This is a genomic window from Kribbella rubisoli (assembly GCF_004217145.1).
Taxonomy (GTDB): Bacteria; Actinomycetota; Actinomycetes; order Propionibacteriales; family Kribbellaceae; genus Kribbella; species Kribbella rubisoli.
In genome coordinates, this window is record NZ_SHKR01000011.1 from 1,860,938 (window position 1) to 1,917,785 (window position 56,848).

At 68.6% G+C, this 56,848-nt stretch carries 56 protein-coding genes (2 of these 56 cut by a window edge); 20 read left to right on the forward strand and 36 right to left on the reverse strand.

Features of this window, described 5'->3' with window-relative positions; translation table 11 throughout:
* Positions 1–140, forward strand: partial view of a winged helix DNA-binding domain-containing protein gene (locus EV645_RS11910; RefSeq protein WP_130442614.1) — the 3' portion only. Its footprint begins 946 nt before the window's first position; 140 of the gene's 1,086 nt are visible here — the last part of the coding sequence; its start codon lies off the left edge, out of view; it ends in the stop codon at positions 138–140.
* 62 nt (positions 141–202) lie between these two features.
* A complete protein-coding gene (locus EV645_RS11915) occupies positions 203–1,027 on the forward strand; it encodes an aldo/keto reductase (RefSeq protein WP_130442616.1) in 825 nt (274 codons plus the stop codon).
* Between the two features lie 7 nt (positions 1,028–1,034).
* On the opposite strand, the gene EV645_RS11920 is transcribed toward EV645_RS11915, so the two are convergent.
* The gene (locus EV645_RS11920) at positions 1,035–1,925 is read right to left on the reverse strand and encodes a LysR family transcriptional regulator (RefSeq protein WP_130442618.1); all 891 of its coding nucleotides are present in this window, start codon (positions 1,923–1,925) and stop codon (positions 1,035–1,037) included.
* A gap of 307 nt (positions 1,926–2,232) precedes the next feature.
* Between EV645_RS11920 and EV645_RS11925 the strand changes: the two genes are divergently transcribed.
* Positions 2,233–3,132: a LysR family transcriptional regulator gene (locus tag EV645_RS11925; RefSeq protein ID WP_130442620.1), complete on the forward strand. Its 900-nt coding sequence runs from the start codon at positions 2,233–2,235 to the stop codon at positions 3,130–3,132.
* On the opposite strand, the gene EV645_RS11930 is transcribed toward EV645_RS11925, so the two are convergent.
* The gene (locus tag EV645_RS11930; RefSeq protein ID WP_198681553.1) at positions 3,133–3,831 is read right to left on the reverse strand and encodes an NAD(P)-dependent oxidoreductase; all 699 of its coding nucleotides are present in this window, start codon (positions 3,829–3,831) and stop codon (positions 3,133–3,135) included.
* Positions 3,832–3,885: 54 nt separating this feature from the next.
* Here EV645_RS11930 and EV645_RS11935 point away from each other — a divergent pair, with 54 nt between their 5' ends.
* Positions 3,886–4,530: a TetR/AcrR family transcriptional regulator gene (locus EV645_RS11935; RefSeq protein ID WP_157997051.1), complete on the forward strand. Its 645-nt coding sequence runs from the start codon at positions 3,886–3,888 to the stop codon at positions 4,528–4,530.
* Here EV645_RS11935 and EV645_RS11940 read toward each other — a convergent pair.
* Entirely contained in the window at positions 4,481–5,248 is a 768-nt protein-coding gene (locus EV645_RS11940; RefSeq protein WP_130442626.1) for an SDR family NAD(P)-dependent oxidoreductase, read from the reverse strand. The genes EV645_RS11935 and EV645_RS11940 overlap by 50 nt on opposite strands.
* 50 nt (positions 5,249–5,298) lie before the next feature.
* Between EV645_RS11940 and EV645_RS11945 the strand changes: the two genes are divergently transcribed.
* Positions 5,299–5,958 carry a pyrimidine 5'-nucleotidase gene (locus EV645_RS11945; protein WP_130442628.1) on the forward strand — a complete coding sequence of 220 codons (660 nt, stop codon included), beginning with the start codon at positions 5,299–5,301 and terminating at the stop codon, positions 5,956–5,958.
* On the opposite strand, the gene EV645_RS11950 is transcribed toward EV645_RS11945, so the two are convergent.
* The gene (locus EV645_RS11950) at positions 5,952–10,151 is read right to left on the reverse strand and encodes a S8 family serine peptidase (RefSeq protein WP_130442630.1); all 4,200 of its coding nucleotides are present in this window, start codon (positions 10,149–10,151) and stop codon (positions 5,952–5,954) included. The genes EV645_RS11945 and EV645_RS11950 overlap by 7 nt on opposite strands.
* 170 nt (positions 10,152–10,321) lie before the next feature.
* On the opposite strand from EV645_RS11950, the gene EV645_RS11955 reads away from it, so the two are divergent.
* The 4 genes from EV645_RS11955 to EV645_RS11970 all read left to right on the forward strand — a co-directional run bounded on the left by EV645_RS11955 (position 10,322) and on the right by EV645_RS11970 (position 14,554).
* Positions 10,322–11,305, forward strand: a complete 984-nt coding sequence (locus EV645_RS11955; RefSeq protein WP_130442632.1) for a helix-turn-helix transcriptional regulator — start codon at positions 10,322–10,324, stop codon at positions 11,303–11,305.
* A gap of 101 nt (positions 11,306–11,406) precedes the next feature.
* The gene (locus EV645_RS11960; protein WP_130442633.1) at positions 11,407–12,105 is read left to right on the forward strand and encodes a FadR/GntR family transcriptional regulator; all 699 of its coding nucleotides are present in this window, start codon (positions 11,407–11,409) and stop codon (positions 12,103–12,105) included.
* Positions 12,102–12,530: a GNAT family N-acetyltransferase gene (locus EV645_RS11965; RefSeq protein WP_130442635.1), complete on the forward strand. Its 429-nt coding sequence runs from the start codon at positions 12,102–12,104 to the stop codon at positions 12,528–12,530. Before EV645_RS11960 ends, EV645_RS11965 begins: the two co-directional genes overlap by 4 nt.
* Before the next feature lie 71 nt (positions 12,531–12,601).
* The gene (locus EV645_RS11970) at positions 12,602–14,554 is read left to right on the forward strand and encodes a glycosyl hydrolase family 28-related protein (RefSeq protein WP_130442637.1); all 1,953 of its coding nucleotides are present in this window, start codon (positions 12,602–12,604) and stop codon (positions 14,552–14,554) included.
* 14 nt (positions 14,555–14,568) lie between these two features.
* Here the strand turns inward: EV645_RS11970 and EV645_RS11975 are convergent, their stop codons facing one another.
* Positions 14,569–16,125 carry an MFS transporter gene (locus EV645_RS11975; RefSeq protein WP_198681554.1) on the reverse strand — a complete coding sequence of 519 codons (1,557 nt, stop codon included), beginning with the start codon at positions 16,123–16,125 and terminating at the stop codon, positions 14,569–14,571.
* 112 nt (positions 16,126–16,237) lie between these two features.
* Between EV645_RS11975 and EV645_RS11980 the strand changes: the two genes are divergently transcribed.
* On the forward strand, positions 16,238–16,669 hold the full coding sequence (locus EV645_RS11980; RefSeq protein WP_130442639.1) for a MarR family winged helix-turn-helix transcriptional regulator: 432 nt from the start codon (positions 16,238–16,240) through the stop codon (positions 16,667–16,669).
* A gap of 3 nt (positions 16,670–16,672) precedes the next feature.
* Entirely contained in the window at positions 16,673–17,824 is a 1,152-nt protein-coding gene (locus EV645_RS11985; protein ID WP_130442641.1) for a pyridoxal phosphate-dependent aminotransferase, read from the forward strand.
* Positions 17,825–17,954: 130 nt separating this feature from the next.
* Here EV645_RS11985 and EV645_RS11990 read toward each other — a convergent pair whose 3' ends face one another.
* The 5 genes from EV645_RS11990 to EV645_RS12010 form a co-directional block, all read right to left on the reverse strand.
* A complete protein-coding gene (locus EV645_RS11990) occupies positions 17,955–18,308 on the reverse strand; it encodes a hypothetical protein (protein WP_130442643.1) in 354 nt (117 codons plus the stop codon).
* A 29-nt stretch (positions 18,309–18,337) separates the two neighbouring features.
* Entirely contained in the window at positions 18,338–18,553 is a 216-nt protein-coding gene (locus EV645_RS11995; protein WP_130442645.1) for a hypothetical protein, read from the reverse strand.
* 88 nt (positions 18,554–18,641) lie between these two features.
* Entirely contained in the window at positions 18,642–18,992 is a 351-nt protein-coding gene (locus EV645_RS12000) for an ArsC/Spx/MgsR family protein (protein WP_130442647.1), read from the reverse strand.
* Positions 18,992–19,456, reverse strand: a complete 465-nt coding sequence (locus EV645_RS12005) for a hypothetical protein (protein WP_130442649.1) — start codon at positions 19,454–19,456, stop codon at positions 18,992–18,994. Before EV645_RS12005 ends, EV645_RS12000 begins: the two co-directional genes overlap by 1 nt.
* A gap of 46 nt (positions 19,457–19,502) precedes the next feature.
* The gene (locus tag EV645_RS12010; RefSeq protein ID WP_130442651.1) at positions 19,503–20,087 is read right to left on the reverse strand and encodes an ATP-binding protein; all 585 of its coding nucleotides are present in this window, start codon (positions 20,085–20,087) and stop codon (positions 19,503–19,505) included.
* A 60-nt stretch (positions 20,088–20,147) separates the two neighbouring features.
* Here EV645_RS12010 and EV645_RS12015 point away from each other — a divergent pair, with 60 nt between their 5' ends.
* Positions 20,148–20,705 carry a dihydrofolate reductase family protein gene (locus EV645_RS12015; RefSeq protein WP_130442653.1) on the forward strand — a complete coding sequence of 186 codons (558 nt, stop codon included), beginning with the start codon at positions 20,148–20,150 and terminating at the stop codon, positions 20,703–20,705.
* Positions 20,706–20,744: 39 nt separating this feature from the next.
* Here the strand turns inward: EV645_RS12015 and clpB are convergent, their stop codons facing one another.
* The 3 genes from clpB to EV645_RS12030 all read right to left on the reverse strand — a co-directional run bounded on the left by clpB (position 20,745) and on the right by EV645_RS12030 (position 26,047).
* Positions 20,745–23,321, reverse strand: a complete 2,577-nt coding sequence (gene clpB, locus EV645_RS12020; protein ID WP_130442655.1) for an ATP-dependent chaperone ClpB — start codon at positions 23,319–23,321, stop codon at positions 20,745–20,747.
* A gap of 150 nt (positions 23,322–23,471) precedes the next feature.
* Positions 23,472–24,110: a response regulator transcription factor gene (locus EV645_RS12025; RefSeq protein ID WP_130443759.1), complete on the reverse strand. Its 639-nt coding sequence runs from the start codon at positions 24,108–24,110 to the stop codon at positions 23,472–23,474.
* A gap of 29 nt (positions 24,111–24,139) precedes the next feature.
* Entirely contained in the window at positions 24,140–26,047 is a 1,908-nt protein-coding gene (locus tag EV645_RS12030) for a sensor histidine kinase (protein ID WP_242000402.1), read from the reverse strand.
* A 169-nt stretch (positions 26,048–26,216) separates the two neighbouring features.
* Here EV645_RS12030 and EV645_RS12035 point away from each other — a divergent pair, with 169 nt between their 5' ends.
* Positions 26,217–27,401 carry a glycosyltransferase 87 family protein gene (locus EV645_RS12035; protein ID WP_130442658.1) on the forward strand — a complete coding sequence of 395 codons (1,185 nt, stop codon included), beginning with the start codon at positions 26,217–26,219 and terminating at the stop codon, positions 27,399–27,401.
* Here the strand turns inward: EV645_RS12035 and EV645_RS12040 are convergent.
* The 5 genes from EV645_RS12040 to dnaK form a co-directional block, all read right to left on the reverse strand.
* Positions 27,368–27,904, reverse strand: coding sequence for a GNAT family N-acetyltransferase (locus EV645_RS12040; RefSeq protein ID WP_130442660.1), 537 nt, complete (start codon positions 27,902–27,904; stop codon positions 27,368–27,370). The genes EV645_RS12035 and EV645_RS12040 overlap by 34 nt on opposite strands.
* A gap of 286 nt (positions 27,905–28,190) precedes the next feature.
* Entirely contained in the window at positions 28,191–28,646 is a 456-nt protein-coding gene (locus tag EV645_RS12045; protein ID WP_130442662.1) for a heat shock protein transcriptional repressor HspR, read from the reverse strand.
* The gene (gene dnaJ, locus EV645_RS12050) at positions 28,646–29,818 is read right to left on the reverse strand and encodes a molecular chaperone DnaJ (RefSeq protein ID WP_130442664.1); all 1,173 of its coding nucleotides are present in this window, start codon (positions 29,816–29,818) and stop codon (positions 28,646–28,648) included. The genes EV645_RS12045 and dnaJ overlap by 1 nt, the downstream gene beginning before the upstream one ends.
* Before the next feature lie 27 nt (positions 29,819–29,845).
* Positions 29,846–30,556 (reverse strand): nucleotide exchange factor GrpE, encoded by a 711-nt coding sequence (gene grpE / locus EV645_RS12055; protein ID WP_130442665.1) that lies wholly within the window; start codon positions 30,554–30,556, stop codon positions 29,846–29,848.
* Entirely contained in the window at positions 30,553–32,412 is a 1,860-nt protein-coding gene (dnaK, locus tag EV645_RS12060; protein ID WP_130442667.1) for a molecular chaperone DnaK, read from the reverse strand. Before dnaK ends, grpE begins: the two co-directional genes overlap by 4 nt.
* Before the next feature lie 231 nt (positions 32,413–32,643).
* Between dnaK and EV645_RS12065 the strand changes: the two genes are divergently transcribed.
* The gene (locus tag EV645_RS12065) at positions 32,644–33,114 is read left to right on the forward strand and encodes a GNAT family N-acetyltransferase (protein WP_130442669.1); all 471 of its coding nucleotides are present in this window, start codon (positions 32,644–32,646) and stop codon (positions 33,112–33,114) included.
* Here EV645_RS12065 and EV645_RS12070 read toward each other — a convergent pair.
* The gene (locus EV645_RS12070; protein ID WP_277877013.1) at positions 33,111–33,500 is read right to left on the reverse strand and encodes a phosphoribosyltransferase family protein; all 390 of its coding nucleotides are present in this window, start codon (positions 33,498–33,500) and stop codon (positions 33,111–33,113) included. The two genes, EV645_RS12065 and EV645_RS12070, sit on opposite strands and share 4 nt — an antisense overlap.
* 341 nt (positions 33,501–33,841) lie before the next feature.
* On the opposite strand from EV645_RS12070, the gene EV645_RS12075 reads away from it, so the two are divergent.
* Positions 33,842–34,756: a type IV toxin-antitoxin system AbiEi family antitoxin domain-containing protein gene (locus EV645_RS12075; protein WP_130442673.1), complete on the forward strand. Its 915-nt coding sequence runs from the start codon at positions 33,842–33,844 to the stop codon at positions 34,754–34,756.
* A gap of 15 nt (positions 34,757–34,771) precedes the next feature.
* On the opposite strand, the gene hutI is transcribed toward EV645_RS12075, so the two are convergent.
* The 9 genes from hutI to hutH all read right to left on the reverse strand — a co-directional run bounded on the left by hutI (position 34,772) and on the right by hutH (position 45,078).
* Positions 34,772–35,935, reverse strand: a complete 1,164-nt coding sequence (hutI, locus tag EV645_RS12080) for an imidazolonepropionase (protein WP_130442675.1) — start codon at positions 35,933–35,935, stop codon at positions 34,772–34,774.
* The gene (locus EV645_RS12085; RefSeq protein WP_130442676.1) at positions 35,932–37,242 is read right to left on the reverse strand and encodes a formimidoylglutamate deiminase; all 1,311 of its coding nucleotides are present in this window, start codon (positions 37,240–37,242) and stop codon (positions 35,932–35,934) included. Before EV645_RS12085 ends, hutI begins: the two co-directional genes overlap by 4 nt.
* Positions 37,239–38,426 (reverse strand): allantoate amidohydrolase, encoded by a 1,188-nt coding sequence (locus tag EV645_RS12090; RefSeq protein ID WP_130442678.1) that lies wholly within the window; start codon positions 38,424–38,426, stop codon positions 37,239–37,241. Before EV645_RS12090 ends, EV645_RS12085 begins: the two co-directional genes overlap by 4 nt.
* A complete protein-coding gene (locus tag EV645_RS12095) occupies positions 38,423–39,346 on the reverse strand; it encodes an ABC transporter substrate-binding protein (RefSeq protein WP_130442680.1) in 924 nt (307 codons plus the stop codon). The genes EV645_RS12090 and EV645_RS12095 overlap by 4 nt, the downstream gene beginning before the upstream one ends.
* 78 nt (positions 39,347–39,424) lie before the next feature.
* Entirely contained in the window at positions 39,425–40,075 is a 651-nt protein-coding gene (locus tag EV645_RS12100; RefSeq protein ID WP_130442682.1) for an ABC transporter permease, read from the reverse strand.
* Position 40,076: 1 nt separating this feature from the next.
* Positions 40,077–40,733 (reverse strand): ABC transporter permease, encoded by a 657-nt coding sequence (locus EV645_RS12105; RefSeq protein ID WP_130442684.1) that lies wholly within the window; start codon positions 40,731–40,733, stop codon positions 40,077–40,079.
* Positions 40,730–41,728: an ABC transporter ATP-binding protein gene (locus EV645_RS12110; RefSeq protein ID WP_130442686.1), complete on the reverse strand. Its 999-nt coding sequence runs from the start codon at positions 41,726–41,728 to the stop codon at positions 40,730–40,732. Before EV645_RS12110 ends, EV645_RS12105 begins: the two co-directional genes overlap by 4 nt.
* 135 nt (positions 41,729–41,863) lie before the next feature.
* Complete coding sequence (gene hutU / locus EV645_RS12115; RefSeq protein ID WP_130442687.1) at positions 41,864–43,519, reverse strand: urocanate hydratase; 1,656 nt, start codon at positions 43,517–43,519, stop codon at positions 41,864–41,866.
* A 17-nt stretch (positions 43,520–43,536) separates the two neighbouring features.
* On the reverse strand, positions 43,537–45,078 hold the full coding sequence (gene hutH, locus EV645_RS12120) for a histidine ammonia-lyase (protein ID WP_242000340.1): 1,542 nt from the start codon (positions 45,076–45,078) through the stop codon (positions 43,537–43,539).
* Positions 45,079–45,185: 107 nt separating this feature from the next.
* On the opposite strand from hutH, the gene EV645_RS12125 reads away from it, so the two are divergent.
* From EV645_RS12125 to EV645_RS12135, 3 genes are read left to right on the forward strand one after another with little or no spacing between them, the layout of a single operon-like run.
* Positions 45,186–46,082 (forward strand): GNAT family N-acetyltransferase, encoded by an 897-nt coding sequence (locus tag EV645_RS12125; protein ID WP_242000341.1) that lies wholly within the window; start codon positions 45,186–45,188, stop codon positions 46,080–46,082.
* On the forward strand, positions 46,079–46,270 hold the full coding sequence (locus tag EV645_RS12130) for a hypothetical protein (protein ID WP_130442690.1): 192 nt from the start codon (positions 46,079–46,081) through the stop codon (positions 46,268–46,270). Before EV645_RS12125 ends, EV645_RS12130 begins: the two co-directional genes overlap by 4 nt.
* 24 nt (positions 46,271–46,294) lie before the next feature.
* Positions 46,295–47,053, forward strand: a complete 759-nt coding sequence (locus EV645_RS12135; RefSeq protein ID WP_130442692.1) for an IclR family transcriptional regulator — start codon at positions 46,295–46,297, stop codon at positions 47,051–47,053.
* Positions 47,054–47,161: 108 nt separating this feature from the next.
* Here EV645_RS12135 and EV645_RS12140 read toward each other — a convergent pair whose 3' ends face one another.
* Positions 47,162–48,583, reverse strand: a complete 1,422-nt coding sequence (locus EV645_RS12140; protein ID WP_130442694.1) for an aromatic amino acid lyase — start codon at positions 48,581–48,583, stop codon at positions 47,162–47,164.
* An 87-nt stretch (positions 48,584–48,670) separates the two neighbouring features.
* On the opposite strand from EV645_RS12140, the gene EV645_RS12145 reads away from it, so the two are divergent.
* Positions 48,671–49,039: a nuclear transport factor 2 family protein gene (locus EV645_RS12145; protein WP_130442696.1), complete on the forward strand. Its 369-nt coding sequence runs from the start codon at positions 48,671–48,673 to the stop codon at positions 49,037–49,039.
* 55 nt (positions 49,040–49,094) lie between these two features.
* On the opposite strand, the gene EV645_RS12150 is transcribed toward EV645_RS12145, so the two are convergent.
* Positions 49,095–49,340 (reverse strand): type B 50S ribosomal protein L31, encoded by a 246-nt coding sequence (locus EV645_RS12150; protein ID WP_130442698.1) that lies wholly within the window; start codon positions 49,338–49,340, stop codon positions 49,095–49,097.
* Positions 49,337–50,419, reverse strand: a complete 1,083-nt coding sequence (locus EV645_RS12155) for a GTP-binding protein (RefSeq protein WP_130442700.1) — start codon at positions 50,417–50,419, stop codon at positions 49,337–49,339. The genes EV645_RS12150 and EV645_RS12155 overlap by 4 nt, the downstream gene beginning before the upstream one ends.
* Positions 50,420–50,543: 124 nt before the next feature.
* Between EV645_RS12155 and rpmG the strand changes: the two genes are divergently transcribed.
* On the forward strand, positions 50,544–50,711 hold the full coding sequence (rpmG, locus tag EV645_RS12160; protein ID WP_130442702.1) for a 50S ribosomal protein L33: 168 nt from the start codon (positions 50,544–50,546) through the stop codon (positions 50,709–50,711).
* 45 nt (positions 50,712–50,756) lie between these two features.
* Here rpmG and EV645_RS12165 read toward each other — a convergent pair whose 3' ends face one another.
* The 5 genes in view from EV645_RS12165 to kdpB are tightly spaced (at most 52 nt apart) and all read right to left on the reverse strand, a layout consistent with a single transcriptional unit that may run on beyond the window.
* Complete coding sequence (locus EV645_RS12165; protein WP_130442704.1) at positions 50,757–51,599, reverse strand: prenyltransferase/squalene oxidase repeat-containing protein; 843 nt, start codon at positions 51,597–51,599, stop codon at positions 50,757–50,759.
* Between the two features lie 52 nt (positions 51,600–51,651).
* The gene (locus tag EV645_RS12170) at positions 51,652–52,329 is read right to left on the reverse strand and encodes a response regulator (RefSeq protein WP_130442706.1); all 678 of its coding nucleotides are present in this window, start codon (positions 52,327–52,329) and stop codon (positions 51,652–51,654) included.
* Entirely contained in the window at positions 52,326–54,896 is a 2,571-nt protein-coding gene (locus EV645_RS12175) for a sensor histidine kinase (RefSeq protein WP_130442708.1), read from the reverse strand. Before EV645_RS12175 ends, EV645_RS12170 begins: the two co-directional genes overlap by 4 nt.
* 17 nt (positions 54,897–54,913) lie before the next feature.
* Complete coding sequence (gene kdpC, locus EV645_RS12180; protein ID WP_130442710.1) at positions 54,914–55,546, reverse strand: K(+)-transporting ATPase subunit C; 633 nt, start codon at positions 55,544–55,546, stop codon at positions 54,914–54,916.
* 14 nt (positions 55,547–55,560) lie between these two features.
* Positions 55,561–56,848, reverse strand: partial view of a potassium-transporting ATPase subunit KdpB gene (gene kdpB, locus EV645_RS12185; protein ID WP_130442712.1) — the 3' portion only. Its footprint extends 794 nt past the window's final position; the window shows 1,288 of its 2,082 coding nt (coding positions 795–2,082); its start codon lies off the right edge, out of view — the gene reads right to left on this strand; the stop codon is at positions 55,561–55,563.

A 56,848-nucleotide genomic window follows, 5' to 3' on the forward strand; every position in this document is an offset into this window, starting at 1 on the left:
GTGGTGTGGCCACTCTCACGATCACGCCGTTCGGCAAGTTGCTGAAGAGGACGCAGGCCGAGCTGGAGCGTGAGGGCAGCGCGCTGATCCGTTTCCTGGAGCCGGATGCGAAGACCCACGAAATGGTTACTGCCGGTTAATGAGGTTGTTGTCACACGTCGGATGACTGGGCCAGAAACCCTTTGCCGGGTGGAATGGGCAGATGAGCACAGTCCCCTCCATCACTCTGGACAACGGCGTCGAGATCCCGCAGCTGGGCCTGGGGGTCTGGCAGGTCGAGGACGAGATCGTCGCCGATGTGGTGACCCGCGCGTTCGAGACCGGCTACCGGCACATCGACACCGCCGCGGCGTACCGCAACGAAGCCGGCGTCGGGCGAGCGATCGCCGCGTCCGGCCTGCCCCGTGACGAACTGTTCATCACCACCAAGCTGCAGAACAGCGACCAGGGCTACGACTCCACGCTGGCCGCGTTCGACAAGAGCATCGACCAGCTCGGCCTCGAGTACGTCGACCTGTACCTGATCCACTGGCAGTGCCTGAAGAAGGACAAGTACGTCGACACCTGGAAGGCGTTCGAGCAGCTGTACGCCGACAAGCGGATCCGCGCGATCGGCGTCTCGAACTTCCACGAGCCCGCACTGCGGCGGATCTTCGAGGAGACCACGATCCGCCCGGCGGTGAACCAGATCGAGCTGCACCCGGCGCTGCCGCAGGACGAACTGCGCGCGTTCAACGCCGAGAACGACATCGTCACCGAGGCGTGGAGCCCGCTGGCCTCCGGCGAGCTGATCGACGACGCGGCGCTGAAGACGATCGGCGCGAAGTACGGCAAGTCGGCGGCCCAGGTGATGATCCGCTGGCACCTTCAGCTCGGCAACGTGGTGATCCCGAAGACCAGGACCGCGAGCCGGATCAAGGAGAACTTCGAGGTCTTCGACTTCCGCCTCGACAACGACGACATGGCAACGATCGCCGACCTCGAAACCGGCGTCCGCACCGGCGGCGACCCGGACGTCTTCGGCTGAACACCCCTCAGATCAGCTCGAGGAAGCGTTCCAGCACGGGCGAGCGGTTGTCCGGCGACCAGGCTACGGAGAGTGGCCAGGGTGGTAGGTCGTCGGACAACTCGCGGTAGACCACGGCGTCCGGGTTGGTCGGTGGGGTCGGGCTGATCAGCAGGGAGACCCCGAGACCGGCCGCGACCAGCGCCACGATCGTCTGTACGTCGGCGGCCTGCTGGATCCGCGGGGTGAATCCGGCCGCCCGGCAGAACCCGATGATGGTGTCGTGCACGACGGGCCCGCTCGGCCGCGAGTAGAACACGAACGGCTCGTCCGCGAGCTCCGCCAGCCGCAGCCGCTTCCGCCGAGCCAACCGATGCCGCGCCGGCAGCACCGCCACCAGCGAATCCTCGGCGACCACCCGGGACGCGAGTTCCGGCGCCAACCGCACCGCCGCCGTCGCGTCGGCCGGCGCCGTCGGGCGCAGCAACCCGACGTCGATGCGCCCGTCCCGCAGGGCCTCTGTCTGCCGCAGAGTTGTCCACGACTCCAGATCGAGCACAACCTCGGGATACGCCCGTCGGAACGCGCCGAGGATCTGCGGCAGCGGCTCGAAGGTTGCCGACTGCACGAATCGCAGCCGCAGCGTTCCGAGCTCACCGCGTTGCGTCCGCTGCGCCGCGCGGACCGCTTCTTCCGACCGCCGCAGCAGGTCCTGGGCCTCGGCCAGGAACGTCGCCCCGGCAGCCGTCAGCACGAACCGCCGCTTCACCCGGGCGAACAACTCCACGCCGAGATCACGCTCGAGCGCCGCGATCTGCCGGCTGAGCGACGGCTGGGTCAGGTGCAGCCGCGTCGCCGCGCGCCCGACGTTCATCTCCTCGGCCACCACCACGAACGACCTGAGCTGCCGTAGTTCCATGACCCCAATGATGCATCAGACACATCAACTCTGCGCAGAACTTTCATTGGACGTATCAAGGCCACGGTTCCTACTGTCGAAGTGTCGAAAGGAACCACCGTGCACTACGTACCGTTCTCCGTGATCAAGTCGATCCACGAGCAGACCCACTCCGCCACGCCGAACGCACCGCTCCGGCCATATGTCCCGAGACGTCACCCGATCCGCGACGCCGTACGGCGCTGGCGGGAGCGCCGGACGCCGGCTCCGCAGCCCGTCGAACTGACCCTGATCGCATCTTCAACCGGCCCATGCAAAGCTGAGGTCCGTGATCGAGGTACGACGCCTGCGGGTGTTGCGCGCGCTTGCTGACCACGGGACCGTGACCGCGGCGGCCGAGGTGCTGCATCTGACGCCCTCGGCCGTCTCGCAACAACTGGCGGCACTGGAGTCCGAGGTCGGCCAGGAACTGCTCGAACGCCGCGGCCGCCGGGTCGCGATCACCTCCGCCGGCCGCCTGCTCCTCGAACACACCGACACGATCCTCTCCGAGGTCGAACGGGCCGAGGACGCGATGCGCCTGCACGCGAACGGCGCCAACGGCGAGGTCCGCATCGTCGCCTTCGCGACCGCGATCACGCTGCTCGTCGCGCCGGCCCTCCCCCGGTTGCGCGAGACCACGCCCGGCCTCGATCTCGTCGTACGCGATGCCGAGGGCCACCAGGGCATCACCCATCTGCTCGACGGCGACGCCGACCTCGCGATCGCCGTCGAGCACCGCGGTTCACCCCGCCCCGGCGACCGGCGTCTGGTCCGGATCCCCTTGTACGCCGAGCCTTTCGTCGCCGTCCTGCCGCCGACGCACCCGGCTGCGGACCAGGACACGATCGAGCTCGCGATGCTTGCGAACGACGACTGGGTGATGACCGCGCCGGGTAACCCGATTCGCGACGTCGTCGTCCTCGCCTGCGAGCAGGCCGGATTCCAGCCGCGGATCGTCCACCAGTCCGACGACTTCCGCGCCGTCGCCGCCCTTGTCGCGGCGGGCGGCGGCGTCTCGCTCGTCCCCCGCCTCGCCGTACCGGAGCCGACACTCGCACTGATCCGCCCGCTCCCGGACCCGGTCCCAACCCGCCGCGTGTACGCCGCCGTCCGCGCGAGCCGCGCAGATCACCCGCTCATCACCGCGACCCTCGACGTCCTGACCGAGGTCGCCGAGAAGCTGTAGTCAGTTGGAGATCACCACGGTCTTTCGGATCAGGTCGGCGTTGTCGACCGCACTGAGCAGGTACGCCGCGACGTCCGCTCGGGTCATCGAGAATCCGCCGCGCACCGTTCCTTCGGTGTTGCTGCGGAATGTCCCCTTCGCAGCGCCGTTGGTCAACCGAGGCGGACACGCGATCGTCCAATCCAGATCGCTAGCCCCGACGACGGCCTCCATCCGGCGGGCGTCCGCGAACGATTCCCGCAGGATCCGTTGCAGGATCGGCTTCACGGCGTACTTCGTGAACGGGTCGTCGCCTGTGCTGTGAATACCCGCCACACTCACCACGAGGAACCGTCGTACTCCACTCTCGCCCATCGCCTGCAGGATGCTCCGCGCACCGTCGGTGAGGACTGTGCTCAGCCCGGACGGCCGCGGTCCGAGCGCCGACAGCACCGCATCGTGACCGACCATGACCGATGCGATCGCGGCAGGATCCATCACGTCCGCCGTCACCAGGTCGACCAGCCCGCCGGCGACTCCGGCCCTCGCGGCGACCAGCCGGAGCTCCGGTAATGCCACCTGAAGACTCGATCCTTCGCGGACGACCGCCGTGACCGTGTGGCCGGCCGCCACGCCTTGGCGCACCAGCTCGGTCCCGATCCGGCCGGACGCCCCGAAAACCACCAGCTTCATCGTCAACCCCTCCAGGTTAGTGAACACTCACTCACCATGGTTAGTGAACACTCACCAACCTGTCAAGATAGGCTGCCGCCCATGGGGACGAGAGACGACATCCTGGACGCGGCCGCGGAGGTGCTGCGGACGCAGGGATTCGCGCGGGCCACGACCAAGTCGATCGCCCAGGTTGCCGGGTACTCCGAGGCCGCGCTCTACAAGCACTTTGCGGACAAGGCCGCGATCCTGCTCGCCGTCATGCACGAGCGGATGCCCGAACTCCCCGGCTCACTCAAGGAGCTGATCGGCAGCCCAGGCTCGGCGACGGTCCACGCCAACCTGATCCGACTGGCCGGGATCGCCATCGACTTCTACGTCGAGGGCTTCCCGATCCTGGTGTCACTGTTCTCGTCCCAGGACCTTCTGACCGCACATCGCCGCCGGCTGCAGGAACTGGACGCCGGGCCGCACAAAGCGCAGGAAGGCCTGGTCCGCTACCTGCAGGAAGAGCAGAAGCTCGGCCGCGTCCGTCGTACCGCGGATGTCGGAGCCGCGGCCGCCCTCCTGTTCGGCGCCTGCTTCCAGCGCGGCTTCGAGGTCAACTTCACCGGCTTCAGGCCATCGCTCGAGGAGCACAACGCGTACGCCGGCGCGCTCGGCCGGACGATCTACGAGTCCCTGCGCCCGAACCCGCTCAAGCGCGGCGTCGGCCGTCCAGGCCCACGGTCGAGACCCGCGCGATGAGTGCTCGCGGGATGAAGCGGGTCCCGGCGACGATCAGCTTGTAGCGGCGGCTCGGGATCGAGATCGCCTTGCCGCGCATCAGGTCCTTCCAGGCCGCGTCGACCAGATCGGTCGCGTCCAGCCACATGAACGACGGGATCAGCGACTTGTCCATCCCCATCCGCTCGTGGAACTCGGTGTGCACGAACCCCGGGCACAACGCCATCACCGCGACGCCCTTCGCGTGCAGCTCGAGCGCGAGCCCGGCCGAGAAGTTCGTCACCCAGGCCTTGTGCGCGCTGTAGACGTTGCGCTGCAGGAATCCGGCCACCGACGACACGTTGATCACGGCGCCGGAGCCACGCTCGATCATCGGCAGCACGGCCGCGTGCGTAAGCCGCAGTACGACGCGAACGAGCAGGTCCAGCTGCTTCTCCTCGACGTCGACCGGGTTCGCCCAGAACGGCTTCTTCTGCCCGAAACCGGCGTTGTTCACCAGCACCTCGATCGGACCGGTGCGGAACCGCTCTTCTACCCGGGCCAGATCGACGGCGTCGGTCAGGTCGGCGGCCAGCACCTCGCACTCGACCCCGTGCAGCCGGGTGATGTCGGTGGCGACCTCCTTGAGCTTGGCCTCGTCCCGCGACACCAGCACGAGGTCGTAACCCTGCAGCGCCAGCTTGTCCGCGAACGCACGGCCGATCCCGGTCGCCGGCCCGGTGATGAGCGCAGTCGCCACGTTCGATCCTCCCGTCGGTGACGCCCCCAGTGTGTCACTACCCTGGCCAGATGCGGTCTGCCGTCGACACCTGGATCCTCGACCTCGACAACACGCTGTATCCCGCGAGCGTCGGTCTCGCGGATCAGATGAACACCCGGATCCGCGCCTACCTGGCGAATCTGTTCGGAACCGACGACGCCGGGGCCCGCCGGCTGCAGGCTCAACTGGTCGCCGAGCACGGGACGACTCTGCGCGGTCTGATGAACACCCGGTCGATCGACGCAGACGACTACCTCGCCTGGGAACACACCATCGACTACTCGGTCCTCCGGCACGACGGAGCGCTCGCCGACGCGCTGCAGTCACTCCCCGGCAAGCGGTACTTGTACACGAACGGCTCCGCTTACCACGCCGAGCAGGCGTTGGGGCGGCTCGGGTTGACGGCTCATTTCGACGGGGTTTTCGACATCCTCGAGGGCGAGCTGATCCCGAAGCCGTACGCCGAGAGCCTCGACGCGTTCCTGGCCCGCTTCGCGATCGACCCGGTGCGGGCGGCGATGGTCGACGACCTCGAGGTGAACCTCACCCTCCCGCACGATCGCGGGATGACGACGGCGTTGATCACGCACGAGCCGTCCGCGGACGGGACGCCGTACCAGCAGCTCGCGCCGAAACGCTGGCAGGTCCAGGACCTGCCAGCGTTCCTCGGTTACCTGTCGGCTCAGTGAGTTGTGATGCGGTAGACGCCACCGCCGACGGTTCCGGCGTACAGCCACTGCCCGTCCGGTGACGTGATCAGGCTCGCCACGTCCAGGTTGGGCAATCCGTCGGAGATGTTGTGCCAGCTGCGCCCGCCGTCGCGGCTGTTCAGCACGCCCCGGCCGCCGACCGGGAGTCCCGCGTCGGCGCCGTCACCGTCGGCCGCGAAGAGTTGGCCGTCGGCGCCGTACGTCAGCGCAGTGATGTTCAGCCGGAACCCGGAGGTCGCGGCCGCCTTCACGGTCCGGCCGCCGTCCCGGCTGTCGTACAGGCCGTCCCCGCCGATGACCAGGTGGTTGACGTCGTGCGGGTCGAGCGCCAGCACCGACACCGGTACGTCGGACAGCGGCTGGACCGTTTGGCCTTGGTCCTCGGAGCGGTACAACCCGTCCGGTCCGCCGAGCCAGAGGTGGTCGGGGTTGCGCGGATCGGCGGCGATCGCGGTGACGCCGATGGCAAGGTTGTTCTTCCGCCAGGTCTTCCCGCCGTCCCGGCTGACGACCACGCCCGGGCTGAGTACGTCGGCGACCGCCGCATAGATGTAGTCGCGGTTCGCCGGGTCGACGACGATCTGGTAGACGCGCGCATTGGCCAGCACATTCAGCTTGACCGCCCACGTCCTGCCGCCGTCGGTCGACTCCTCGATCGTCGGCCGGCCCTGCGCCTTCGAGACGGCCCGGAACAGCCGGTGCGGATCGGACGGGTCGGTGGTCAGCGCCGTGATCCGGTTTCCCAGCAGGATGTCGCTGCCGTTGAGTCCCCAGTCGTGGTCGGCCGGGCTCGGAACCCGCTGAACCGGCAACGCGGTCGTGAAGGTGGAGAACGTCGTACCGGCAACCAGAGTGGACTTGCCGGACTCGTCCTGGCCGACGGCCAGCGCGTGTACGTCGGCGCTGGTCAGGCCGACGCGGTGGTACGTGGCGCCGGAGTCGTCGGTGAGGTACACCCCGCTGCCCGCGGCCGAGACGACCAACTGCTTGCTGTTCGGCGGCGAGGAGATCCGGAAGATGTCGTTCCCGACCGGGGCCGGCATCGTGCTCCACTGCGTGCCTTCGCCCCGGTCGACGAAGATCTCGTCTTCCGTCGCGGCGTACACGTCGCCGTTGACGAATTGCACCGTGGACATGGTTTCGCCCACCGGCGCCGCCGGCCCGGGTTGCCAGCTCGCGCCGTTGTCACGGGACAGGTAGAGCTGCCGCGGGGTACGGGCCACGAGCAGGTTCGCATCACCGGCGACCTCCGCCACGAACTGGTCGTCCTCGGGTGAGGTGAACAGCTCCTGCTGCGGCTCCGGCGTACTGTCGATGTTCCGGATCACGTAGAGCTTCAGGCCGTCGCCGAAGTACAGGTCGTCGCCGATCAGGCTGACCTGTTGCAGGTGCTCGCCCGGGCTCGGGTAGTTCGTCCAGGTCTGACCGCGGTCGGTGCTGACATAGACGCTGTTGTCGAACGTGGGTACGACGAGGATCCGCCCGGTCGGGTCGATGGACAGGTCACTCGGACTGACGTCCGGGAACGGCAGCGTCGTCCAGGTCTCGCCGGCATCGTGGCTGACCAGGATCTTGCCCTGGTACGTCGGGTCCGGCCCGCCCTCGACCGCGAGGTACACCGTGTCCGGCCGGGTCGGGTCGGTCGCCATTCCGAGGTCGACACCGGCACCGATCGGCAGATTGCGCAGCTCACGCCAGGTGGAGCCGGCGTCGTCGGTCCGGAACACGCCGGGCCGCGGCGAAAGGTACGGCATGGCGAACATCCGCCCGGCCTTCGAGGTGTAGCCGATCTTCTCAGCACCCTGACTGGTCGGACCGACGGACTGCCACCCGTTCGGACCGGATCCGTGTGCAGTGCCGAGTTCCTCGTACGACGTCTGCCCGTCGAGCCATGCGCCCGAGGACGTCCGGGCGGTCGCGGACACCTGGTACGCACCGGCCGGCCCTGCGGGCACGGAGTACTTCCACCAGCCCGTGTGGTCGAACGTCGCCGTACCGGTGATCGCGTGGTGCGACCCGGGCGGAGTCACGGACACTCGCGGCGCCGCGGTCAGTCCGGCGTCGGAGTGGATGTAGACCGAGGCACCGGCCACAGTCGGGTCCGGGTTCGCGTGCAGGTCGAGCGGCCGGACGGCCAGCAGCCAGGGAACTGACAGGTCCGGCGACCCGCTGACCGAGGCACGCAGCCATCCACTCCAGTCCGCGCCGCCTGCCGGACGCGCGCCGATCACGGTAAGGCGGACAGTCACCTTCTGCCCCCGGCCGAGTCGGGCGGAGCTCGGGGAGACCGAGACCTTCGCCGGCGTAGCAACGGCCGACTTCGCGTCGAAACGCAGCGTCCTGGTCGTGGACGACACGTTGGTCAGCGTGACCGTGCTCGTCGAGCGGAGCGTGCGGCTACTGAGGTCTGCTACGCCGAGGCTCAGCGACCGCTCGTTCGGCAGGACGGCCAACTGGTCGGCACCAGCCACATCCAGTCGGCCTGATCCCTGGGTGACGGCGTCCAAGGCCGTCGAGAGTCGGTCGGCGCCACCAGTCAGTGCCGCTGCGACCTGTTCGGCAGTCCAGTCAGGATGCGCCTGTCGGATCAGCGCGGCAGCACCGGCGACGTGCGGCGCCGCCATGCTGGTGCCGCTGTCCTCGGCGTACTGTCCGCCGGGCCACGTGGACCGGATCTCGACCCCCGGCGCGACCAGGTCCGGCTTGATCGCATAGCTGCCGGACACCGGGCCCTGTGCGCTGAACTCGGCGACCTGGTCGGTCGCGTCGGTACCACCGATGTGAATCCGGACCGGGCCTTGCGAGAGCCACTGCGACAGGTCCGACGCATCGGTCCCGTTCATGACGGTGGCGACCAGTGAGGCCTTGCCCGGGTCGTCCGCCGTACCGGTGGCGAACGCCGGCAGCAGCAGGTGGCCCGCACCGCCCTTGTAGTAGTTCGGCGTCCGCAACAGGACCGCCTTCGCACCGTGCTGCTCGGCGGTCGCGAGGATGTCGCCGAGCGTCTCGCTGTTGTACGCGACCAGGACGGCTTTGCCGGTGGCATCGATGGTGTCGTAGTCGCCAGGGCCGCCGTTGACCGCGTCGACAACCTCCAGGTCCTCACCACCGGCAGGCGGGTTCGCGGACAACCCGACCCGCTGGACGTCGAGTGCACGCCGCACAGGCGCGGTCACGGTGACAGTCGGTACGTCGATCCCGGTGATGCTCGCGCCGACCGCGAGGATGTCCGGCGCCTCGGCCGGCGAGCCGACGGTGCCTTCACCGGGACCGTCGTTGCCTGCGGCAGCGACCACCACGACCCCGTCGTGGACGGCGTTCTCGGCGGCCTGCTCGAGCGGGTCGTCGGGCGCCGGATCGCCGGACAGGCTCAGGTTCACGACGTCCGCGCGGTACGGGTTGTCAGCGGCGACCGCGGCCTCGAACCCGGCGATGACGGCGGACTCGAAGCCCTTGCCGTCCGCGCCCAGCACCTTGTACGCGGTCAGGGTCGCGCCCGGTGCGACGCCGGTGCGGCCGTCAGGCTGCGTACTGCGGCCCGCAACGATCCCCGCGACGTGGGTGCCGTGGCCATTGTCGTCGATGGGGTCGGCGTCGCCGTTCGCGAAGTCGTAGCCGGCGGCAACCTTGTGGCCCTTGCCGAATCCGCCGCCGAGATCGGGATGGGTGTAGTCGATCCCGGTGTCCACGATCGCGATGGTCTGACCCGCGCCGGTGACCGCCGTACCCTTGCGATCCTTGGTCTGCCAGACCTCGGGCGCCTTGATCTGCGTCAGCGCGGCGTCACCGCTGGAGTGGACCTGCTGGTCCGGATACACCGCGGTCACGCCAGGAAGGGCGCGGAGCCGGGCGACGCCGGCCGCGTCGGTGGTGACGGCCACAGCGTTGAGGAGCTGGCTGAACTCGCGGGTGACGGTGGCATGGATGCCGGCGGCCACCACGGCCTGCCGGAAGCTCGCATGAGCGGCCTGCACTGCGGTCGCCCGCTGCGGGACCAGCGTTCCCGCGGACATGGCCGGTGTGCCGGCGAACTGGACGATCACCCGCGTATCAGGCGTGGGAGAGGTCGGCGTGGACGGTGTGGCGACGGCTGGGGTGGCTGCGAGGACGAGGGTCAGCGGCGTCGCCAACGCCAGCGCCCCTCGGATGACACGTCTCGGTACAGGATGCATGGAGGGCACTCCCGATGGCAGGACGGAAATCGATCTATGGCGGATGCAGTGTGCTCACGACGCGCAGCGCGCGGCCAGTGGATCGGGCGGCACGATGAAGCCAATGTCCTTCAGTGGCCATCGGGAAATTCGCTGCGCCGGGACCAGTTCCGCGGAGTACTCTCGCCAGAATGTCCAGGGAGAGAGTTGACGAAGGCAGGCTCTCCGTTGTCGGTGTCACCGCTCTGGACGAGCAGCTGTACCGGCGCTTGCTGACCGCGCCGGGCTCGACCTTGGCCGAACTGACGGCCGGGACCGGCATCGGCACGACCCGCGCCCGGCAGGCGGTCGCGCGGCTCGAGCGGTGCGGACTGGTGAGCCGGCGGCCGGGTGTGCCGGCGAGGTTCATCCCGGCGCCGCCGGATGTCGCTGTTGGCTCCCTGATTGCCCGCCGCCAGGACGAGCTCGAGCGGGCCAGGCTGGAGGCGGAGAGTCTGCTCGCGGACTTCCACCAGGGCACGCGCTACGAGCACAGCTCGCAGGTCGTCGAGCTGATCAGCGGCCAGGCCGCCATCAGCCAGCGCGCGGCCCAGCTGATGAGCGGCGCGGAGCACGAGGTGGTGTTGTTCGACAAGCCGCCGTACGTCGGCGCGCAGGACAACCCCGACGAGATGGACGCGCTGGCCCGCGGCGTGCGGTGGCGAGCGATCTACTCCACCGAGTCACTGACCGAGCCGGGCCAACTCGCCAGGATGACTGCCTTCCGCGACGCGGGCGAGCAAGCCCGGCTGTCGCCGGTGGTGCCGACCAAGCTCGTCATCGTGGACCGCCGTCTCGCGCTGATGCCATTGGGGGTCGACGGCTCGGATGCGGCGCAAACCGCAGTACTCGTCCACCCCAGCTCCTTGCTCTCGCTGCTCGTCACGCATTTCGACGGAATGTGGGAGCGGAGCATCTCGTTCGACCAGCACCTGAACGGCGGTCAACCGCCGGCCAAGTCCGAGCAGCGGGTGCTGCAACTACTCTCGGCCGGCCTGAAGGACGAGGCGATCGCCCGCCAGCTCGGGATCAGCCTGCGCACCACGCGCCGATGGATCGCGCAGGTGATGGCCGACCGCGGCGTCACCACCCGGTTCCAGCTCGGCCTCGTCGTTGCGCGCGAACTCACCTCCTGACATCTGATGAATCGCCCGGCCTCTCGCGGGCTCCCGACCGCACTGTGGCGAATGTGACCGTAATTGGTCTGAGGACTTACGCTTCGGGGAGGAGGTGACGAATGGCTGCTACAGACAAGGCGCTGGCCGGTCTGCGTCAGATGATCGCGTCGGGCGAGCTCGGGCCGCGGGCGAAGTTCCCGCCGGAGCCTGAGCTGTGCGACCACCTGGGGGTGTCCCGCAGTTCGTTGCGCGAGGCGGTGCGGTCGCTGGCCGCGCTCGGCGTGATCGAGTCCCGGCACGGATCGGGTACGTACGTCTCGGCGCTCGACCCGGCCTCGATCATCAGCCGGTTCTCGCTGTCGGTCGAGCTGATCCCGCTGGAGGGCGTGCTCGAACTGCTGGAGGTACGCCGGGTGCTCGAGTCGCACGCCACCGCCGCCGCGGCCGCCCGTCAGGACCCGGAACTGGCCATCAAACTCGGCGAGATCCTCGATCGGCTCGAGTCGACCACCGACGCGACCGAGATCCACTTCCTCGACGCCGAGTTCCACGGCGCGATCTGCTCGGCGGGCGGCAACTCGACGGTCACCGCGCTCACCGGCGTGATCCGCGGCCGCGGTGGCCACTACCGGATCTTCGAGCCGGGCGCCGACTTCAACGCGATCAAGCAGACGAGCGACCGCGGCCACCGCGCCATCCTCTCCGCGATCGCCACCCGCGACCCCGCGGCTGCAGCCACTGCGGCCTCCGCTCATATCGCGCAAACCGAACTCTGGCTCCGCGCTCTCCGCCCCGAACCCCAGCCCGACCTGCCATGAGGTGGACGCTCCGCCCAGCCAAGCCGACCGATCTCGAGGACCTCGTCGAGCTTCGGGCCGTCGTCATGCGCCCCGACCTGGAGCGCCTCGGCCGGTACGACGCGCATCGCGTCCGGCAACGGCTGCGCGACGGATTCGCGCCCGAGCACACCCAGATCATCGAGGTCGGCGGCGAGCTGGCCGGCTCGATCGCGGTGAGGCCGGCCGAGGATCGCCGGTGGCTCGAGCACTTCTACCTGGCCCCACGGCACCAGGGCCAGGGCCTCGGCACCGCAGTGCTGCGGAGTGTTCTGCAGCGCATCGACGGAACCGTCTGGCTGAACGTCCTGCAGGGCAGTCCGGCCCGCAAGCTGTACGAGCGCCACGGCTTCGTCGTGGACAGCGAGGACCCGATCGACATCTTCATGGTCCGGAAATTTCTCTGACCTGTCGAGATCTTGCGCGCAGATCGTCGGGTGCATAACCTCCAGACACTTCGTCCGGAGGGGATCCGCCAATGTCCCGTTCACGCTTGCTCACGGTCGCGTGTGCGACCGCACTCCTCGGTGCCGTCCTCGTAGCTCAACCAGCCGCCGCACATCCGGCGCCGCGGATCACGCGGGCCGGCCTCGATCCCGCCTTGGTCGCCGGCCGCGGCGCCCACGTACCGTTCGTCGAACAGGAGGCGGAGAACGCCGTCTTCACCGGCGAAAAGATCGGCCCGGGGCGCGACGCGTACACGCTCCCGGCCGAGGCCTCCGGGCGGACCGCCGTACGGCTGCAGCCCAAGCAGTACGTCGAATTCACGCTGACCCGTCCGGCGAATGCGCTGACGCTGCGGTACAGCATCCCGGACGCGCCGGGTGGTGGCGGGATCACCGCGCCACTCGACGTCTCGGTCAACGGGAAGCACAAGCAGACGATGACGCTGACCTCGCAGTACGCCTGGCTCTACGGCATGTATCCGTTCTCCAACGACCCGAACGTCGACCCGATCCCTGGCTGGTGGAAGCCCGAGCCGGACCCGGTCGCCAAGCCCTTCCGGCCGAACCACTTCTACGACGAGCAGCGCGTGATGCTCGACCGCACATACCAGGCCGGCTCGCGCGTCCGGTTCGCCGTACCCCGGGCGACTGCTGCGGCGTGGACCGTGCTCGACGTCGCCGACTTCGAGCTGGTCCGCGCACCCCTCAAGCAGCCCGGTGGCTCGTTGGACGTGCGACTGTTCGGCGCCGATCCGACCGGTCGGCACGACGCGGCGCCGGCGATCGAGCGCACGATCGCCGCAGCTCGACGCATCGGCTGGTCGGTGTTCATCCCGGCCGGCACGTTCCAGGTCAACCGGCACATCGTCGTCGACAAGGTGACGATCCGCGGCGCCGGCAACTGGTGGACGATCATCAAGGGCAAGGTGCTGCCGCTGGCCGAGCCCGCGCCGGACAAGTCCGTGCACAGCGCGCCCGGGTTCTACGGCAACTACGCCGCCGACGGCGGGAGCACCGGCGTACATCTGTCGGACTTCGCGATCGAGAGCGACGTACGCGAGCGCATCGACACCGATCAGGTGAACGGGATCGGAGGCGCGATCGGCGGCGGTTCGACGATCGAGAACCTGTACCTGCACCACACCAAGGTCGGCATCTGGCTCGACGGCCCGATGGACGGGCTGCTGATCCGCAACAACATCATCACCGATGCTGTTGCCGACGGCATGAACCTGCATCTTGGGGTGTCCAACGTTCGGGCGACCAACAACTTCGTGCGCAACAGCGGTGACGACGGGCTGGCGATGTGGTCGGAGTCGAACGCGGACGGCCTCGTGAACCACAACAACGTGTACGACCACAACACCGTCCAGACGCCGGTGCTGGCGAACGACATCGCGATCTATGGCGGGCGCGACAATGCGGTCACCGACAACCTGGTCGCGGACCCGATTCGCGAGGGCAGCACGCTGCATGCGAGTTCGCGGTTCAACGCGACGCCGTTCGAGGGCACGCTGACCTTCGCCCGCAACACCACGGTCCGCGGCGGTCCGCGGGATCTGAACTGGGACATCGGGCTCGGCGCGATCTGGCTGTATGCCTTGCAGTCGACGATGTCCGGCACGATCGAGATCACCGACAGTACGTTCCTGGACTCGACGTACAACGCGATGATGTTCGTCGTCGACTGGCCGGTGAAGGACGACTATGCGATCACGAACGTTGCCGTCCGCAACATCAAGGTCGACGGCACCGGGACCAACGTCATCAACGCTCGTGTTGGCGGCTGGGCGACGTTCGAGAACGTCGACGCGCGCAACGTCGGCGCGCCGTTCGTCAACAATTGCGGGACGTTCCACTTCAACGGGCCGCCGGAGTTCGAGGTCCGGGACCTGGGCGGCAACGACGGCGGCTGGACCGGCGCGACATGGTGCGAGGACCGCCCCGCCGTCGTACCGCCCCCGCCGCCGTCACCCTGGAACTGAGGATCCTCAGCCCATCACAATCGGCCGGCGTCGGCGGGCTCACGCTCGCCGGGCCGGGGCGCCGGCGATTGTGATGGCGTGGGCATCCGGAACGCGAGCACGAGGACGACAGCACCGACCAGGACGATGCCGGCACCGACCAGGGCCGCGACGTGCATGGCGTGGATGAACGCGTCGTTCGCGGCCTTCACCAGCTCGGGGCGGCCGAGTGTGCCAGCCACGTGCCGGGTCGCCTCGGCCGACGTACCGGCGGCATCCGGGAGGCCGACGAGCGACGGCGCGATCCGATGCTGATACGTCGACGACACGATCGTGCCGAGAATGGCGACGCCGAGCACGCTGCCGACCTGGCGAAGGACGTTGTTGACGGCCGATCCGGCGCCCATGCGATCGAGCGGAAGGGTCGCCAGTACGGCGGTCGTGGTCGGCGCCGTGGTCATACCGATGGACAGACCAACGAGTGCGCCGACGACACCGACCCACACCAGCGAGGTGTCGACGTCGTAGAGCAGGTTCAGCGAGGAGCACGCAGCCAGCACGAACACCGCCGTACCGGAGACCTTGGCCACGCCGAACCGGGCTGCCAGCCTCGAACCCAACTGCGAGCCGACGATGACACCACTTGCTGCAGGCAACGACATCAGGCCGGCCGACAGCGCGCTCATCCCGCGGGCGCCCTGCAGGTAGAACGCGAGGTAGAAGCTCTGACCGGTCAGCAGGAGGAACACGACCGCCAGGGTGAAGTTGCCGGCCGCGAACCGGCGGTTGCGGAACAGGCGCGGGTCGAAGCTCGGCTCCCGCTCCCGCCACTCGGAGAAGACGAATCCGGCGAGCAGGACGAGTCCGGCCGCGATGCTCGCCCACACCTGCCAGCGGTTCCAGCCGCCCTGGTGACCACCTTCGATCAGCCCGTACGAGAGGCCGAGCAGGCCGAGGGTGGACAGGCCGAGGCCGAGCGGATCGAGCCGGCGGCGCTGTGGGCTTCGCGGGTTCGGCAGGACGAGTGCGGCGCCGACCAGGCCGAACGCGACGATCGGCAGATTGATGGTGAAGACCGAGCCCCACCAGAAGTGGTCGATCAGCAGGCCGCCGAGCACCGGTCCGACGGCGACGCCGACACCGGCCGACGAGCCCCAGATCGCGATCGCGCCGGCCCGGCGTTCCGCCGGAAAGGTCCAGCCGATGATCGCCATCGACGTCGGCATGATCAGCGCGCCGCCGAGGCCCATCGCGGCGCGGGCCAGGACGAGCGCGACCGGTCCGGTGGCCCAGGCGGCCCAGGCCGAGGCGCCGCCGAAGACCAGCAGACCGAGCATGAGGATGGTGCGGTGGCCGAAGCGGTCACCGAGAGCACCGGCCAGGAACAAGGCGGTGGCGAAGAGCAGTGAATAGATGCCGACGGCCCACTGGAGTTGGCCGGGTGTGGCGCCGAGGCCGTCGACGGGGTCGGCCAGGCGTTCGAGAGCGATACCGAGAACGGTCGAGTCGATCCAGATCAGGACGGCCGAGACGACCAGGATGGCGAGGATGCGGCGTTGCCGCCGCTCGGGGATGAGGTCGATCGAGGACACGAAGTCTCCTATAATTGTCAGGACCCTGACGAGATCTCGATCATCCTCGATTGACAGGAACCTGTCAATCTCCTTTTCGTGTCCGCTCACGGACCCGGGCAGAATGGGGAGCATGGACTCCTATGGCGACGACGGCTGCGTGACGTTCCTCGTCCGGCACGCCTGGCTGAGCATGCGCTCCGTGCTCGCCGAGGCGCTCGAAGAGCACGGGCTGTCGGTGCAGCAGTACGGGACGCTGCTCTGCGTGCGGAAGGATCCCGGCCTGACCATCGCCGACGTCGGCCGGGTGGTCGGCACCACGCGGCAGTCCGCCAACGAGCTGATCACCGGGATGGAGCGGGCCGGCCTGATCGAGCGCAGGCCGAACCCGAAGGACCGGCGTACCCAGCAGGTCCACCTGACCGACGCCGGAGCCCGCCGACTCGACGAAGCGACCCCGGCGATCCGCAAGGTCGAAGACGAGCTCGAGGCGTCGTTCACCGCGGCCGACCGCTCAGCCGCGCGCGCCTGGCTTGCGCACATGGTCACCGCCGTCGAAGGTTGACGAATGCGAGCACATGCTGAGCGGTTGGACGGGCTGGGTACGACGATCTTCGCCGAGATGTCCGCGCTCGCGGTGGCGACCGGGTCGGTCAACCTCGGCCAGGGCTTCCCGGACCGTGACGGGCCGGACTCGTTGCTCGAGGACGCGATCGCGGCGATCCGCGCGGGCGCGAACCAGTACCCGCCGGCTCGCGGCGTACCCGCGCTGCGGCAGGCGATCGCGGATCATCAGAAGCGTTTCTACGACCTCGCGTACGACCCGGACACGCAGGTCCTGGTCACCACCGGCGCCACCGAGGCGGTCGCGGCGGCGCTGCTCGCGTTCGTAGAGCCGGGCGACGAGGTGATCGCCCTCGAGCCGTACTACGACTCGTACGCGGCCGGCATCGCCTTCGCGGGCGGACACCGTGTGCCGGTGACGTTGCGCGCACCGTCGTACCGGCTGGATCTGGACGAGCTGCGGGCCGCGGTGACGCCGCGGACGAAGGTCCTGCTGATCAACTCCCCGCACAACCCGACCGGCACTGTGCTGACCGACGACGAGCTCCGGGGCATCAGCTCGCTGGCGGTCGAGCACGACCTTGTCGTCATCACCGACGAGGTCTACGAACACCTGGTGTACGACGGCCACCAGCACCGGCCGCTCGCGTCGTACGACGGCATGGCGGACCGCACCGTATCGATCAGCAGCGCCGGCAAGACCTTCGCCGTCACCGGCTGGAAGATCGGGTGGGTGACCGGCTCTCCGGAGATAGTCACCGCCGTCACGACCGCCAAGCAGTTCCTCACCTTCACCTCCGGCGCCCCGTTCCAGCCCGCCGTCGCCAATGCGCTTGCCCTAGGCAACGACTACTTCGACGCCCTCCGCGCCGACCTCCAGTCCCGCCGCGACCTCCTCGCCGACGGCCTCGCCGACCTCGGCTTCGAGGTCCACCGCCCCGCCGGCACCTACTTCATCACCACCGACATCCGCCCCCTCGGCCACACCGACGGCATCACCTTCTGCCGCATGCTCCCCGAGAAAACCGGCGTAGTAGCCATCCCCCACCAAGTCTTCTACGACAACCCCACCCCCGGCCGCCCCCTGGTCCGCTGGGCCTTCTGCAAACAACCCGAAGTCCTCCAAGAAGCCCTCAACCGCCTACAGAAACTCTGAGCCCTGACTGTGGATGGGCCACGACAGTCAGACCGACGATGTGCCATAATCGGATCAGCTCACCAGGTGCTGCTTGGAGAGAAGTGAGGCTGGGATTCCCACCGGATGATGGGGCCCAGCTTTCGCGTTTCTAGCGGACCGGCAAGTGATGGACGGCAACCGTCTCGGACAGGGCGAGCAGCCATCTTGGCTCGCCCAGGTTGGCCGCCGTCACCGCCCCGGCAACCGCATCCGGAAGCCAGAGCATCGGTTCCTGGAGCGGACGTGCGAAGCCGACGGTGGTTGTGCGCGACAACAACCCCTTGTCCCGAGCGCTGTCGACCAGGCTCAGGTCCCGCTTGTCCTGTGCCGAGGCTCGCGACTCCAGCCAAACCTGGCCAACTCCCAGCTGATCCAGTTCGTAGAACAGGTATTCCAGGCCGCATCGCCGCGCCCGCTCCTGCTTCTGTCTGTGAACCGGACTGCCGACCACAACAATCGCCACGAGACCGAGGCCCGCGACAGTTTCGGCGATTACATCCTCCGCTTGGCCGACTCCGCGACCCAGTGCAGACGCACAACCCTTCGCTGCGTCAGCATCCGGCGCTCCGCTCTGAGACTCGCGACCGCGGCATCGTCGGTGACGACCGCGGCGAGCGTGTAGGTCCCCGGATGCTGATCGTTGCCGACTATGACGGACTCGTCGATCCAGGCACTCAGGGTGGACTCTGAGGTGGATGAACTGGGCACCACCGGATTCTTCCGGAAATGCAAGGCTGACCGCAGTCGTCATCCACAGGTGTCGTGGGGCATTGCGGGGCAGGGCGGGGCAGATTGGTCAGGGGAGGAATTTTGAGAGGGTTTCGGGGTCTCGGGCTATGGCGGTGGTGTTGTCGGCGGCGGTGATTATGGGGCGTTGGATGAGGATGGGGTGGGTGGTCATCGCCTCGATCCAGGTGGTGCGGTGGGAGGCGTCTCGGGGGACTGTGCGGAGCGGTTCGGCCTCGGGTTCGTTGGGGCGGATGAGGTCCCAGGGTTCTAGGTTGAGGCGGGCCAGGAGCTCGGTGAGTTCCTGGGCGGTGGGTGGGTCGTCGAGGTAGCGGCGGACGGTGTAGGGGATGCCGGCCTCGTCGAAGGCCGCGGTGGCTGCTCGGCATTTGGAGCAGGCGGGGTTGATCCAGATCTCCACTAGGGCCTCCCGAACCAGAGTTTGGTGGGGCGTTGGAGCATCAGGATCAGGAGGGTTACGTGGATCGCGAGGCCGAGGATGCTGGCGGGTAGGGCCATCACGCCGGCGGCGATGCCCATGGCCGCGACTGCGATCAGCATGTAGCGCGACCAGCGGCGTCGTTTGCGGAGGTAGAGGGCGGGGACCAGGTAGATGAACGCGCAGATCATCGCCGCCGCGACCGCAACCGGTGCGTTGCCGCGGGAGCCGGTCAGTACTTCGGAGATCTGGTCGCCGGCCGAGGTGAGCGTGAGGATCGCGAGCAGCAGGCACATCACGCCGAGACCGATCGCGATCACCGAGGCGATCGTGACCTGCTTGGGCGGAGTCAGCTGATAGCCGTACGTGTCCGGAGCCGCACCGAACAGACCGCTGTACGGTCCTGGTCGCTCCTCGCCCGGCAGGTTGCCGCGCTGCTCACTCATTCGTTCCGATGTTCCTTCCACCTGCCCCCTCCCCGATCCTGCCAGATCACCCAAGCCGCACCACGGCAACATCGAGATGGGAGAAGCCCAGGTACGGCGTGACGTCCGCGTACGGCAGGTCACACAGGAAGTGCACCGTCGTACCCGTCGTCCCGTCGGAGGCGACCGGCTCGAGGCCAGTCACTGGAATGCCGTGCTCGTAACGCTGCGTCCACGACCCGTTCGTACGGCGGTTGGTGTGGATCAGCCAGTCGCTGAGCGCGGCGACAACGGACATCCCGCGCCGCGGATGGCCATCCGGTAGCGACGGGGCGGCAGGGTCGTCGAAGAACCGGAGGTCCTTCGTCGCCATGACCGGCTTCTTCACCACGTTCCCGTGGTCGTCGACGCGCGTGTCGGTCCCGCGCCCGTTGTCGGCGATCGAGATCGAGCCGTCCTCGTGCAGCGTGACGGTGCACTGGCCGCGCTGCCCGGCGGACTCAGCCTCGTCGTCGGCGTAGGCGAGCACCTCGAGCACCAGATGCAGTACGCCGCCAGGCGCGTACCGCTCGACGTCAGCGCGGATGGCGCCCAGATGATCCCGGTCGACGGAGGCTGCCCAGTCGTGCGTGGTGTTCACCCAGTGCGTCACTTTCCGATTCCTTTCGCGTGCCCGGCTGGTCTAAAGAGTAAAGACCCGAAAGGAAGAGATATGCGCAAGATCATCGCCTCGGCACTGGTGACGCTCGACGGGGTCGCCGAGGATCCAGGCGGCTACAGCGGTACGTCGTACGGCGGATGGGCATTGCCGTACTTCGGGGAGGAGTCCGTGCGGCTGTCGATCGAGAAGCTCGCGGGATGCGACTACTTCCTCTGCGGACGTCGTACCTATGAGATGTTCGCGGCCGCGTGGGGCAACGCCGAGGGACCGTACGCCGACCGGCTGCGGAGCCTGCCGAAGTTGGTTGCCTCCAGCACCCTCAAGGGCGACCTGACCTGGAATGCCACGCTCCTCGAAGGCGATGCGATCGCCGCCCTGAAGCAGCTCAAGGAGCAGGACGGCGGCGACATCATCATGTACGGCAACCCGACCCTGTTCCGCAGCCTGCTCGAGAACGACCTGGTCGACGAGCTCGACCTCATGGTGCACCCGGTCCTGCTCGGGACGGGTTCGAAGCTGTTCGTGGACGGCACGCCGACCACGAAGCTCACGCTCGACAGCCACACCGCGTTGGACAACGGCGTGACGATCCTGACCTACCGGACATGAGAAACGGGGCCCGGTCATGAAGACCGGGCCCCGTTTCCGTCAGGACACCTCGAGGGCGTCCTTGGCTTCGTTGAGCGTGACCTTGACGGTCTCGCCGTCGCGAATCGAGCCGTCGAGCAAGCCGCGAGCCAGCTCGTCACCGATCGCGGACTGGACCAGCCGGCGCAGCGGGCGAGCGCCGTACACCGGGTCGTACCCGGTCATCGCCAGCCACTCCATCGCGCCGTCGTCCACCTCGAGCGTGATCCGCCGGTCGACCAGCCGCCGCTGCAGCGCGGCGATCTGCAGGGCCACGATCTTCGTCAGCTCCTCGCTGCCGAGCGCGTCGAACAGCACGATCTCGTCCAGCCGGTTGATGAACTCCGGCTTGAACGACTGCCGCACGACCGCCATCACCTGGTCCCGCTTGGCCTTGTCGTCCAGCGACATATCGGCCAGGTACGCCGAACCCAGGTTGCTGGTGAGGATCAGGATCACGTTGCGGAAGTCGACAGTACGACCCTGGCCGTCGGTCAGCCGACCGTCGTCCAGCACCTGCAGCAGGATGTCGAAGACCTCAGGGTGCGCCTTCTCGACCTCGTCCAGCAGGATCACCGAGTACGGACGCCGCCGCACTGCCTCGGTGAGCTGGCCGCCCTCTTCGTACCCGACATAGCCGGGCGGGGCGCCGACCAGCCGCGCGACGCTGTGCTTCTCGCCGTACTCCGACATGTCGATCCGGACCATCGCCCGCTCGTCGTCGAACAGGAAGTCCGCAAGCGCCTTCGCCAGCTCGGTCTTACCAACACCGGTCGGCCCGAGGAACAGGAACGAACCAGTCGGCCGGTCCGGGTCGGAGATGCCGGCCCGCGCCCGCCGTACGGCGTCGCTGACGGCCTTGACCGCCTCGCGCTGACCGATCAGCCGGTGACCAAGCTCGTCCTCCATCCGGAGCAACTTGCCGGTCTCGCCCTCGAGCAGCCGCCCGGTCGGGATCCCGGTCCACATCGCGATCACCTCTGCGATCTCGGTCGGACCGACCTCCTCGTTGACCATGGCCTCGGGGCCCTCGACGACCTCGTCCTCCTCGGACGCCTTCTCCAGCTCCTTGGTGAGCTCGGGAATCTCGCCGTACAGGATCCGGGCCGCGGTCTCCAGGTCGCCGTCGCGCTGGGCGCGCTCGGCCTGGCCGCGCAGCTCGTCGATGCGCTCCTTGACCTCACCGACCCGGTTCAGGCCGGACTTCTCGCGGTCCCAGCGGGCTTCGAGGGCTCGCAGCTCCTCCTCGCGGTCGGCGAGGTCGGCGCGCAGCCGCTCCAGCCGCTCCTGCGACGACGGGTCCGCCTCGCGGGACAGCGCGAGCTCCTCCATCTTCAGCCGGTCGACGGTACGACGGAGCGAGTCGATCTCGACCGGGGAGGAGTCGATCTCCATCCGCAGCCGGGACGCGGCCTCGTCGACCAGGTCGATCGCCTTATCGGGAAGCTGGCGGCCAGAGATGTAGCGATGCGACAACGTGGCCGCGGCAACCAATGCCGAGTCGGAGATGGCGACCTTGTGGTGCGCCTCGTACCGCTCCTTCAGACCGCGCAGGATCGCGATCGAGTCCTCGACCGACGGCTCGCCCACGAACACCTGCTGGAAGCGACGCTCCAGCGCCGGGTCCTTCTCGATCCGCGTCCGGTACTCGTCCAGCGTCGTGGCACCGATCATCCGGAGCTCACCGCGGGCCAGCATCGGCTTCAGCATGTTGCCGGCGTCCATCGCGCCCTCGCCGGATGCACCGGCGCCGACGACGGTGTGCAGCTCGTCGATGAACGTGATGACCTGACCGTCAGACTCCTTGATCTCGGTCAGCACCGCCTTCAAGCGCTCCTCGAACTCACCGCGGTACTTCGCACCGGCGACCATCGCACCGAGGTCCAGGCTGATCAGCCGGCGGCCACGCAGCGACTCGGGCACATCACCGGCCACGATCCGCTGGGCCAGCCCCTCGACGACGGCGGTCTTGCCGACACCGGGCTCACCGATCAACACAGGGTTGTTCTTGGTACGACGGGACAGCACCTGGACCACACGCCGGATCTCGGAGTCACGGCCGATCACCGGGTCGAGCTTGCCTTCCCTGGCCCGCTCGGTCAGGTCGACGCCGTACTTCTCCAAGGTCTTGGTGGTGCCTTCAGCCTCCGGGGAGGTGATCCGGCGGTTGCCCCGCATCTGGTCGAACGCCTGCAACAGCGCGTCCGCAGTCACGCCGAGCGCGGTCTGGGCCGCACCCTCGACGGTCGCGAGCGCGATCAACAGGTGCTCGGTGGAGACGTACTCGTCCCCGAGCCCGAGGGCCCGCTGCTCTGCCTGGTTCAGCACGTCGCCGGTCTTCGGCGACAGGCTCGGCGCCTGCACGCTGCCACCGCTCGCCTTCGGGAGCCGGCTCAGCTGCGCGGCGGTCTTCTGGCGCACGACGTCGATGTCGCCGCCGGCTGCCTCGAGCAGACCGATCGTCGTCCCCTCAGGCTGCGCGAGCAGCGCGGAGAGCAGGTGAATCGGTTCCACGGTCGGGTTGCCCGCCGCGGAGGTCTGACGGATCGCGACCGACAGGGTTTCCCGGGCCAGCGTCGTCAACCGCTGAACGTCCATCTATTTCCAGCCTTTCAGCTCAACTAACAGGTCTCACCAGACACAACCTATCGAAACTTGAGTCCATTCCACTCAACTCTGGAAAAATCCCAGGGATGAGTCAGGGGCGGCACCACCAGGCGCCACCCCTCGATCACAGACAGTTGACGGCTAACGGCGGCCCGCGGACACCAGGCCGGCCTCGTAGGCCAGGATCACCGCCTGCACCCGGTCCCGCAGGTTGCACTTGGCCAGGATCCGGCTGACGTGGGTCTTCACCGTGTGCTCGGTCAGCTGCAGCTCGTCGGCCACCTCGGCATTCGAGTTGCCCTTGGCAACGAGTTCCAGGACCTCCCGCTCCCGGGCAGTGAGCACGTCCAGGGTGGCCGCGACCGCAGGCGCCGGACCGCTGTCGGCGAACCGGTCGATCAGCCTCCGGGTCACCGGCGGTGCGAGCAGCGCGTCGCCGCCGGCGATCACCCGGACCGCGTTGATCAGCTCGTCCCGCGACGACCGCTTCAGCAGGAACCCGCTGGCCCCGGCGCGCAGCGCGTCGTACACGTACTCGTCCAGGTCGAACGTGGTCAGGATCAGCACCCGCGGCCCGCCCGCCAGCCGCCGGGTCGCCTCGATCCCGTCCATCACCGGCATCCGGACATCCATCAGCACGACGGCCAGGTCCAGGATCGCGGCCGCCTGCCGGACCGCGTCCGCGCCGTCGACGGCCTGCGCGACCACCTCGATATCCGGCTGGCCGTCCAGGATCATCGCGATCCCGTCCCGGACCAGGTCCTGGTCGTCGACCACCATCACCTTGATCGGCCGGTCCGGCAGCTCCGTCACCGGTTGCCCCCTACCGGGAACCACGCGGCGACCGTCGTACCGGCTCCCGGCGTACTGCGGATGTCCAGCGTGCCGCCCTCGATCCGGACCCGCTCGCGCATCCCGGCCAGCCCGTGCCGCCCGCCGTGCGCGGCCACCGCCAGGTCGAACCCGCTCCCGTCGTCGGTCACCTCGACCCGCACCCCCGTCTCCTCGATCTGGACCAGAACCTGGGCGGCCGAGGCCTTCGCGTGCCGGACCACGTTGGTCAGTGCCTCCTGCACCAACCGGTACGCCGCCAGTTGCTGCCCCTCCGGTGGACCGTCGGGGTCGCCCGTCACGTCGAGTGCGATCGGCAGGTGACCGTCCGACACATCTGTGACCAACTGTGACAGATCCCCAAGGCCAGGCTGCGGCGCCAGTTGCGGGTCCGGGATGCCTTCCTCGTCGCGCAGCGCGGACAGCAGCCGGTCCAGCTCGCTCAACGCCCGCCGCCCGGCATCCCCGATCCGCTGGAACCCGGCCAGTACGTCGGCCTCCCCGCGACGGATCAGGTCCGGTCCGGTCTCGGCCTGGATCACCATCAGGTTGACCGCGTGCGCGACCACGTCGTGCAGATCCCGCGCGATGAACGACCGCTCGGTCAGCACGACCTGCTCGGCCTCGCGCTCGACGGCCACCCGCTCGAGCTCGGCCTCCCGCCGGGCCGACTCGCGGTTCCGCCGGTACAGCCGGACCGCGATCCCCGCGCACAACGGCACGAGCAGGATCAGCGACCAGGTCAGCGGCCACTGCCGGTCGACCATCTCCTCGTAGATGCTGTTCCGCGTCCGCTGGGTGTCGCTGTCCCAGAAGAAGTCCTGGTGCCCGACCTTCGGGAAGATCAGGATCAGCTGCGGGTACCTGATCAGCTCAGCGATCGTGGGCAACGCGGCCAGCACCAGCACTGCCCCCGGGATGCTCCACGCCAGCGAGCGCGGCGCCGTACCGAGGGAGAACAAGGCGATCGCGAGCGCGAACAGCAGCGTCCAGACCTCGTTCGTCTGCCAGTACGAGATCAGCGACGCGATCCCGAGTACGGCGACCGGGACGACCGGCCAGCGCCGGCGGACCACCAGCGTCAACGGCGCGAAGGCGATCGCCCACGGCATCCAGCCCGGCGCCGTCCACCAGTTGCCGTTCTTCTCCTGGTCCCACCACAACTCGATCAGCACCGGCGAGGTCAGCGCGACCGCGAGCAGTACCTGGACCGGCCATACCTCGGTCCGGGGACGGGCGGCCGCCTGCAGGTCCTCGGTCCACTGCCCGGCGGAACGGCGTACCGGGACGACCCCGCGGCGACGCCGGACCAGCAGGGCCGCGGCCGCAGCGAGTACGACGAGGGCCGAGATCCACCACGCCCAGTGGTGGGCCGCGACCCGGTCCCAGGACGACTGGGTGATGCCGCGCAGGGTGCCGCCGCCGTAGTCGTCCTGGTAATGCCGGAAGACATCCGGGTAGACGCGGTACACGAAGGCGCCGCGGTCCAGGTCGACGAGGACAGGCAGGCCGGCGACCAGCACTGTGAGGATCAGGCCGGTACCGGTGCCCCAGCGGTTCGGCAGGTACCAGACCGCGAGCAGGGCGCCGATCAGCATCGGCCAGGCGACGCTGGCCGCCAGCAACGACATGCCATACGCGCCGACCATCAGCCCAGCGAGCGCCAGCGCCGGGTCGAGCCTCCGGATCGCTATGAACAACGGGGTCCAGGCGACCAGGACGACCAGCCAGCGCGGACCGTGCGCCCAGTAGTCGGCGCGCTGGACGACCCAGAACTGGACCGCCGCAGTGGCCAGCAGGGCCAGGACGACGTCGGGCCAGGCGATCCGCGCTTCGGTCGCCGGCAGCCTGAACCAGGTGGACGGCCACCGCCGGAGTTGTTGCATCACCACCCCATTGTGGAACCCGGTCGCCCCGCCTGCCGTCACTCCCAGGAGTGACACGGGGTCATTCCTGAGTGCAACGCCGGCGGCTCCGGCCTCGCCCGTAGCGGCGACCCAGGTTGGCTCTCAGCGGCGATGTGCCGGACCGGTGGCCGCCGGGATCGTCGAGGACATGACAATCGACCTTGTTGCGGTACGCGTCCGGCGACGGGTGCCGACCGCGGTTCTGATGCTGGCGGCAACGATATTGCCAGTGCTCTGTCTGCTGGTCTGGCACCCCTGGAACGCGAACATGGGTGACCTCAGGGTGTACTTCGCGGCGGCCCGCGGGGTCGTCGACGGTCAGGACATCTACACGGCGCACCACAACTTCCCGGGCATGGGTCTCGGGTTCACCTATCCGCCGTTCGCCGCGCTGGTGTTCGCACCGCTGGCGGTCGGACTGCCGTTCGCCCGGGTGGCGATCACGTTGGCGTCGGCAGTGTCGCTGCTGGTGATCGGCTGGACCACGGCGAAGGCCTTGCGGTGGGGGCCGGTCGCCGCCCTGGTGATCGCGTTCGCCGCACTGGCGTTCGAGCCGGTGTGGTCGACCTTCGGCCTCGGCCAGATCAACCTGGTCCTACTGGCGCTGCTGATGCTCGACCTGGTCGGCCCGATGCCGCGCCGGTTCCGCGGCGTCCTGGTGGGTGTTGCCACCGGCATCAAACTCACGCCGGGCATCTTCATCCTGTTCCTGCTGATCACTAGGCGCTTCCGCGAGGCGGCGGTCGCGGCCGGTACGACGGCGGCCACGATGGTGCTGGCGTACCTGGTGATGCCGCGAGCCACGACCGACTTCTGGACGAAGTACGTCTTCGATCCGGACCGCCCCGGGCCGGCGCACTACATCAGCAACCAGTCGCTGCGCGGAATGATCGCCCGGCTGACACAGGGCTCGGCCGTGACCGTCCCGCTATGGTTGCTGATGGCAAGCATCGTCGGGGTGGCGGGGTTGCTGCTCGCGCGGCGGCTACACGATCGCGGCCAGCCGTTTGAGGCAGTCGTCGCGACCGCTTTCACCGGTCTCCTGGTCTCACCGATCTCGTGGACGGGCCACTGGGTCTGGATCGTCCCCGGGCTCGCGGTGATGTGGTCGCACCGCGACGCGCTCAGGTCGTGGCGGACGGCCGTGTCGGTGCTGATCACCGGCGTGTTCCTCACCGGGATCGTGTGGTGGCTGCCCTTCGCGCACGACCAGGAGTTCCACTACAACGCGTGGCAGTCCGTGGTCGCGAACGCGTACCTGATCTCCGCCCTGGTGCTGATGGCGGGCGGCCGGCTGGCTCAGCCGCTGAACTCGGAGGCCCGCATGCGGTAGACCTGCAGATTCAGGTCGTAGTACTTGTCGGTCTCGCCGACCCACTGCATGCCGAGGCGGGTCGCGGTCGCGATCGCGCGCTTGTTGTTCGGGCGGGCGACCGCGAACAGCTCGTCGACGTCGCCCTCCTTGAACGCCCAGCTCATCAGCCCGCGGCTCGCCTCGGTCGCGTACCCGTTGCCCCAGGTGTTCGGCCGCAGCTGCCAGCCGATCTCCAGATCCTCCTCGTACGGCGGGAGCAGCCGGATCAGCAGCGCGCCGACGATCTCGCCGTCGTCGCGCCGTGCGACCGCCCAGCGGCCGGCCGGGACCACGAAGTTCGGCTGGGCCTCGATCCAGGACTGCAGGATCAACCGCATGGTCGCGGCATCCGGCACCTTGTCGATGGCCGGTGACAGCCAGGGCGCCACGTCGGCGGAGCCAAAGATCTCCAGCGCGGCGTCGGCGTCGTCTTCCTCCCAGTCCCGGATCAGCAGCCGGTCCGTCTCCAGCTTCAGCGTCACCTCGCCAGAGTATGCGGTCCGTGGCCGCAGACAACAGGTTCTGCGATGACCGGCAGATGAACGCACGCAAAGCCCCCGGCCGGTGCGGCCGGAGGCTTTGGTGAAGAGGCCGCAGGGCGGTCCATGACGGACCACCCCGCGGGGTCGAAGGGCGCCGGGGGGAATGACGCGCCTTCGACTGTGGAGGCGTCGCGGGGGAACGACGGCCTCCACCGGAGCCGGAGGCCTCCGAGGGTGGGTTTCGGAGTACCTCCGGTGGTCTGGTGAAAACCCCCGGGGTGAAGGATCAGCGCGAGCCGAGTTCCAGTGGCTGGGTGCGGATCCATCGTGTCGTGGTCTGCTGCCGGCCCATGGCGATCACGTCGCCGGCTGGACCGGCCGAGAAGACCCGGCTGGTGGCGGTGCGCCGAGAGGCACCGACACCGCGCTGGACCTCGGCCAGAAGCTGGTTGACCCGCTGGCGCAGGTCCTCCACCTCCGACTGTAGCGCGAGGATGTGGCGAATTCCCGCGAGGTTGATGCCCTCTTCCTGGGACAGGTGCTGCACATAGCGCAGCCTCGCCACGTCGTACGCCGAGTACCGCCGGCCGCGGCCGGACGCCCGGCTCGGCACCACAAGGCCGAGCCGGTCGTACTGGCGCAACGTCTGCGGATGCATGCCGGCCAGCTGGGCCGCGACCGAGATCACATAGATCGGGGTGCGGTCGTCCCAGGTCGGCACCTGGCTGAACGGGATACCCATCACGAACTCCCGAACAACCCGGCCCGCAGATCAGGATGATCCGACGCGGAGTTGAACTCCTGCAGCTTTTCCTTCTGCTCGTCGGTCAACTCGTGCGGAACCTGCACCTCGAGCGTGAGGAGCAGATCTCCCTTGGTTCCGTCCCGCCGGACCGATCCCTTGCCGCGGACGCGCAGCTTGCTGCCGTTCGCCGTACCGGCCGGGATCCGGACCGTGACGGGCAGGCCGTCCAGGGTCGGAACCTTGATCTCGGCACCCAGCGCCGCCTCGGTGAAACTCACGGGGACGTTCAGCGTCAGGTGCTCGCCCTGGCGGCCGAAGATCCGGTGCGGCTTCACGTGCACGGTGACGTAGAGGTCGCCCGCCGGGCCACCTCGTTCGCCGGCCGCGCCCTTGCCCTTGAGCCGGATCCGCTGGTTGTCCTGCACGCCCGCGGGGATGCGGACCTGCATGGTCTTGCTCGACTGGCCGCGGCCGGAGCCGTGGCAGGTCTCGCACGGCTGGTCGACGACCAGGCCACGACCCTTGCACTCGGTGCACGGCTCGGTCATGGCGAACACGCCGCCCTGCACCGAGGTCTGCATACCCGTGCCTTCGCACTTCAGGCAGACCTTCGGCACCGTGCCGTACTTCGCGCCCGTCCCATGACAGGTCGGGCACGGGGCGTCGCTGGTCATCCGGAGCCCGACCGTGACACCGTTCACGGCCTCGGCGAACTCGATCGTCGCCTCGGTCTCGATGTCCTGGCCGCGCCGCGGACGGGCCGTCGTCGAGGTGGTCGTGCGCTGGCCACCACCGCCGAACATGCCGCCCAGGATGTCGCCGAGCCCGCCGCCGCTGCTGCCGGAGCCGCCGCGGTTGAACAGGTCGCCGACGTCGAAGTTGAACCCGCCGCCGCCTTGACCGCTGCCGGTCGGCATCCGGAAGCCGCCGCTGCCGAACAGCCGGCGCGCCTCGTCGTACTCCTTGCGCTTCTTCGGGTCGCCGACGACGTCGTACGCCTCGGAGACCTCCTTGAACTTGGCCTCCGCGGACGCGTCACCGGCGTTGGAGTCGGGGTGGTACTTGCGCGCCAGCTTGCGGTAGGACTTCTTGATCTCGTCGGCCTCGGCGGTCTTGGAGACGCCGAGAACCTTGTAGAAGTCCTTCTCGAGCCAGTCCTTCGTGCTCATCTGACGCCTCCCCTCCCGTCGTGGTCGTTACTCCGCGGACCTGTCCGCGTCATCATCTGTGCTCTCCGCCGGTACGTCGGCCTTCGCCGCGTCGGCCGGCAGTTGTTCGGTCGGCTCCGACACGGCCACCCGGGCCGCGCGCAGGACCCGCTCGCCGAGCCGGTAGCCCGGTTGCATGATCATCGTCGCGGTCGGACCGTCGACCTCGTCGGAGTAGTTGTGCAGCAGGGCCTCGTGGATCCGCGGGTCGAAGGTGTCACCCTTCTCACCGAACTTCACCAGGCCGAGCTTCTCGGTGACGCGCTCCAGCGATTCCGCGACTGCCTTGAACGCACCCTCGAGCTCACCTGCCTCGCGGGCCCGGCCGACATCGTCGAGCGTCCCGAGCAGCTCGGTCAGCACCGAGCCGATCACGAGCTCCCGCGACGCCTCCCGGTCCCGGTCGACGCGGCGCTTGTAGTTGACGTACTCGGCCTGCAGTCGCTGCAGGTCCGCCGTACGCTCCTTGAGCGCTTCGGTCAACAGGGCCTCCTGGGCGGACGGACCGACCAGGTCGGACGGGTCCCGGGGCGGCTGTGCGCCAGGGGTGCCCGGCGTACCCGGCTGGGCGCCGGGCGCGGGAGCCGCGGACGAATCCGCAGTCTCCCGCGCCGCGCCGGTGTCCGGGTCGATCCGGCGCTTGTCCCGGACGACGGGCTCGCCGTCGCCGAACTCGCTGCCAGTGGGTCGATCCGTCACTTGTCCTCCGTCTTGTCCTGCGGCCGGTCCTCGTCCACGATCTCGGCGTCGACGACGTCGTCGTCGTTGCTGGTCGAGCTCTCGTCGGAGGTCGTCTCCTCCGAGGACCCGCCGGCGGCCTGGGCGTTCGCGTACATCGCGGCGCCCATCTTCTGGCTGGACTGGGCGAGCTTCTCCGAGGAGGTCTTGATCGCCTCGGCGTCGTCACCCTCGAGGGCCTTCTTCAGCTCCGCGGTGGCGTCCTTGACCTCGGTCTTGACGTCGTCGGGGACCTTGTCCTCGTTCTCCTGCAGGAACTTCTCGGTCTGGTAGACCAGGCTCTCGGCCTGGTTCCGGTTCTCGACGGCCTCGCGGCGCTGCCGGTCCTCCTCGGCGTACTGCTCGGCGTCGCGGACCATCTGGTCGATATCGGTCTTCGGCAGCGCGGAGCCGCCCGTGACCGTCATCCGCTGCTCCTTGCCGGTGGCCAGGTCCTTGGCGTTCACGTGCACGATGCCGTTCGCGTCGATGTCGAAGGTGACCTCGATCTGCGGCACGTTCCGCGGCGCCGGCGGCAGGCCGGTCAGCTCGAAGTTGCCGAGCGACTTGTTGTCGCGGGCCATCTCGCGCTCGCCCTGGTAGACCTGGATCATCACCGACGGCTGGTTGTCCTCGGCCGTGGTGAAGATCTCCGAACCCTTGGTCGGGATCGTGGTGTTGCGCTCGATGATCTTGGTGAACACGCCGCCCTTGGTCTCGATACCCAGGCTCAGCGGGGTCACGTCGAGCAGCAGGACGTCCTTGACCTCACCCTTCAGCACACCGGCCTGCAGGGAGGCGCCGACCGCGACGACCTCGTCCGGGTTCACGCCCTTGTTCGGGTCCTTGCCACCGGTCAGCTCCTTGACCAGGTCGGCCACCGCGGGCATCCGGGTCGAACCGCCGACCAGGATCACGTGGTCGATCTTCGACACGTCGATACCGGCGTCCTTGATGACGGCCTTGAACGGCGCGCGGGCGCGCTCGAGCAGGTCGTTGCTCATCTTCTGGAACTCTGCCCGGGAGAGCTTCTCCTCCAGGTGCAGCGGGCCGGAGTCGGTCAGGCTCAGGTACGGCAGGTGGATCGTGGTCTCGGCCGCGGCGGACAGCTCGATCTTGGCCTTCTCGGCAGCCTCGGTGAGGCGCTGCATGGCCATCTTGTCGCCGGACAGGTCGGTGCCGTTCTTGTTCTTGAACTGCGTCACCAGCCACTGGACGATCCGGGCGTCCCAGTCGTCACCGCCGAGGTGGTTGTCACCGCTGGTCGCCTTCACCTCGAAGACGCCGTCGCCGATCTCCAGCAGCGACACGTCGAACGTGCCGCCACCGAGGTCGAAGACCAGGATGGTCTGCTCGGTGCCCTTGTCCAGGCCGTACGCGAGCGCGGCCGCGGTCGGCTCGTTGACGATCCGGTGCACCTTCAGGCCCGCGATCTCGCCGGCCTCCTTGGTCGCCTGGCGCTGCGCGTCGGAGAAGTAGGCCGGCACGGTGATGACCGCATCGGTGACCTGCTCCCCGAGGTACGCCTCGGCGTCCCGCTTCAGCTTCTGCAGCACGAACGCGCTGATCTGCTGGGGGGTGAACTTCTTGCCGTCGATGTCGACGCTCCAGCTCTCGCCCATGTGACGCTTGACGGAGCGGATGGTGCGGTCGACGTTCGTGGTGGCCTGGCGCTTCGCCACCTCGCCGACAAGGACCTCGCCGTTCTTGGCGAAAGCCACCACCGAGGGCGTCGTACGCGCTCCCTCGGCGTTGGGGATGACGGTGGGCTCGCCACCTTCCAGTACGGCGATGACGGAGTTCGTCGTACCGAGATCGATTCCGACCGCGCGGGCCATTCTGTTACCTCCACGAAGTTGAGTGATGCAGACTCAATGTTGCCCGTTCGTCCGCCTCGGTTCAAATCCGTGACGCAACAAACTTGAGTTCACTGGACTCAACATTGCACATCGCCCAGGTCATTCCCAAGCGCGGGCCCGAATTTCGGGGTCCGGGCCAGGGTGCGGCCAGGGAGACCCCTCCCGGGGAAAGGTTTACCGTGCGACCCTGTCCCTGTGAAACTCCGCGCGATGAATCCCGCCGACTACGGCGCGGTGCTCGCGCTGAACAACGCCGCCGCAGGGCTGGTCGATCCCCTCGGCGCCGACCGCCTCGACTGGCTCCGGCTGATCGCCGCGCATGCCGCGATCATCGACCTGGACGGCAAGCCCGCCGGCTTCGTGCTGACCTTCACCCCGGGTTCGGCGTACGACGGCCTCGAGTTCGACTGGTTCACCCAGACGTACGCGAACCGCTTCCTGCTGATCGAGCGGATCGTCGTCGCGACCGAGCACCGCCGCGAGGGCATCGGCTCACAGGTCTACCGCGCCATCGAACGCGCCGCCAAGCCGTTCGACCGCGCCGTCGCCCGGGTCCGCACCCATCCCCTCGACGACGCCGGTGTGACCTTCCACACCACCCGCGGCTACGTCGAAATAGGCAAACAACACCTCCCCGACGGCACCCCCGCCCTCCTCCTCACCAAGGAACTGGCCGACTAGATCCGCCGTACGTCGAGCAGCGCCCGGACCGGCAGCTCGTGCCGCAACCGCGGCTCGGTCAGCCCGTCGACGATGCAGGCCGCGCCGATCCAGCGCGCCCCGCAGGCCTCCACCAATGCACGACCCGCCAGGGCGGTGGCACCGGTGTCGATCCAGTCGTCGACCAGGAGCACCCGGTCTCCGCCCTGGATCAGATCCCGGCGGAACCCGAAGACGACGTGACGATCCCGATAGTCCGGTCCTGTGGTGCACATCACCCACCGGTCGCTGTCGGTCGCCGGCCACGCGTCCTTCCGCATCTCCACGAACCCGACCCCGACCGCAGCAGCAGTCAGCGCCCCGACCAACGACCCCCGCGACACCGGCCCGAGCACCACGGTCGGCACCTCGTCGTACAGCCCGGCAAGCGCCGGCCCAAGCTCACGCAGCAGCTCGGCATCCCGCCACCAGCCGGTCAGATCGGCGTAGTTACTTCACACCCCACGATCCGTCCGCCACCGAAAGGCATCCCGCAACCGCGCTCTGGTGTCCATACCTCCAGCGTGGCACCCGCCGGCCCCGTGGCGCACTTGGATTTGGGGAGGGCCGGATCCCCAGGCCATCACAATCGGCCTCGGGCCGGCCTCCTGAGCGTCGCCCCGGTCGACGGCGGTGAATTGTGATGGCCTGGGGATCCGCCTGTGGACAGAGATGAGCAGCGTTCCCTGATGTCCGTCACGATCGACACATGTCCGACGTCGTCGACGTTCTCCTGCGGCGAGGCGGGACCGCGACCTTCGAGCAGCTTCGCGCCACCGTCTCGCTACGCGCCATTCGTACGGCGCTGGATCGCGGGCTGATCGCGCGAATCGCGAAGGGTGTCTACGCCCTTCCGCCCGCTGCGGACCCACTTGCCGCCGCACAGGCCCAGGGTGGGATCGTCTCGCACCTCAGTGCAGCGGTGCTGCACGGATTCGCCGTACTCGACTTGCCGGACAAGCCGCACATCACCGTTCCCCGCGGTCAGCACCGACGGCTGAGCCCGGTCGACTGCCAGCTGTATTGGGCCGACCACGTCCCGTCGGACGGCGGCTGTACCGGCGCGCTCCGGACGGTCTTGGACTGCGCACGGACCTTTCCCTTCGCGGCCGGGCTGACTGTGGCGGATTCCGCGCTTCGGCTCGGTGTAATCGACCGCTCACAACTGGCGGTTGCCGCCGGCGAACTCGCTGGTCCGGGCAGTCGGCGGGCGCGCCGCGTCGCCGCGGCTGCGGATGGCCGCGCCGAGTCCCCGCTGGAGTCCGTGCTGCGCTCTCTGCTGATCGATGCCGGCGTCGACGGCTTCGAACCGCAGATCGTGATCCGCGACGGCGTCTTCTCCGCCCGTGTCGACCTGGGGCATCGCGGGCTCTTGCTCGCGCTGGAAGCCGACAGCTTCGCGTACCACGGCAGCCGGACCGCACTCAGGCGCGACTGCCGCCGGCACACCAACCTCACCATTCGCGGTTGGCGCTTACTTCGCTTCTCCTGGGAGGACGTGATGTTCGACCCTGAGTGGGTGGTGGATGCCATCCGTCAGGCGATCGCCGGATCTGCAGGCCATCACAATCTGCAGGAGGTTGGCGTCTCACGCGGGCGAGCCACGCAGGTGGGCCGATTGTGATGGGCTGGAGATCCGCTACACCGGCCGCCCGGCGATGAACGTCCGGGACACCAAAGGGACGCCGGGGCGGTAGGAGAGGTGTAGGTGGGAGGGGGCGTCCAGGACGGCGAGGTCGGCTTGGGCGCCGGGGGTTAGGTGGCCTCGGTCTGGGCGGCGGAGGGAGGCGGCGCCGCCGGCGGTGGCGGACCAGAGGGCCTCGGCGGGGGTCATTTGCATGTCGCGGACGGCGACGGCGATGCAGAAGGGCATCGAGGAGGAGTAGCCGGAGCCGGGGTTGCAGTCGGTGGCCAGGGCTAGGGTGACGCCGGCGTCCAGGAGGCGGCGGGCGTCGGGGTACGGCGAGCGGGTGGAGAACTCGATCGCGGGCAGGAGGCCGGCGACGACACCCGCTGAGGCCAGGGCGTCGATGTCGGCGTCGGTGAGATAGGTGCAGTGGTCCGCAGAGGCGGCGCCCACCTCGCAGGCCAGTTGTACGCCGGGGCCCTCGCCGAGCTGGTTCGCGTGGACCCGGGGCTGGAGACCACGGGCGATGCCGGCCTGGAGGATCGCGCGGCCCTGGTCGGCGTCGAAAGCGCCGCGTTCGACGAAGACGTCGATCCACTTCGCGTGCTTGGCGGCCGCGTCGAGCATCGGGCCGGTCACCAACTCCACGTAGCCGGCCGGATCCTCGGCATACTCGGCCGGCACGACATGCGCCCCGAGGTACGTCGTCTCGTCGGTGAACTGTCCGGCGATCTCGAGGGCACGGGCCTCGTCGGAGACCGTCAGCCCGTAGCCGGACTTGATCTCGACCGTGGTGGTGCCCTGCCGGCGCATCTCGGTGACAAGGCGGGACACGTTCGCGGTCAGGTGTTCGTCGGTTGCCGCCCGGGTCGCGGCGACGGTGGTGCGGATGCCGCCGGCGGAGTACGGCGTACCGGTCATGCGGGCGGCGAACTCCTCGGCGCGATCGCCAGCGAAGACCAGGTGCGAGTGCGAGTCGACGAAACCGGGGACAACCGCCCGGCCGCCGAGGTCCAGCGCGCCGTCGGCCGCTGGCGCGTCGCGGCGCGGGCCGACCCAGGCGACCTTGGTGCCGTCGATGACCAGGGCCGCGTCGTGGAGTTCGCCGAGGAGACCGCCGTGGGCGGGGTCGTTGGTCACCAGCGAGCTGATGTTGGTGAGCAGGAGGGAGGTCATCGGGTCACCGCCTCGATCGATTTCGCCAACTGGGCTGGGACATCCAGGCGCGTATGCTTGCTATCAGCAACCAAGTGGTTGCCGGAGACGACAACATCGGAGACATCGGCAGCTGACGCCGCGAAGACTGCGGTCTCCAACGTGCCGCCGGTGCCTGCGGTGCGGGCGGTGTCCAGGCGGATGGCTACCAGGTCGGCGCGGGCTCCGACCTCGATCGCGCCCGCGTCCTCGAAGCCGATCGAGCGGTGGCCGTCTGTGGTGGCTGCCTTGAAGAGCTCGGCGGCGGACCAGGTGCCGCGTTCCTGGGACGCGAGGCGTTCGTTCAGCTCGACGGCTCGCATCTCCTCGAAGAGGTCGATGATCGCGTGACTGTCGGATCCGAGCGTCAGCGGCGAGCCTGCGTCGCGCAGTTGCACGGACGGGCCGATGCCGTCGGCGAGGTCGCGTTCGGTCGTCGGGCAGAAGCAGGAGTACGTCGCGGAGCTCCCGAGCAGCCCGACGTCGACATCGGTGAGATGCGTGGCATGGACCGCGCTCGTCCGACCGCTGAGGAACCCGGCCTCGTCGAGCACCTGCGCCGGTGTCCGCCCGTACGCCTTGAGACAAGCGGCGTTCTCCGCGACCTGCTCGGACAGATGAATATGGAGCGGTACGTCGGGAAACGCCGACGCCACCGCACTGAGTTGATCCTGCGGCACGCCCCGCACCGAATGGGCGGCCGCACCGATCACGACGCCATCGTCACCGCTCAACTGCGCGACCCGAGCAGCCCACGCAGTCGCGTCGCCGTCACTGAAGCGCTGCTGTACGTCGTTGAGCGGCTGGTCGATTCCGCCGGCGATGTAGCACGTGTCAAGCAGCGTGATCCGGATGCCGACGTCACGCGCAGCCGCGATCAGGGCCAGGCCCATCGCGTTCGGGTCGTCGTACCGGTGGCCCCGCGGGGCGTGGTGGAGGTAATGGAACTCCCCGACCGCGGTGATCCCGGCGAGCAGCATCTCGCCGTACACGGCCCTCGCGAGCTCGTAGTACGTGTCGGGGGTGAGGGCGGCGGCGACGGCGTACATCTGCTCGCGCCAGGTCCAGAACGTGCCGCGCTCGGTCTGCGTCCGGCCGCGGAGCGCGCGGTGGAACGCGTGGCTGTGGCAGTTCGCCAGGCCTGGGATGACGAGGCCGTTGAGGACCTGCGCGTCACCGGGGGCCGCATCCGGCTCGACCGACGTGAAGCGGCCGTCCGATGTTGTCACGAGGACGCCGCGGGCGAGGCCGGTCGGGAGGATCGCGGTCTCACACCAGTACGACGTCACTTCGCAAGATCCTTCAATACCGCGGCCAATGCCTCGACGCCCGCGAGACAGTCGTCCTGCTCGGCGTACTCGGCGGGCGAATGCGAGATGCCGGTCGGGTTGCGGACGAACAGCATCGCGGTCGGGATGCCGGCGTCGGAGAACACGCCCGCGTCGTGGCCGGCGCCGGTCGGGAGGACCGGGGCACCGTCGAGTACGCCGACCAGCCGGTCGCGCAGGCCGGTCGGGAAGTTGACGATCGGCGAGACCGATTCCGGGGTGACCTCGAGCGTGGTGCCGTCGCGTTCGGCGCGTTCGGTGGCTTGCTTGGTGATTGCTGCGAGCAACAATTCCAGCGTTGCGGTGTCGGCGGCTCGTGCGTCGAGCCAGGCAGTGACCTGTGACGGTACGGCGTTGGTGCCGTTGGGTTCGACCGATATCCGGCCGAAAGTGGCGCGGGCTCCGGCCAGGCGAGCCTGTTTGTTGGCCGCGAGGGCGGTCATCGCGTAGGTGAGCATCGGGTCGTGCCGGTCTTCCATCAGCGTGGTGCCAGCATGGTTGGCCTCACCACCGAAGGTGAACCTGAACCGCCCGTGCGGCCAGATCGAGCTGGCCACACCCACAGGTGCTGTCAGCCCTCTGCCCTGCTCGACATGTAGCTCGACGAACGTCCCCATCCGCTGCAGCAGCGGCGACGGCCCGACCCCAGCCGGATCAATCCCCGCCTGCTCCAGCGCCAACGCCAGCGGCACACCGGCCCGATCCGTCAAAGCCAGCGCCTTCTCGGCCGACAGCACGCCAGCCGCCACCCGAGACCCCAAACAAGGCATCCCGAACCGGGACCCTTCTTCTTCCACGAACGCACCCACCCCAAGAGGCACGCTGGGCTCGAACCCCTCCGCCCGCAACCGATCAATGGCCGCCAACGCAGACACCACCCCCAGCGGCCCGTCAAAAGCCCCACCATCGATCACAGAATCCAGATGGCTCCCCGTCACAACCCCCGGACCATCGGATGCACCCCACCAGGCGATGAGGTTGCCGATGCCGTCGGATTCGACGGCCAGCCCGCGGGCGGCGCACTGGTCGAGGAACCAGTGCGTCGCCTCGCGTTCGGTGGGGGTCCAGCCGCCTCGGGTGTAACCGCCGGTTTCGGGGTTGCGGCCAATGGCGGACTGGTCGGCCCAGAGGGATTCGAAGCTCAAGACAGCGGGTTCTTCGACAGCCAGTCCTTGGCGACCGCGTCCGCGCTCTCCTTGCCGACATCGATCCGCTTGACCAGGTCGGTCAGCGTGTCCGTGGTCAGCTTGGCGTCGACCGCGTTCAGCGTTGCGGTGACGTCGTCGGACTTGTGGTCGGTCCGGATCAACGGAACGATGTTGTTCGGCGGCAGGATGTGCTCCGGGTCGTCCAACTGGACCCAGCCCTTGTCCTTGATCACGGCCTGGGTGGTGAACAGGTCGGTCACCTGGATGGTGTTGTCCTCGAGCGCCTTGATGCTCAGCGGACCACCGGCGTCGAGCGTCTTGTATTCCTTGAAGTCGACGTCGTACTTCTCCTTCATGCCCTTCAGCCCGGCGGTCCGGACCTTGAACTCGGAGCTACCGCCCGCGACCAGGTTCTTGCCCTTGAGGTCGCCGATCGACTTCAGGCTGTACTTGTCCGCGGTCGCCTTGGTCACCACGATGGTGTCCTCGTCGGTCGCCGGCGACATCTCCAGGATCTCCAGCCCGGGCGTCAGCGCCGCCTTCAGCGCGTCGTACGCCTTCTGCGGGTCGGTCTCGGTGGAGTTCTTGTCGAAGTACGCCAGCGCGGCGCCGGTGTACTCCGGCACCAGGTCGACCGACCCGTCCTTGATCGCGGCCATGTAGGTCTCGCGGTTGCCGATGTTCGGCTTCTTCTTCACCTCGATGCCCTTGGCGGCCAGCGCCTGGCCGTAGATCTCCGCGATCAGCTGGCTCTCGGAGAAGTCGGCGGACCCGACGGTGATGCTGCTCACCTTCGAGGGCGCCGGCGAGCTGCCGGCGTTGTCACTGCCGAGCTGGTCGCCCCCACCCCCACAACCAGCCAGGCCGAGCACCGCCACCCCGGCGATCGCAGTACGGATGAGTGTGGATCTCAACACGAGAGCCTCCAGTGTTCTCGTCAGCCACCGGCCGGTGCCGATGGATGCATCTCAAGTTCAGCAGGTACCACGGACAATTCAGCCGATTTTCAGCCCTTGGGAGACCGTGATTCGCCCGATCAGCGCGAAGACCGCGTCCAGCACGATCGCGAGCAGCGCCACCAGCAGGGCGCCGGTGAACATCTGCGGGAAGTCGCGGAGCTTCAGCCCGTCGACCACGTAGCGGCCGAGGCCGCCGAGCGACACCAGTGCCGCGATCGTCGCGGTCGAGACGATCTGCAGGGTGGCGCTCCGGATGCCGGAGATGATCAGCGGCAACCCGATCGGGATCTCCACCTTGGTCAGGATCTCGCGTCCGGTCATCCCCATCCCCCGGGCGGCGTCGATCGTGGCCGGATCGACACCGGACAGACCGGCGTACGTCGAGGCCAGGATCGGCGGGATGCCCAGCGCGACCAGCGCGATCAGCACCGGCAGGAAGCCGATCTGGTTGGTCAGCAGGACCGCGATCATCAGCAGCCCGAGGCTCGGCAGGGCACGTGCCGCGTTGCCGAGGTTGATCGCCAGGAAGGCGCCGCGCCGGGTGTGCCCGATCCGCAATCCGATCGGTAGCGCGATCACCACGGAGAGTCCGAGGGCGGCAAACGTGTACCAGAGGTGCTGCAGGATCCGCGCCCAGATCCCCTCGTTGCCGGACCAGTTGTACGAGTCGGTCAAGTACTGCCACATGTCACGCCACCTCCGCCACAGGCGTCGAAACCCGAGCCCAAGGAGTCAGTACCCGCTGCAACGACACCAGGATCAGGTCCGCGACCAGAGCCAGCGCCAGCGACAGCACGACCCCGACCACGACCGGCGTCAGGAAGTCCTTCTGGAAGCCCAGCGTGAACAGCTCACCCAGGCCGCCGATCCCGATCACGGCGCCGACGCTCACCATCGAGATGTTCGCGACCGTGACCACGCGCAGCCCGGCGAAGATCACCGGTACGGCGATGGGCAGGTCGACCGCGATCAGCCGGTGCATCGACCCGTACCCGACCGCGATCGCGGACTGCCGTACGTCGGGTGGCACGGAGCGCAGTCCGTCGATCACGTTCCGGATCAGCAGCGAGACCGTATAGATGGTCAGCGCGACGATGATGTTGATCGTCGACAGCACCTTGGTGCCGAGCACCGCCGGGATCACGATGAAGAGCGCGATCGACGGCAGTGAGTACAGCAGGCCGCCGAACGCGATCAGCGGGTTCGCCAGCCAGGAGTACCGCGTGGCGACGTACCCCAACGGAACCGAGATGATCAGCCCGAGGATCACGGGAATGATCGCCAGGTAGATGTGCTCGCGCAGCTGTTCCCAGATCAGCCCGAGGTTGTCACCGATCCACGTCACGAGCGTAGAGCCTCTGCGACTCCGGCCTGGTCGATCACGCCGACGGCCTTGCCCTCGTCGTCCACGCAGATGCCGCAACCGGTGGGCGACGTCAGTACTGCGTCCAGCGCCGCGCGCAACGAATCGCCGCGCTTGAACACCGCACCGAGCGGCAGCAGCTCGCCGGACCCGTTCTTCCAGCCGACCGGTACGCCGTCCTTCAACGCGAGCTCGTCCGGCACCGGCTGCACCGGCAACTCTTCGGGATGCACGAACGTAAGGGCGCGGTAACCGCGATCCTGTCCGACGAAGCCGCGGACGAAGTCGTCGGCCGGCTCACCGAGCAGTTCGGCCGGCGGCGCGAACTGAGCCAGCTTCCCGCCGACCTGCAGTACTGCGACGTTGTCGCCGAGCTTGATCGCCTCGTCGATGTCGTGCGTGACGAACACGATCGTCTTGCCGATGTCGCGCTGCAGCCGGAGCAGCTCCTCCTGCAACTGGTGCCGGACGATCGGGTCGACCGCGCTGAACGGCTCGTCCATCAGCATGACCGCCGGATCGGCCGCAAGCGCGCGGGCGACGCCGACTCGTTGCTGCTGGCCACCGGACAGCTGGGCCGGATACCGCTCGGCCAGCTTGATGTCCAGGCCGACGCGTTCGAGCAGCTCCATCGCCGTACTGTGCGCTTTGCGCTTGTCCCAGCCGAGCAGCTTCGGGACGGTCGCGACGTTGTCGACAACGGTTTTGTGCGGGAACAGCCCGGCGTTCTGGATCACGTAGCCGATCCCCCGGCGCAGCGTGACCGGATCCTTGCCGTTGATGTCCTCGCCGTCGATCGAGATCGTCCCGCCGGTCCGCTCGATGGTGCGGTTGATCATCCGCAGCGACGTGGTCTTGCCGCACCCGGAGGGCCCGACGAACACCGTGATCTGGTTGCTCGGGATCCGCAGGGACAGTTTGTCGACGGCGACGGTGCCGTCCGGGTACTGCTTGGTGACGTCCTCGAACTCGATCATGGCGCCCCTTCGCGCTGGTCATCGGTCGCCCGAAAGACCCTAGCGGAACCTCAGACCGAAACCACGCGATCGCATGGTTTCTCGCCTCTTGGAAAAGTGCACCGTAGCACTAGAGATTGCCACGGTCGCACACAGTCAGCTTTCCCGCATCGGGATGCGCACACCCCGCTGGTCGGCGACCTCGACAGCCTTCTCGTAGCCGGCGTCGACGTGACGGATCACACCCATCGCCGGGTCGTTGGTGAGCACCCGTTCCAGCTTCTGCCGGGCCAGATCGGTGCCATCGGCAACAGATACCTGACCGGCGTGGATGGACCGGCCGATACCGACGCCGCCGCCGTGGTGGATCGACACCCAGGAAGCACCGCTGGCCACGTTCACCATCGCGTTCAGCAACGGCCAGTCCGCGATCGCGTCCGAACCGTCGAGCATGCCTTCGGTCTCCCGGTACGGCGATGCCACGCTGCCGGTGTCCAGGTGATCGCGGCCGATCACGATCGGCGCCTCGAGCTCGCCGGAGGCAACCATCTCGTTGAACCGCACACCCGCCTTGTCCCGCTCGCCCTGTCCGAGCCAGCAGATCCGGGCCGGCAGACCCTGGAACGCGACCCGCTCGCCGGCCATCTTGATCCAGCGCGTCAGGTGCTCGTTGTCCGGGAACAGGTCCAGGATCGCCTGGTCCGTCTTCGCGATGTCGGCAGGGTTGCCGGACAGCGCGGCCCACCGGAACGGGCCTTTTCCTTCACAGAACAACGGCCGGATGTAGGCCGGCACGAAACCGGGGAAGTCGAACGCGCGGTTGAAGCCCGCCTTCCGAGCCTCGTCGCGGATCGAGTTGCCGTAGTCGAAGACCTCGGCACCCGCGTCCTGGAACCCGACCATCGCCGCCACGTGCCGAGCCATCGACGCCTGCGCGCGCTCGGTGAACCCGGCCGGGTCCTTCTCCCGGGCGCTCGCCCAGTCGTCGAACTCGATGCCGACCGGCAGGTACATCAGCGGGTCGTGCGCCGACGTCTGGTCGGTGACGATGTCGATCGGCGCGCCCAGCTCCAGCAGCTCCGGCACGATCACCGCGGCGTTGCCCAGGACACCGATCGACAGCGGCCGGCGGGCCTTCTTGGCCTCCTCCGCCAACCGCAGCGCGTCGTCCAGGTCCTTGGCCCGTACGTCGAGGTAGCGGTGCTCGATCCGGCGGTCGATCCGCGTCGAGTCGACGTCGATGCAGATCGCCACACCGTCGTTCATCGTGACGGCCAGCGGCTGCGCGCCGCCCATCCCACCGAGGCCCGCGGTCAGCGTGATGGTCCCGGCCAGCGTGCCGCCGAAGCGCTTGTCGGCGACCGCTCCGAACGTCTCGTACGTACCTTGCAGGATGCCCTGCGTGCCGATGTAGATCCACGACCCGGCCGTCATCTGGCCGTACATCGTGAGCCCCATCGCCTCGAGCTTGCGGAACTCCTCCCAGGTGGCCCAGTCGCCGACCAGGTTCGAGTTCGCGATCAGTACCCGCGGCGCCCACTCGTGCGTCTGCATGACGCCGACCGGCTTGCCGGACTGCACGAGCATGGTCTCGTCGTCCTTGAGCGTGGTCAGCGTCCGGACCATCGCGTCGAACGAGTTCCAGTCGCGGGCGGCCTTGCCGGAACCGCCGTACACGACGAGTTCGTCGGGGTGCTCGGCGACCTCGGGGTCGAGGTTGTTCTGCAGCATCCGCAGCGCGGCTTCCTGCTGCCAGCCGCGCGCGATCAGAGTGGTGCCGCGGGGTGCGCGCACAGGACGGGGTCCGGACATGGGTGATCCAGCCTTTCTCAGTTGAGCGGGCCGGTGACGGCCTCGGTGGCTTCGATGTAGGTGCCGTTAGCAACGAGTTGGACGGAGTGCTCGAGCTCGGGCGCCAGGTGGCGGTCCGTGCCGGGGCCCTCGACGTGCTCCCGCAGTACGGCCTTGGCGGCTTCCGTTGCCGGGGCCGGGGTGAGCGGTGCGCGCAGGTCGAGCGCGCGGGCGGCGGTGAGGATCTCGATCGCGAGCACCCGCTGCAGGCCGTCGACCGACTTGCGCAGCTTGCGGGCGGCGGACCAACCCATCGAGACGTGGTCCTCCTGCATCGCGCTGCTCGGGATCGAGTCGACGCTGGCGGGTACGGCGAGGCGCTTGAGCTCGGACACGATCGCGGCCTGCGTGTACTGCGCGATCATGTGGCCGCTGTCCACACCGGGATCGTCGGCCAGGAACGCGTTCAGCCCGTGGTTGCGCGCGACGTCGAGGAAGCGGTCGGTACGGCGTTCGCTGATGCTGGCCAGGTCCGCCACTGCGATGGCGAGGAAGTCGAGCACATACCCGACCGGGGCGCCGTGGAAGTTGCCGTTCGACTCGACCCGGCCGTCTTTCAGTACTACGGGGTTGTCGATCGCAGCGGCGAGCTCGCGGTCGGCAACTGATGCCGCATGGGCCGCGGTGTCGCGGGCGGCGCCGTGGACCTGCGGGGAGCACCTGAGCGAGTACGCGTCCTGGACGCGGTTGCAATCCGGACCGCGATGGCTCGCGACGATCGCGCTGTCCTTCAAGATAGTCCGGAGATTGGCAGCGGACGCAGCCTGGCCGGGATGCGGGCGCAGGGCCTGCAGGTCCTCGGCGAAGACGCGGTCGGTGGCGAGCTGAGCCTCGACGCTCATCGCGGCGGCGAGGTCGGCGGTCTTGAAGAGCCGGTCGAGGTCGGCGAGCGCGAGGACCAGCATGCCGAGCATGCCGTCGGTCCCGTTGATCAGCGCGAGGCCTTCCTTCTCGGCCAGCACGACCGGCGCAAGACCGTTCTGCCGCAGGGCTTCACCCGCGTCGAGAAGGTTGCCGTCGGCATCACGGACCTTGCCTTCGCCGAGGATTGCCAGCGCGACGTGCGACAGCGGTGCGAGATCGCCGGAGCAGCCGAGGCTGCCGTACTCGTGCACGACCGGAGTCAGGTGCGCGTTGAGCAGACCGGCGTACGCCTGGGCGGTCTCCACCTTCACACCGGTGCGGCCGGTGGCGAGGGTCGACAGCCTGAGCAGGGCAAGCGCCCGTACGACTTCGGTCTCCACCTCGGGGCCGGAGCCGGCCGCGTGCGAACGGATCAGGCTGCGCTGCAACTGGGCTCGCAACTCGGGCGCGATGTGCCGCGTCGCGAGTGCGCCGAACCCGGTCGAGACGCCGTAGTGCGGGGTGTCCGCGTGGGCCAGCGCCTCGATCGCGGCGCGTGACTTCGCGATCTCCTCGAGGGCCTGGTCGTCGATCCGTACTTGCGCGCCGTACCGTGCGACCGCGACCACCTCGGCCGGAGTCAGCGGTCCGATACCGACTATCACCGTGTCTTCCACCCGATCATTGGACCGCGCCGCGATGCTCCTCGACAGGAGCGGCAGACCAGTTTCTGTCTCGAATCTGAGACGTCCGGCGTGGACCCGCGAACACATAGAGTCAAGCCATGGTGTTCGAGATCCGGCCGGCGCGGCCGGCGGACGCGGTCGGCGTCGCCCAGGTCTGGGCTGCCGTGATGCCGCATCTGGTGAAGTCGGCGCGGGCCATCGAGACCGAACTGAGAGGTGGCCAGAGCCGGGTGATCCTGCTCGCGGTGGACGGTCCGGACGTGGTCGGGTACTCGAACCTCTACCTGCCCGAGGCGGGTGTAGCCGGGGCGCGGGTGCGGATCACGGTCCAGGTGCCACCGGCGCAGCGCAAGCGCGGGATCGGCAGTGCGTTGCTGTCCGCGATCTCCGCGGAGGCTGTCACCGCCGGGGCCGGCCGGTTACTGGTCGCCGTGGCTGACGACGACGATTCCAAGGCGTTCGCGGACAAGCGCGGGTTCGCGCTGGGGCGGCGGATGAGCCATGCCGCCGCCGAGCTGCGCGAGGCGCGCGAGCCGGTCGCGCCGCCGGCGGGGCTACGTCTGACCACGTACGACGACCTCGAGCCGCGGCAGGTGTTCGACGCCGAGGTCCAGGTGCGGGACGACGACCCGAGTGGGTTTTCCGGCGGACCGGCGTACGACGAATGGGTGAAGGTGTCGTGGAGCAACCCGGACATCCGGCGGGACCTGAGCTTCGCTGTGCTCGACGGCGATCGGGTGCTGTCGTTCGTCACCACGACTGCTGATCCGGACCGCGGGGTGATCTGGTCGAACCTGACCGGCACGATCCGGTCGGACCGCGGGCGCGGATTGGCGAAGGTGGTGAAGTCACACGCGCTGGCTGCGGCCCGGGACGCCGGATTCGTGACGGCATCGACCGGGAACGACGCCGGCAATGCGCCGATGCTGGCGGTCAACCAATGGCTCGGCTATCGGACGACGTCCGGCGCGTGGACCGCGGAGAAGGCCCTGTGAAGCGACTCGTTACCTCGTTGCTGTTCTTTCTGGTGGTGTCGCTCGCGGTCGGATTGCTGGTCTCGGGCTCGGAGTTCCTGGACTGGGGCGTCGCCGGCGGGCTGTTCGCGATCGCGGTCGCGGGCGAGGGGTTCAGGTTCTGGTTGCGACGGAGCCGCGCGAAGAAACGCGAATCGTCAGGGATCTAAGACCGGCCGGGATACCCTGCCGTTGTGAGCGGCAACGTTCCCGCCTCGACCCGCACGCTGCGGGTGCTGACGTTCCTGGCCACCCAGCCCGGTCCGGTACCGATGGAGCGCATCGCCTCCGCGGTCGGCCTGCCGCGCTCGTCGACGTACCACTTGCTGCGGGCAATGATCGACGAGGGTTTCGTCACCCATCTGCCGGAGGAGAAGCGGTACGGGCTCGGGGTTGCTGCCTTCGAGATCGGGTCGGCGTACCTGCGGCACGATCCGTTGGAGCGGTTGGCGCGGCCGTTGCTGGTGCAGTTGGTGCACGAGGTGGGGCAGACGGCGCATCTCGGCGTACTGCATGGTCGGGAGCTCGTCTACCTGCTGAAAGAACAGCCCCCGCGGCCGGTCACGCTGGTCACCGACGTCGGGGTGCGTCTGCCGGCGACCCTCACCGCATCCGGGCGTGCCCTCCTCGCCGAGCTTCCGCCGGCCCAGGTGCGTGCACTCTTCCCCACGCCTGAGTCCTTCGTCCGCCGGACCGACCACGGCCCGCAAACCCTCACCCAACTCCGCCGCCTTCTGGCCGACGAGAAACGCCAGGGCTTCGCGGTCGAAGACTCTTTCATCACCCCCGGCATGGCGTCAGTCGCCAGCGCCGCCGTAGACCACGCCGGCCACCCAGCCGCCGCCATCAGTGTCACCTTCCGCACAGACGCCGTACCACCACCCGACCGCCCCCACCTGGCCCACCGAATCCGCCAGGCCGCCACCGCTCTCACCCGCCGGTTGCACGGGTAGTCCGCCGCGCTAACGACAGGAAGTAGTGCCTCAAATCGCCCGGCCGGGGAATGAGCTGAGCCTGGCGATCCCGGCCCGAACCGACCACCTCCTGTCGTTAGCGCGGACCTAACCGGCCTCGGCGGGGTGTTCCACCTGTCGGTCCCCCCACTGCGTGAGCAGACCGCGGGCTATCTCCAGGTCCTCGCGGAGGGACCGGTCGGCCAAGTCGTCCGGAAGTGCGGCCAAGGCGTCTGCCAACCACGGACCTACGGCGGCCGGGGCCAGGTCGTCGGGGGTCAGGCCGGCCAGGCGGATCGCGCGTACGGCGGTGACGAGCTCGCTGGCGAGAACCTCGCGCAGGGCATCGAGCAGCTGGGCAGTCAGTACTGCGGCCTGCGGCGCGAAGCTTGCGTGGAGCTCGGCGCCGCGGGACAGTGTCGCGGTGCCGAGCGTGGCGGGCTGTGCGGCGGACCGTACGGCGGCGAGCGCATCGTGGGCGACGTACTCGATCATCATCACGCCCGAGCTGGCCTCCGCGCCGCTGGCGAGGAAGCGGCTGAGGCCGGTGTAGTCCGGGTCGACCAGGTTCGCGACGCGGGTGGTCGAGAGGGTCGCGACGCTGTGCAGGCTGAGCCGGAGCGAGTCGAGGGCGAGCGCGATCGGCATCGCGTGCCAGTTGCCGTTGTGCAGCACGGTATCGCCGGCGACCAGCGGGTTCTCCGCGGCCGCATTGATGTCGATCCGCACACTGTTGCCCAAGGCATCGGAATGATCGACGGCGGGCCCGAGAACCTGCGCGAAAGCCCTTAATCCGAAGGGATCCTGGACACGCGCAGGTGGGAGCGGCAGGCCGTCGAGCAATCCGCGCATCCGGCGCGCGACCCGTACCTGCCCCGGCTGCGGACGAGCCTCATGCACGCGTACGTCGTACACCTCGGCGTTGCCGCGCAGGGCGACATGGGACAGCGCGCCGACCAGCGGTACGACGTTGATCAGCGTGGCGGCCTCGACGTACGCGAGGCAGCAGTCCGCGAGCGTGAGCGCATTACTGGACAGCAGCGGGAGCGCGCTGGTCCCGTCGATGACATCGCCGAGCGCGAGCCCGAGCTCCGCGAGCGGACCGAGATCGCCGGTACCGATCGCGCCGCCGCGATGCAGGTCCGGCAGGTCGTCTTCGTTGAGCAGACCCACGATCGCGTCGGCCACCGCCGGGTCGAGCCCGGACCCGCCCGCGGCCAGCTGGTTGACCCGGATCAGCAGCCCGAGCCGGACGACATCCTTCGGGTACGACGTCGTCCCGGTCGTGCTGTGCGACCCGAGCAGGCGCGCGCCATGCTCCGGGTCGGACGTGAGCACGTCGCGGTTGGCGCCGACACCGGTCGTCCGCCCGTACACCGGCCGCCGACCCGCGACCTCGGCCACCACCACGGCCGACGCCTCCATCCGCTTCCGCGCGACATCGCCCAGCCGAACCGCCGTACGCCGCTGCCCGAGCGCGACCGCTTCCAGCGGGCTCAACCCGGCACCCGTCAGCTCAACCGGCTCCATCCCCACAGTGTGGAACCGCCCTGCCCGGTCGGGTAAGCGCCGCGCCCACCTAAACGTCTCGGATTCGAGACGCGCATTATCGGAGGCATGACAGTCGAGGACGAAGTACGCGCAGAAGCGGCCGAGGCGGACGCGGTGCTGATCGGCAACGACGCCGAACTGATCGCGAACTGCTGGACCGACGACTGGGTAGCCGTCGATGCCAATGGAGTCACGCCCAAGGCCGACATCATCGGCTGGATCGCGTCAGGCCGGCTGCAGCATCACAGCATGACCACCGTCGGCGGTGAGCGGATCCTCCGGGTCGGCGACACGGTCGTCCTCACCGCCCGGAAGGCGAGTACCGGCACCTGGGACGGAGCGGCGTACGAGATCGAGGAATGGATCAGCCAGATCTACGTGCGCACGGACGGGCGCTGGCTGCAGGCGTTCTGCTACAAGGCGACGGCCGCCTGAGCAAAGAACAGCCCGTCGCCCTCGGTGGGGGCGACGGGCTGTGGGAAGACCAGGGTTACTTCTGGCCGTAGCGCTTCTTGAACTTCTCCACGCGGCCCTGGGTGTCCATCACGCGCTGCTGGCCCGTGTAGAACGGGTGACTCGCGGACGAGATCTCGACGTCGACGACCGGGTAGCTGTTCCCGTCGTGCCAGACGACTGTCTCGTTGCTCTCGCGGGTCGAACCGGTGAGGAAGCTGAAGTTGCCGGACTTGTCCCGGAAGACGACCCGGCGGTAGTCGGGGTGAATGTCCTTCTTCATGCGGCAGTACTTCCTTCCAGATAAGGGGCGAACGGGTCGGTCAGGGGGTGGACCGCTTCATCCGCACGCAGGACACAACCGTCGAGGAGGTCGGTTAATTCCCGCAGCTCCAGACCAGGGCCGGTGATCGACAGGTACGACGCGCGGTCGCCGTACTCCGGGTGCCACTCGAGGGCGGACCGGGCCTGGTGCTGCTGCCCTACCGCAGGCCAGCGGTCGGCCGGGAGGTCGGCCAGCCACGGGCCGAGCACACCGATGGAGATGTTCGTCCCGAAGCTGTCCCAGCTGAGCCGGTTGCGATGCTGGGTCGCGATCCACAACGTCCCGCGGCCGCGAGCGGATCCGGCGACCAGGTCCTCGAGGGCGTCGTACAAGCGCTCCGGATGAAACGGTCGATCGGATTGCCAGACCAGCGTCGGCACCTCGCCGTCCGCGGGCGCCGCGATCGAACCGGGCTCGACGACGGTCCCAGGAGTATGCAGCCGTACGCCGAGCAGACCGGCCGGTGTGGTCTTGATCAGCAGCCGTGGATTGATCGCCTGGACCAGCGCAGCAGGATCCTCACCGCTCAGCACCGCCGCATCCGCCGACTCCAGTTGCCGTACGACGACCTCGGCGATGGCGCGACCGTCCTCGACCGCGGTCGGGATGCCACGGTCCCGGATCAGCTCTTCGCCGGTCAGGTCAGCGACCACGGTGGCGGCATCGACGGTAGTGACGACCGCGTCGATGCGGAGGTCGTCGGCCGTCGCGAGCTCGGCCGCGATCGCCTGGGTGTCGCCGGCGGCGGGGACGTTCACGATCGCCGCGCCGTACCGCTCGATGGCCGCGATGCTGGAGAGCAGTTGGACGAGGGAGCCGCGCATCGCGCAGGAGACGCACGGGTGGTCCATGTTGATCACCTCGCGGTCGATCACGCCGGTCGCAGTACGGGCGATGCGGACGACGGAGCCTGCACTCAGGCCGCTCACGTCGTACTCCACCAGGACGCCCGTCGGGCCGGCGGCTGCCAGCAGATTCCCCGCGACGGCGCCGCGGAACCCCTCGTCGAGGCCCGTCAGCAAGGTCACCGGCAGCATCGATTCTCCCATCTTATTGAAAACGATAACCACTACAAAGTACCCTGCCGGTCGGAATAGCCGCCACCCGGCCGGCGTTCAAGTCGGTGTGGGTCACCCGCCAGGTGATCCGGGAAAGGACAGCATGGCCAAGCGCAACGACCTCCGCCCCATCATCAAGCTCCGCAGCACCGCAGGCACCGGCTTCACCTATGTAACGCGGAAGAACCGCCGGAACAATCCCGACCGGCTGATCATCCGCAAGTACGACCCGAAGACCCGGGCCCACGTCGACTTCCGCGAAGAGCGCTAAATGGCATGACAAAGCCCCCCGCCGCAGCGGGGGGCTTTGGTGTTTCTACAGGCGGTTGTAGGCCTTCAGCGTCCGGAGGGCGCCGACGGTCACGACGCCCCGGTACTCCAGGGTGGCCGCGGGGCCGGGCGGTTCCCAGGTGATGGCCCAGCCGCCGTCGTCCTGCTGGTCGGCGATCAGCCGGTCCAGGTGCGCCTCGAGCTGCTCGTCGGTGAACAGCTGCTTCCAGAAGCTGTCCGGCGTCGGCGCGAGGTGCAGCGGCGTCACGCCGTACGCCGGATCCGCGGCGTCGGCGCGGAACCACTGAAGTTTGGGCAGCCAGTCCCGGACTCGATCGACGTCGACATCCTCGGTGTGCTCCAGGAACTCCAACGCCTCGTGCATCCCATGGGCGTCCTCGGGGAACTCCTTCGCCAGCTCCGCCGCGCACCAGGCGCCGGCCTTGTCGCGCCACGGGTGCTCGACACCGAGCGTGTACAGCCGGCCGACCAAGCCCGCGGTGGGGTTGATGCCGGGCTGGTAGGTCCACTCGGTGATGTGCTCGGCGCGCGGGTAGCCCTCCACCGCCGGCCCGCACAGCGGGACCGCACCATCATCGTTGGCGAGCTGAGCCAGCCAATCAGTCGCCCGCCGGACCATCTCGTCGTCCCGAGTGTCAGCCGCGATCAGTGTGCTGAACGCGACCTCCACGTCAAGCGGCAAGCTGTCCGGACACCGCTTGTCCGGCTCCAGCCCCCACCCGAAGCCCCCGTCGGCGTTCTGGAACCCGCGCAGCGCGTCGACCACGCCCTGCGGATCAGCGCCCTCGAAAACCGTGGCGAAGAGCCGACGCTCGAGCAGCCGAGCGTCCCGCCGTACAAAGTCCCGACCTGCCGTGAAGATGTCCATGCACCTACCCTCCCGCAGATCCCGCCGGAGGTCTTGAACGAAACGGACACGCTCAGGGTTCGAAGCGGTAGCCCATGCCCGGTTCGGTGAGGAGGTGTTTGGGCCGGGCCGGGTCGGTCTCGAGTTTGCGGCGGAGTTGGCCCATGTAGAAGCGGAGGTTGCCGCTCGCGGTCTCGTAGCCGGGGCCCCAGACCTCGGTGAGGAGCTGGCGTTGGGACATCAGCTTGCCGGGGTTGCGGACCAGGACCTCGAGCAGGTGCCACTCGGTCGGGGTGAGGCGGATGTCTTCGCCGTTCTCCAGCGTCACGCGCTTCGCGGCCAGGTCTACCACCGCGCCTCCGACCGTCACCACCGGCTGGTCCTGGGCGATGTTGCTCCGTCGCAGTACCGCGCGCATGCGGGCCAGGAGCTCGTCGATCCCGAAGGGTTTGGTCACGTAGTCGTCCGCTCCGGCATCCAGCGCCTCGACCTTGTCTGTCTGGTCGGTCCGCCCGGACAGCACCAGGATCGGCGCGTCGGTCCAGCCGCGCAGCCCGCGGATCACGTCCACGCCGTCGAAGTCCGGCAACCCGAGGTCGAGGATCACCAGCTCGGGCGGATGTTGCGCGGCGACCTTCAACGCCGACGTACCGGTACCGGCCAGATGCACCTCGTACCCGCGCGCCTTCAGGTTGATCTGCAACGCCCGCACAATCTGCGGCTCGTCATCGACCACCAGAACTCTGGTCACTCCTGCTCCGATCTTTCGCGTGCTCCCGGGACCGGGGCGTCGGTCGGGCGGAGGGTGGCGGTCGGCATGGTGACCACCATGGTCAGTCCACCGCCCGGGGTGTCCTCGGGCAGCAGCGTGCCGTGCATTGCCTCGGCGAGGCCGCGGGCGAGCGCCAGCCCCAGCCCGACGCCGACCGTGTTGTCGGTGTCGCCGAGGCGCTGGAAGGGCGCGAACATCCGGTTCCGGTCCTCGCGCGGGATCCCCGGCCCCCGGTCGATCACCCGGACCTCGACGATGTCGCCGAGAGCGCTTCCCGTGATCAGCGGCGGACGGCCGGGAGGCGAGTAGCGGATCGCGTTCGCCAGCAGGTTCGCGACCACGCGCTCCAGCAGCGCAGGATCCGCCTCGACCAGCGGCAAGGTGTGCGGGATGTCGACCGTCACCTGGTCGGCGTCGTCACCCAGCTCGGCCAGTACGCCGGGCATGATCTCGTCCAGCGCCATCGGCCGCGTGAACACCGGCAGTACTCCGGCCTGCAGCCGACTGAGGTCGAGCAGGTTGTCCACCAACCGCGACAACCGATCCAGAGACTCGTCCGCCGTCTCCAGCAGCTCTTCCCGCTCCGACTCGCTCCACTCGACGTCGTCGCTACGCAGCGAAGTCACGGATGCCTTCGCCGACGCCAGCGGCGACCGCAGGTCATGGCCGACCGCGCGCAACAACGCAGTACGCAGCTTGTCGGCCTCGGCGAGCGGCTTCGCCTCAGCAGCGGCCTCGCTCAACCGGGCGCGGTCGACCAACGCCGCGGCGTGGGCCGCGAACGCTCCGACCAGTCGCCGCTCGTCGGCCTCCAGTTGATGACCCTGCAGCACCAGAACCAGATCGTCCCGCGCGGGGATCTCCGCGTCGGCCTCCTCCGGACGGGTGCAGGTCGGGGAGCCGGCCGAGGCCAGCGGTCGCCAGACCTCGGTCAGCTCGTCGTCGTCCACACGTTCCATCAGACAGGCCCCGGTCATGCCGAAGGCCTCGCGCACTCGTTCGAGCAGCGCGGGCAGGGCTGTCTCTCCCCGTAGTACCGATCCGGCCAAAGTCGCCAACGTCTCCGATTCCGCGGCCGCCCGGGCCGCCTGCCTGGTACGTCGTGCGGCCCGGTCGACGACCGAGCTCACCATCGCCGCGACCAGGATGAAGATCACCAGCGCCAGCGCGTTGTTCAGCTCGGCGATCGTGAACGTCCGCCTCGGCGGGGTGAAGAACCAGTTCAGGACCAGCGACCCGCCGATCGCGGTCACCATCGCCGGCCACATCCCGCCGACCAGCGCGACCACGACAACCGCCAGCAGGAACGCCAGCACGTTGCTGGTCAGGTTCAGCGTGTCACCGCCCAGCCCGAGCACCAGCGCGAGCACCGGCGGCAGCACGATCGACAGGACGAAGCCCTCGATCTTCCGGCGCCGGGACAGACTCCCCCGCAACCGCGGCAGCCGCCCACGACCCATGAACGAGTGCGTGACGATGTGTACGTCGATATCGCCCGAATCGCGGATCGTGCTGGCGCCGATCCCCGGACCGGTGAACAGCGAGCCGATCCGCGACCGCCGACTGCCTCCGAGCACCAACTGCGTGGCGTTCTCGGCCTTCGCGAACGTGAGCAGGGCGGTCGGGATGTCGTCACCGACCACCTGGTGATAGGTCCCGCCGAGCTTCTCGACCAGATTGCGCTGCTCCGCCAGCTTGCTCGGGTTCGCGCCGGTCAGGCCATCGGACCGCGCCACGTGTACGGCGAGCAGGTCCCCGCCGGACGACCGGGCGGCGATCCGGGCAGCGCGCCGGATCAGCGTCTCGCCCTCGGGCCCGCCGGTGAGCGCGACGACGACCCGCTCCCGGGCCTCCCAGGTCGAGTCGATGTCGTGCTCCTGCCGGTACTGCTGCAGGCCCGCATCCACCCGATCGGCCAGCCACAGCAGGGCCAACTCACGCAGGGCGGACAGGTTGCCGACCCGGAAGTAGTTGCCCAGGGCAGCGTCGATCTTGTCTGCGGCGTACACGTTGCCGTGCGCCATCCGCCGCCGCAGCGCCTCCGGTGTCATATCGACCAGCTCGATCTGGTCCGCGGCCCGGACCACCCGGTCCGGGACCGTTTCCTGCTGCGGTACGCCGGTGATCTTCTCGACCACGTCGTTGATCGACTCGAGGTGCTGGATGTTGACCGCCGAGATCACGTCGATCCCGGCGGCCAGCAGCTCCTCGATGTCCTGCCAGCGCTTCTCGTTCCGGCTGCCCGGGACGTTGGTGTGCGCGAGCTCGTCGACCAGCGCGACCTCCGGCCGCCGGGCAAGTACCGCGTCGATGTCCAGCTCGGTAAAGCTCGCACCGCGGTAGTCGATGATCCGTCGCGGGACCAGCTCGAGTCCGGTGAGCATCTCCGCGGTGTGTTCACGGCCGTGGGTCTCGACGAATCCGACCACCACGTCGGTGCCCCGGGCGAGGCGCCGTTGCCCCTCGCCCAGCATCTTGTACGTCTTCCCGACACCAGGCGCGGCGCCCAGATAGATCCGCAGATGCCCGCGGCCGTTCTTACTCATACCTCCATGCTCTCAGTTCAGCCCAGCGCAGCCAGTGCGTTGTTGAGCGTGACAACGTTGACGGCCGGCTCACCGAGGAAGCCCAGCGTGCGGCCCTTCGTGTTCTCCTTGACCAGTTGCTTGACCTGATCCACTGACAGGCCCCGCTCACGGGCGACCCGGTTGACCTGCAGAGCGGCGTACGCCGGGCTGATCGCAGGGTCGAGGCCGCTGCCGCTCGCGGTGACCGCGTCCGGCGGCACCTGCGACGGGTCGACGCCCTCGAGCTTGGCGACATCCTGCCGGCGCTGCTCGATCAGCTTGACCAGGTCCGGGTTGTTCGGCCCGTACTGCGAGGCCGAGCTGCCCATCCCGTCGTAGTCGACCGCCGACGGCCGGGTCTGGAACCACTTCGGGACCGCGACCATGATCGCGTTGCCGTCGGCATCCTTCTTGCCGGTGTCCATCGTGTACGCCTGACCGATCAGGTCGGAGGCGACGTCCTTGCCATTGACCTTGACGATCGAGCCGTTCGCGTTGCTGTGGAACACGGCCTGGGCGACGCCGGTCATCACCAGCGGGTAGACGATCCCGAGGATCGCCGTGAACACGAGCAGCGCCCGCAGCGCCACCCCGAACTGCCGGACCGAGCCGGGCAGATTGCTTGCCATGAACAACTAGCCTTTCACCGTAGACCGGGGATCAAGGAGATCACCAGGTCCAGGAGTTTGATTCCGACGAACGGGCTGATCAGACCGCCGACGCCGTAGATCAGCAGGTTCCGGCGCAGCATCGCCGAGGCCGACGACGGCTTGTACCGGACCCCGCGCAGCGCCAGCGGCACCAGGGCCACGATCACCAGCGCGTTGAACACGATGGCGGACACGATCGCCGACTCCGGCGAGTGCAGCCCCATGATGTTCAGCTTGTCCAGCCCCGGGTACGCCGAGGCGAACAGCGCGGGCAGGATCGCGAAGTACTTGGCCACGTCGTTCGCGATCGAGAACGTGGTCAGCGATCCGCGGGTGATCAGCAACTGCTTGCCGATCTCAACGATCTCGATCAGCTTGGTCGGGTTCGAGTCGAGGTCGACCATGTTGCCGGCCTCCTTGGCGGCCGACGTACCGGAGTTCATCGCCACGCCGACATCGGCCTGGGCCAGCGCCGGCGCGTCGTTGGTACCGTCACCGGTCATCGCGACCAGGGGACCGCCCTCCTGCTCCTTCTTGATCAGCGCCATCTTGTCCTCGGGCGTCGCCTCGGCCAGGAAGTCGTCGACCCCGGCCTCCTCGGCGATCGCCTTCGCGGTCAGCTGGTTGTCACCGGTGATCATCACGGTCCGGATGCCCATCGCGCGCATCTGGTCGAACCGCTCCCGCATACCTTCCTTGACCACGTCCTTGAGGTGGATGACGCCGAGCGGACGAGCCGTGCCGTTGATGCTCTCGGCAACGACCAGCGGCGTACCGCCGGAGGCCGAGATGCCGTCGACGATCTCGCCGAGCTGCGGGTCCGTCTGTCCGCCGTGCTGCTGGATCCACGCGTTGACCGCACCGGCCGCGCCCTTGCGGACCTGCCGGTCGTCCACGTCCACGCCGCTCATCCGGGTCTGCGCGGTGAACTCCACGAAGGTTGCGTGCGGCAACTCTCCGGTGTGGCGCTCGCGCAGTCCGTACCCGGTCTTCGCCAGTACGACGATCGACCGGCCTTCCGGCGTCTCGTCGGCCAGGCTGGACAGCTGCGCCGCATCCGCGAGCTCGGTGTCGGTGACGCCCTTGACCGGGATGAACTCCGCGGCCTGCCGGTTGCCCAGCGTGATGGTGCCGGTCTTGTCCAGCAGCAGCGTGTTCACGTCGCCCGCGGCCTCGACGGCCCGTCCGGACATCGCCAGTACGTTGCGCTGCACCAGCCGGTCCATGCCGGCGATGCCGATCGCGGACAGCAGGGCGCCGATTGTGGTCGGGATCAGGCAG

Coding starts and splice junctions, on each gene's coding strand:
- EV645_RS11915 (WP_130442616.1), top strand. CDS start 203: ATGAGCACAGTCCCCTCCATCACTCTGGACAACGGCGTCGAGATCCCG.
- EV645_RS11920 (WP_130442618.1), bottom strand. CDS start 1,925: ATGGAACTACGGCAGCTCAGGTCGTTCGTGGTGGTGGCCGAGGAGATG.
- EV645_RS11935 (WP_157997051.1), top strand. CDS start 3,886: ATGGGGACGAGAGACGACATCCTGGACGCGGCCGCGGAGGTGCTGCGG.
- EV645_RS11945 (WP_130442628.1), top strand. CDS start 5,299: ATGCGGTCTGCCGTCGACACCTGGATCCTCGACCTCGACAACACGCTG.
- EV645_RS11950 (WP_130442630.1), bottom strand. CDS start 10,151: ATGCATCCTGTACCGAGACGTGTCATCCGAGGGGCGCTGGCGTTGGCG.
- EV645_RS11955 (WP_130442632.1), top strand. CDS start 10,322: ATGTCCAGGGAGAGAGTTGACGAAGGCAGGCTCTCCGTTGTCGGTGTC.
- EV645_RS11960 (WP_130442633.1), top strand. CDS start 11,407: ATGGCTGCTACAGACAAGGCGCTGGCCGGTCTGCGTCAGATGATCGCG.
- EV645_RS11965 (WP_130442635.1), top strand. CDS start 12,102: ATGAGGTGGACGCTCCGCCCAGCCAAGCCGACCGATCTCGAGGACCTC.
- EV645_RS11970 (WP_130442637.1), top strand. CDS start 12,602: ATGTCCCGTTCACGCTTGCTCACGGTCGCGTGTGCGACCGCACTCCTC.
- EV645_RS11980 (WP_130442639.1), top strand. CDS start 16,238: ATGGACTCCTATGGCGACGACGGCTGCGTGACGTTCCTCGTCCGGCAC.
- EV645_RS11985 (WP_130442641.1), top strand. CDS start 16,673: ATGCGAGCACATGCTGAGCGGTTGGACGGGCTGGGTACGACGATCTTC.
- EV645_RS12005 (WP_130442649.1), bottom strand. CDS start 19,456: ATGAGTGAGCAGCGCGGCAACCTGCCGGGCGAGGAGCGACCAGGACCG.
- EV645_RS12015 (WP_130442653.1), top strand. CDS start 20,148: ATGCGCAAGATCATCGCCTCGGCACTGGTGACGCTCGACGGGGTCGCC.
- clpB (WP_130442655.1), bottom strand. CDS start 23,321: ATGGACGTTCAGCGGTTGACGACGCTGGCCCGGGAAACCCTGTCGGTC.
- EV645_RS12025 (WP_130443759.1), bottom strand. CDS start 24,110: ATGGTGGTCGACGACCAGGACCTGGTCCGGGACGGGATCGCGATGATC.
- EV645_RS12030 (WP_242000402.1), bottom strand. CDS start 26,047: ATGCAACAACTCCGGCGGTGGCCGTCCACCTGGTTCAGGCTGCCGGCG.
- EV645_RS12035 (WP_130442658.1), top strand. CDS start 26,217: ATGACAATCGACCTTGTTGCGGTACGCGTCCGGCGACGGGTGCCGACC.
- EV645_RS12045 (WP_130442662.1), bottom strand. CDS start 28,646: ATGGGTATCCCGTTCAGCCAGGTGCCGACCTGGGACGACCGCACCCCG.
- dnaJ (WP_130442664.1), bottom strand. CDS start 29,818: ATGAGCACGAAGGACTGGCTCGAGAAGGACTTCTACAAGGTTCTCGGC.
- dnaK (WP_130442667.1), bottom strand. CDS start 32,412: ATGGCCCGCGCGGTCGGAATCGATCTCGGTACGACGAACTCCGTCATC.
- EV645_RS12065 (WP_130442669.1), top strand. CDS start 32,644: ATGAATCCCGCCGACTACGGCGCGGTGCTCGCGCTGAACAACGCCGCC.
- EV645_RS12075 (WP_130442673.1), top strand. CDS start 33,842: ATGTCCGACGTCGTCGACGTTCTCCTGCGGCGAGGCGGGACCGCGACC.
- hutI (WP_130442675.1), bottom strand. CDS start 35,935: ATGACCTCCCTCCTGCTCACCAACATCAGCTCGCTGGTGACCAACGAC.
- EV645_RS12100 (WP_130442682.1), bottom strand. CDS start 40,075: ATGTGGCAGTACTTGACCGACTCGTACAACTGGTCCGGCAACGAGGGG.
- EV645_RS12110 (WP_130442686.1), bottom strand. CDS start 41,728: ATGATCGAGTTCGAGGACGTCACCAAGCAGTACCCGGACGGCACCGTC.
- hutU (WP_130442687.1), bottom strand. CDS start 43,519: ATGTCCGGACCCCGTCCTGTGCGCGCACCCCGCGGCACCACTCTGATC.
- EV645_RS12125 (WP_242000341.1), top strand. CDS start 45,186: ATGGTGTTCGAGATCCGGCCGGCGCGGCCGGCGGACGCGGTCGGCGTC.
- EV645_RS12140 (WP_130442694.1), bottom strand. CDS start 48,583: ATGGAGCCGGTTGAGCTGACGGGTGCCGGGTTGAGCCCGCTGGAAGCG.
- EV645_RS12145 (WP_130442696.1), top strand. CDS start 48,671: ATGACAGTCGAGGACGAAGTACGCGCAGAAGCGGCCGAGGCGGACGCG.
- EV645_RS12150 (WP_130442698.1), bottom strand. CDS start 49,340: ATGAAGAAGGACATTCACCCCGACTACCGCCGGGTCGTCTTCCGGGAC.
- EV645_RS12155 (WP_130442700.1), bottom strand. CDS start 50,419: ATGCTGCCGGTGACCTTGCTGACGGGCCTCGACGAGGGGTTCCGCGGC.
- rpmG (WP_130442702.1), top strand. CDS start 50,544: ATGGCCAAGCGCAACGACCTCCGCCCCATCATCAAGCTCCGCAGCACC.
- EV645_RS12165 (WP_130442704.1), bottom strand. CDS start 51,599: ATGGACATCTTCACGGCAGGTCGGGACTTTGTACGGCGGGACGCTCGG.
- EV645_RS12175 (WP_130442708.1), bottom strand. CDS start 54,896: ATGAGTAAGAACGGCCGCGGGCATCTGCGGATCTATCTGGGCGCCGCG.
- kdpC (WP_130442710.1), bottom strand. CDS start 55,546: ATGGCAAGCAATCTGCCCGGCTCGGTCCGGCAGTTCGGGGTGGCGCTG.